General features: G+C 62.1%; 38 protein-coding genes and 1 tRNA gene. 28 read left to right on the top strand and 11 right to left on the bottom strand.

Features of this window, described 5'->3' with window-relative positions:
• The 4 genes from V2I08_RS16800 to V2I08_RS16815 form a co-directional block, all read left to right on the top strand.
• On the top strand, window positions 1-191 hold a 191-nt coding region (locus tag V2I08_RS16800; RefSeq protein ID WP_349636083.1), incomplete at its 5' end, for a hypothetical protein.
• 110 nt (window positions 192-301) lie between these two features.
• On the top strand, window positions 302-790 hold the full coding sequence (locus V2I08_RS16805) for a hypothetical protein (RefSeq protein WP_349636084.1): 489 nt from the start codon (window positions 302-304) through the stop codon (window positions 788-790).
• A 317-nt stretch (window positions 791-1,107) separates the two neighbouring features.
• Window positions 1,108-1,881 (top strand): type IV toxin-antitoxin system AbiEi family antitoxin domain-containing protein, encoded by a 774-nt coding sequence (locus tag V2I08_RS16810; protein WP_405053664.1) that lies wholly within the window; start codon window positions 1,108-1,110, stop codon window positions 1,879-1,881.
• Window positions 1,868-2,779, top strand: a complete 912-nt coding sequence (locus V2I08_RS16815; protein WP_349636086.1) for a nucleotidyl transferase AbiEii/AbiGii toxin family protein — start codon at window positions 1,868-1,870, stop codon at window positions 2,777-2,779. Before V2I08_RS16810 ends, V2I08_RS16815 begins: the two co-directional genes overlap by 14 nt.
• Before the next feature lie 277 nt (window positions 2,780-3,056).
• Here the strand turns inward: V2I08_RS16815 and V2I08_RS16820 are convergent, their stop codons facing one another.
• Both V2I08_RS16820 and V2I08_RS16825 read right to left on the bottom strand, forming a co-directional pair.
• Window positions 3,057-4,892: a gamma-glutamyltransferase gene (locus V2I08_RS16820; protein ID WP_349636087.1), complete on the bottom strand. Its 1,836-nt coding sequence runs from the start codon at window positions 4,890-4,892 to the stop codon at window positions 3,057-3,059.
• Window positions 4,892-7,912 carry a TonB-dependent receptor domain-containing protein gene (locus tag V2I08_RS16825; RefSeq protein ID WP_349636113.1) on the bottom strand — a complete coding sequence of 1,007 codons (3,021 nt, stop codon included), beginning with the start codon at window positions 7,910-7,912 and terminating at the stop codon, window positions 4,892-4,894. Before V2I08_RS16825 ends, V2I08_RS16820 begins: the two co-directional genes overlap by 1 nt.
• A gap of 490 nt (window positions 7,913-8,402) precedes the next feature.
• Here V2I08_RS16825 and V2I08_RS16830 point away from each other — a divergent pair, with 490 nt between their 5' ends.
• Genes V2I08_RS16830 through V2I08_RS16845 form a run of 4 tightly spaced genes read left to right on the top strand, consistent with a single transcriptional unit; the run spans window position 8,403 to window position 15,069 of the window.
• Window positions 8,403-9,263 carry a sigma-70 family RNA polymerase sigma factor gene (locus tag V2I08_RS16830; protein WP_349636114.1) on the top strand — a complete coding sequence of 287 codons (861 nt, stop codon included), beginning with the start codon at window positions 8,403-8,405 and terminating at the stop codon, window positions 9,261-9,263.
• Complete coding sequence (locus V2I08_RS16835; RefSeq protein ID WP_349636088.1) at window positions 9,199-10,164, top strand: FecR domain-containing protein; 966 nt, start codon at window positions 9,199-9,201, stop codon at window positions 10,162-10,164. The genes V2I08_RS16830 and V2I08_RS16835 overlap by 65 nt, the downstream gene beginning before the upstream one ends.
• A 52-nt stretch (window positions 10,165-10,216) precedes the next feature.
• On the top strand, window positions 10,217-12,091 hold the full coding sequence (locus V2I08_RS16840) for a gamma-glutamyltransferase (protein WP_349636089.1): 1,875 nt from the start codon (window positions 10,217-10,219) through the stop codon (window positions 12,089-12,091).
• 23 nt (window positions 12,092-12,114) lie between these two features.
• A complete protein-coding gene (locus V2I08_RS16845) occupies window positions 12,115-15,069 on the top strand; it encodes an amidohydrolase family protein (RefSeq protein WP_349636090.1) in 2,955 nt (984 codons plus the stop codon).
• 23 nt (window positions 15,070-15,092) lie between these two features.
• On the opposite strand, the gene V2I08_RS16850 is transcribed toward V2I08_RS16845, so the two are convergent.
• The 3 genes from V2I08_RS16850 to V2I08_RS16860 form a co-directional block, all read right to left on the bottom strand.
• A tRNA-Glu gene (locus V2I08_RS16850) sits at window positions 15,093-15,167 on the bottom strand.
• Window positions 15,168-15,467: 300 nt separating this feature from the next.
• Complete coding sequence (locus V2I08_RS16855) at window positions 15,468-16,256, bottom strand: SapC family protein (RefSeq protein WP_349636091.1); 789 nt, start codon at window positions 16,254-16,256, stop codon at window positions 15,468-15,470.
• Window positions 16,257-16,366: 110 nt separating this feature from the next.
• Window positions 16,367-17,806, bottom strand: coding sequence for an FAD-binding oxidoreductase (locus V2I08_RS16860; RefSeq protein ID WP_349636092.1), 1,440 nt, complete (start codon window positions 17,804-17,806; stop codon window positions 16,367-16,369).
• 78 nt (window positions 17,807-17,884) lie between these two features.
• On the opposite strand from V2I08_RS16860, the gene V2I08_RS16865 reads away from it, so the two are divergent.
• Both V2I08_RS16865 and V2I08_RS16870 read left to right on the top strand, forming a co-directional pair.
• Window positions 17,885-18,313 (top strand): hypothetical protein, encoded by a 429-nt coding sequence (locus tag V2I08_RS16865; RefSeq protein ID WP_349636093.1) that lies wholly within the window; start codon window positions 17,885-17,887, stop codon window positions 18,311-18,313.
• A 126-nt stretch (window positions 18,314-18,439) separates the two neighbouring features.
• Complete coding sequence (locus V2I08_RS16870; protein ID WP_349636094.1) at window positions 18,440-19,840, top strand: DEAD/DEAH box helicase; 1,401 nt, start codon at window positions 18,440-18,442, stop codon at window positions 19,838-19,840.
• Between the two features lie 706 nt (window positions 19,841-20,546).
• Here the strand turns inward: V2I08_RS16870 and radC are convergent.
• Window positions 20,547-21,266: a DNA repair protein RadC gene (radC, locus tag V2I08_RS16875; protein WP_405053663.1), complete on the bottom strand. Its 720-nt coding sequence runs from the start codon at window positions 21,264-21,266 to the stop codon at window positions 20,547-20,549.
• Window positions 21,267-21,376: 110 nt separating this feature from the next.
• Between radC and V2I08_RS16880 the strand changes: the two genes are divergently transcribed.
• The 16 genes from V2I08_RS16880 to V2I08_RS16955 all read left to right on the top strand — a co-directional run bounded on the left by V2I08_RS16880 (window position 21,377) and on the right by V2I08_RS16955 (window position 35,421).
• Window positions 21,377-24,610 carry a YdbH domain-containing protein gene (locus V2I08_RS16880; RefSeq protein WP_349636095.1) on the top strand — a complete coding sequence of 1,078 codons (3,234 nt, stop codon included), beginning with the start codon at window positions 21,377-21,379 and terminating at the stop codon, window positions 24,608-24,610.
• A complete protein-coding gene (locus V2I08_RS16885; RefSeq protein ID WP_349636096.1) occupies window positions 24,607-24,795 on the top strand; it encodes a YnbE family lipoprotein in 189 nt (62 codons plus the stop codon). Before V2I08_RS16880 ends, V2I08_RS16885 begins: the two co-directional genes overlap by 4 nt.
• Window positions 24,792-25,193, top strand: a complete 402-nt coding sequence (locus V2I08_RS16890) for a YdbL family protein (protein WP_349636097.1) — start codon at window positions 24,792-24,794, stop codon at window positions 25,191-25,193. The genes V2I08_RS16885 and V2I08_RS16890 overlap by 4 nt, the downstream gene beginning before the upstream one ends.
• Window positions 25,194-25,522: 329 nt before the next feature.
• Window positions 25,523-25,846, top strand: coding sequence for an AtpZ/AtpI family protein (locus V2I08_RS16895; RefSeq protein WP_349636098.1), 324 nt, complete (start codon window positions 25,523-25,525; stop codon window positions 25,844-25,846).
• Window positions 25,847-25,894: 48 nt separating this feature from the next.
• Entirely contained in the window at window positions 25,895-26,680 is a 786-nt protein-coding gene (locus V2I08_RS16900) for a F0F1 ATP synthase subunit A (RefSeq protein WP_349636099.1), read from the top strand.
• Window positions 26,681-26,733: 53 nt separating this feature from the next.
• Window positions 26,734-26,961 carry a F0F1 ATP synthase subunit C gene (locus V2I08_RS16905; RefSeq protein ID WP_006961951.1) on the top strand — a complete coding sequence of 76 codons (228 nt, stop codon included), beginning with the start codon at window positions 26,734-26,736 and terminating at the stop codon, window positions 26,959-26,961.
• A gap of 84 nt (window positions 26,962-27,045) precedes the next feature.
• On the top strand, window positions 27,046-27,540 hold the full coding sequence (locus tag V2I08_RS16910) for an ATPase (protein ID WP_349636100.1): 495 nt from the start codon (window positions 27,046-27,048) through the stop codon (window positions 27,538-27,540).
• A complete protein-coding gene (locus V2I08_RS16915; protein WP_349636101.1) occupies window positions 27,533-28,147 on the top strand; it encodes a F0F1 ATP synthase subunit B in 615 nt (204 codons plus the stop codon). The genes V2I08_RS16910 and V2I08_RS16915 overlap by 8 nt, the downstream gene beginning before the upstream one ends.
• A gap of 385 nt (window positions 28,148-28,532) precedes the next feature.
• A complete protein-coding gene (gene uvrC / locus V2I08_RS16920; protein ID WP_349636102.1) occupies window positions 28,533-30,449 on the top strand; it encodes an excinuclease ABC subunit UvrC in 1,917 nt (638 codons plus the stop codon).
• Between the two features lie 208 nt (window positions 30,450-30,657).
• Window positions 30,658-30,831, top strand: a complete 174-nt coding sequence (locus V2I08_RS16925; protein ID WP_349636103.1) for a hypothetical protein — start codon at window positions 30,658-30,660, stop codon at window positions 30,829-30,831.
• A 67-nt stretch (window positions 30,832-30,898) separates the two neighbouring features.
• Entirely contained in the window at window positions 30,899-31,108 is a 210-nt protein-coding gene (locus V2I08_RS16930) for a hypothetical protein (RefSeq protein ID WP_037475622.1), read from the top strand.
• A gap of 41 nt (window positions 31,109-31,149) precedes the next feature.
• Entirely contained in the window at window positions 31,150-31,884 is a 735-nt protein-coding gene (recO, locus tag V2I08_RS16935) for a DNA repair protein RecO (protein WP_349636104.1), read from the top strand.
• 51 nt (window positions 31,885-31,935) lie between these two features.
• Window positions 31,936-32,982 carry a 3-isopropylmalate dehydrogenase gene (gene leuB, locus V2I08_RS16940; RefSeq protein ID WP_349636105.1) on the top strand — a complete coding sequence of 349 codons (1,047 nt, stop codon included), beginning with the start codon at window positions 31,936-31,938 and terminating at the stop codon, window positions 32,980-32,982.
• A 10-nt stretch (window positions 32,983-32,992) separates the two neighbouring features.
• Window positions 32,993-34,201 (top strand): aminotransferase class I/II-fold pyridoxal phosphate-dependent enzyme, encoded by a 1,209-nt coding sequence (locus tag V2I08_RS16945; RefSeq protein WP_349636106.1) that lies wholly within the window; start codon window positions 32,993-32,995, stop codon window positions 34,199-34,201.
• Window positions 34,202-34,234: 33 nt separating this feature from the next.
• Window positions 34,235-34,633 (top strand): Co2+/Mg2+ efflux protein ApaG, encoded by a 399-nt coding sequence (gene apaG / locus V2I08_RS16950; RefSeq protein ID WP_043151500.1) that lies wholly within the window; start codon window positions 34,235-34,237, stop codon window positions 34,631-34,633.
• Window positions 34,630-35,421: a LysR family transcriptional regulator gene (locus V2I08_RS16955; protein ID WP_349636107.1), complete on the top strand. Its 792-nt coding sequence runs from the start codon at window positions 34,630-34,632 to the stop codon at window positions 35,419-35,421. The genes apaG and V2I08_RS16955 overlap by 4 nt, the downstream gene beginning before the upstream one ends.
• A gap of 14 nt (window positions 35,422-35,435) precedes the next feature.
• Here V2I08_RS16955 and V2I08_RS16960 read toward each other — a convergent pair whose 3' ends face one another.
• Window positions 35,436-36,728, bottom strand: a complete 1,293-nt coding sequence (locus V2I08_RS16960) for a serine hydrolase (protein WP_349636108.1) — start codon at window positions 36,726-36,728, stop codon at window positions 35,436-35,438.
• An 87-nt stretch (window positions 36,729-36,815) separates the two neighbouring features.
• On the bottom strand, window positions 36,816-38,795 hold the full coding sequence (gene parE / locus V2I08_RS16965) for a DNA topoisomerase IV subunit B (protein ID WP_349636109.1): 1,980 nt from the start codon (window positions 38,793-38,795) through the stop codon (window positions 36,816-36,818).
• 156 nt (window positions 38,796-38,951) lie between these two features.
• Between parE and V2I08_RS16970 the strand changes: the two genes are divergently transcribed.
• Window positions 38,952-39,791 (top strand): outer membrane beta-barrel protein, encoded by an 840-nt coding sequence (locus tag V2I08_RS16970; protein ID WP_310227729.1) that lies wholly within the window; start codon window positions 38,952-38,954, stop codon window positions 39,789-39,791.
• A gap of 210 nt (window positions 39,792-40,001) precedes the next feature.
• On the opposite strand, the gene V2I08_RS16975 is transcribed toward V2I08_RS16970, so the two are convergent.
• Window positions 40,002-40,703: a GcrA family cell cycle regulator gene (locus V2I08_RS16975; protein ID WP_310227730.1), complete on the bottom strand. Its 702-nt coding sequence runs from the start codon at window positions 40,701-40,703 to the stop codon at window positions 40,002-40,004.
• Window positions 40,704-40,819: 116 nt separating this feature from the next.
• On the opposite strand from V2I08_RS16975, the gene V2I08_RS16980 reads away from it, so the two are divergent.
• Entirely contained in the window at window positions 40,820-41,680 is an 861-nt protein-coding gene (locus V2I08_RS16980) for an ABC transporter permease (protein WP_349636110.1), read from the top strand.
• Between the two features lie 4 nt (window positions 41,681-41,684).
• On the opposite strand, the gene V2I08_RS16985 is transcribed toward V2I08_RS16980, so the two are convergent.
• Window positions 41,685-41,813: a hypothetical protein gene (locus V2I08_RS16985; protein ID WP_349636111.1), complete on the bottom strand. Its 129-nt coding sequence runs from the start codon at window positions 41,811-41,813 to the stop codon at window positions 41,685-41,687.
• Window positions 41,814-41,823: 10 nt separating this feature from the next.
• The coding region (locus V2I08_RS16990) for a UDP binding domain-containing protein (RefSeq protein WP_349636112.1) at window positions 41,824-42,011 on the bottom strand (188 nt) is incomplete at its 5' end.

A 42,011-nucleotide genomic window follows, 5' to 3' on the forward strand; every position in this document is an offset into this window, starting at 1 on the left:
CGCCGGGCAATACCAGTCCATGTCACCATTCACTCCATCTCTTCGCAAAGAGGTGTGAATCACAACATGCTGGTATTACTCAACAACTTTCGGTTCGGGCACTCAAATGGCAGATCGTGCTGGGTGCTGGGATCGAGAAGCAGGTGCTTCATCAGGTCGATGCCACGCCAAGATCAAAATCTCAGCTCTAATTTTCAGTAATTCTGTTCGGTTGAGGTTGCTCTATCCCGATTTGCATAAGGCCTCATGTTTCTGTTATGTTCCGGTTGGTTTTTACCAGAGCTTCTTGGAGATTAGGATCATGAATAAGGGGCAGTTACCGTTGAGTGCAATGCGACCGGTAGATATTCGGACATTAAATGAACCGGGCTTGATCTTTCCTATCGAAAAGAATGCGCCGTGCGTGGCGGTGACGCTCTGGAAGGAAATTCCAACGGCAATCGTCTTGGACGGGCCTCACGCATTCACCTTCTTTAAAATAGAAAATCATTCTCGCGCCACTGGCCTATTTGTTCCTGCACCTGAGATCGTCGTGAAAGTTGGCAGTGCCGTTCGAGGGGAAAGTGCATGGGACAAGCGAGGAACCCTAATACTTGAAAACGGCTGCGCGCACGTCATTGGTAGTATGGCAGGTAGTAGCTGGTCTGATCCGGTCAACATTCCGCTGTGGCAGCAGGTTGAAACGGAGCAGGCTAGCGGGAAGGTCGTGGGATTTTCTGGTTGGAGCTTGCGTATCCCAGATGGATTATCATCCCACACTATTTGGGAATTCGCGGAGCCTGAGAGTTAACAGTGAAGGGGCAAGGCATTTCGATTATTGGTCTATTTTGATAATGGTTTGAAACGTGAAGTTGAAAATGGTTCAACATCCTGGTGAAATCCACAACGTCATTACGCATTATGCGGAGCCAGTCAGTCGTCAATGATGATTGGCGGTTGCAACAGCCCGGCTTCTCAGTTTGAGAATGTGATAAAAAGCATAGCGGTGCTTTGTATTTAGGCAGAAAGATAAACTAGACTGTGGTTTGATAATCTGACATATTCCACAGTATGGCTACGTATTCGGCAGGAAAGTTAAACCAGTTGCAGCAGGCTTTGCCCGAAGGAATGCTGGTGGATGCCGCTTGGCTGGAAGCGCGGGGCTACTCATCTTCGTTGCGCAGCCATTATGTCAGGGCGGGGTGGTTGAACCAGCCTGCGCCGCGAGTCTATCGCCGGTCACACGGGCCGCTGCAATGGGAACAGGTTATCATATCCTTGCAAGCGGCGCTCGATTCCCCGCTTGCCGTGGGCGGGCGCACTGCGCTGGAACACCAAGGCTATGGACATTACCTTAGCGCCACCACCAATGAGGTGCATCTTTACGGCCATCACCGTCCACCGAGCTGGTTGAACGCGCTCCCGCTGGATGTGACATTCCACTATCATAACAGCCAACGGCTTTTCCCCGACGAGGCAACCACAAAGCCAGATCTGTTACCCGAAGGGGAGGGCAAAGAGATGCGTATGCCCGGAGGCTTCATGGTGCAGCCGGGCGGAGCAATCAGTTGGCCATTGCGCCTTGCCACGCCGGAGCGCGCGGTGTTGGAGTTGCTGGATGAGTTGCCGGACAGGGAGAGTTTCCATCAGGTCGATATGCTGATGGAGGGCATGGCCAACCTCAGCCCCCGCCGCCTGCAATCGTTGTTGAGCACTTGCCGCAGCGTCAAAGTGAAACGCCTCTTTCTGTTTTTCGCCGACCGGCATCATCACCGCTGGTTCGATCAGCTTGACCTGTCCAGCATTGCCCTAGGATCAGGCAAGCGCATGTTGGCCAAGGGTGGGGTATTGAACCAGCGCTATCAAATCACCGTCCCGGAGGATTTGAATGGCGCTGCGTGATAGTTATCGTCGGCAAGTCGCCTTGCTCGTGCGGGTGTTGCCATTGGTAGGGGAGGAGCCGGACTTCGCCCTGAAAGGCGGCACGGCGATCAACCTGTTCGTCCGGAATATGCCGCGCCTGTCGGTGGATATCGACCTGACCTATCTGCCCGTGCAGGATCGGGCCGCATCCCTTGCGGCGATTGACACGGCCATGCAACGCATCAGCACGCGCATTGAGCGCGCCATTCCCGATGCCCGGATTACCCCGACGTTTCACGAGAGCGCGACGACGAAACTGCTCATTCGCACTTCCGACGCCCAAATCAAAATCGAAGTCACGCCCGTCCTGCGCGGGTGCGTTTATGATCCGGTGTTGATGAACGTTTCGCCCGCCGTCGAAGAATCGTTCGGCTTCGCACAGATGCAGGTCATTTCGTTTGCCGATCTCTATGCCGGTAAGATCGTCGCGGCGCTTGACCGGCAACATCCCCGCGACCTCTATGATGTCCGCGAATTGCTGGCGCATGAAGGCATTGACGATGCGTTGCGCAATGCGTTTCTTGTCTACATCATCAGCCATGGTCGTCCCATAGGGGATGTGCTGGCCCCAACCCGCAAGCCCCTGAAACAAGAGTTTCGTCGTGGGTTTGAAGGAATGACTGCCGAGCCGGTGTTGCTGACCGATTTGGAGGCAGCGCGCGAAGCGATCATCGACGCGATGGTAGGCGGCATGTCGGCAGATCATCGGCACTTCTTGATGTCGTTCAAACGCGGTACGCCAGATTGGTCGCTCCTTGATATCCCTGCCGTGCAGCATCTGCCTGCCGTACAATGGAAGCAGCGCAATCTCGATCAACTGAGCAAAGCCAAGCGTGCGATGCTGGCAGACAAATTGGAGAAGCTTCTGCTCGGATAATCGCCATGTGGAGAAAATGGCGAAGTCGCTCGACACAGGATTCATCATCTGCCAGAGGTCAATGTAGACGCGCCCGTTTTTTCAAAGATGCCTTGCACAAGTCTTACACACTTACACAAAGCCTTACACAAAATAGCCGCGTTGTTAAAAATATCATTATTAATCAAAGACATGTCTAGGGTATAGGCGACTCAAAATCCGGTTCCGCAAGGAGTGTCGGTTCGATTCCGACCGCCCGCACCAACTATGATCATTTCGGATCAATGGCGAAATCTCTTCAATAGCCGGTGGCGTAGCCCATGCGGCGAGGGTCGGCGCCGCCCATGCGCGCACCCGACGGATCGACCATCACGCCTTGAACGCTGCCGATCGCAAAGCCGCCGACGGTCTCCACGCTATGGCCCTTGGCTTTCAACGCCATTATTTCCGCCGGCGCGAAACGGTCCTCCAACTGCACAGTGATGGCAGCACCCGGCTTGTAGAAACTGGGTTTGGCATTCAGCGCGAAGCGGGGCGCTTCTATCGCTTGCTGGATCGGCATGTCCAGGTCGAGGGCGTTGATGAGGAACTGGAACTGGGTCTGCCCGATCGTCTCGCCGCCGGGCGTGCCGCACACCAGCTTCAATTGCCCCTTGTCCAGTACGATGATGGGGCCATTGCCGAGCAGCGCACGCTTGCCCGGCGCCACGGCATTGGGATGACCGGCATAGGGGGCCGTCGATCCGACGCGCAGGCCATTATTGCACAATAGGCCGGTGTCGCCCATCACCACCGAAGTCCCAAAGCCGCCGCCGATCGTCGTCGTGACGGCAATGGCATTGCCTTCCTTGTCCACCACCGACAGGCTCGTGGTGTCGCCGCCGCGCGTGCGTTCATCGGCGGCCGGTCGATCAGGCTGCCGCCCCGTGGCCAGTGCCGCGCCTTCGGGAAAGGCGATGGCCTGCAGGCGGTCGATCAGCTTGCGCCGCGTCGCGGCGAAATCCTTCGACAGCAATGCGGCGACGGGGACATCCACGAACCGAGGATCGCCCGCATAGCGATAGACATCGGCCTTGGTGATCTTGATCGCCTCGATCAGCAGATGGGTGAGGCTGGCGCGATCACCAGCGAGAGACGCCAGATCCCAGCCCTCCACGATATTGAGCTGTTCGCACAACTCCAGCCCGGTACGCGAGGTCAGCGGGCTGCAATAAACATCCATCCCGCGATAGACGGTCGACACGGGTTCGTCCCAGACAGGTCGATAGGCGCGCATATCCTCCATGCGCAACCAGCCGCCATTGGCCTGCGAAAATCGCGTCATGTCCTGGGCGATGGGGCCGGTGTAAAAATGATCGTAAGCGGCGGACAGCGCCTTGTCCCGGCTGGCCCCGCCTTTGAGCGCGCGCGTTTCCGCGTCGGCAAGACTTTGGAAGGTGCGCGCCAAGGGCAGATTGCGGAAGATGGCGCGCGGGGCAGGCGGCTGGCCATCGGGCAGGAAGATCGCCGCACTGGTCGGATAGCGCGCGAGCACCGCTTGCTGGCGGCGGATGAACATCGCGATGGAGGCATCGAGCGGATGACCATCGCGCGCATAACCGATGGCGGGTTCGAGCAAAGTGGCCAGCGGCAACCGTCCATATCGCTTGGCCAACGCAATCCACCCACCGAACGCGCCCGGCACCGCCACAGCCTTATGCCCGCTGTCCAGTTCCTTGGGATCGACGTCCGGGTCGAGCAGGGCAGGCGCGCCGCCGGTAAAGGCGAGCGACTGGACCTTGCCACTGCGTCGTTCGAAACAGGTGGCAAAGCCATTGCCCGCCGCGCTCGATGCCCAGGGTTCGACGACATTCATCACTGCCATGGCGGCAACGGCGGCGTCCGCCGCCGTGCCGCCCTGCATCAACATGCGCGTCCCCGCCATCGCCGCCAGCGGATGCCCTGCCGCGACTCCGCCATGGGGCATCGGGACTTCGACGCGATGCGCCCTTGCCACCGCCGGGCTGCTGCGGGGTGCATCGGGGGCCTTGTCGCCCGACTGGGCCAGAGCCGCTCGACCGGGCAGGCCGAGCAGCGCCGCCCCGGCGAACCCCGCCGCGATCAGATCGCGACGGGCCAGACCTTCATCCCGCATCAGAAGGACTTTTTGATGCTGGTGTACCAATAGCGCGCCTGCGGCTGATACAGGCTGGACAGATAACCGCCCGATGCCAGCGGCGGGTCCTTGTCGAAGATGTTGCGCGCGCCGACCGTGATCGCCGTCCCCTTCATCATGCCGCTGTCGAATTTATAGGTGGCATAGAGGTTCACGGTCGTCTGCCCCTTGACCACGAAACGATTGCCGTTCGCATCGAACACCGCGTCCTGATAGACATCGTCGATGAATTGGGTGAAGGCACCGATCGTCACCGGACCATAGTCCCAGGTCAGGTTGGCGGAAATGCGCCAGCGTGGCTGACCGTCGCGGCCCACGACATCGCCGCCGCCCGGAACCGGCACCGCCGCATTGATTTCGCCCGCCGCCTGGCCATCGGTCACCGCCTGCACGGCAGCCGGGGCATCAAGCTGATATTTGATCAGGCGCGCGGCGTTCACGTTCAGCCCGAATTTGCCGAAATTGGTGGTGCCGATGCGATAGTCGAGGTTGAAGTCGATGCCATCGACCTGGATCGGCAGCAGGTTCTGGAAGGGGGCCGTGACGTAGAGTAACTCGCCCACAGGTGCCAAGCCCGTGCCCGCCACCAGCGCGATATCATCCGCCGTCGGTTCACGACGCACGACCGCTGGATTGCTGCTACCCTGAACCCGCAGCAGATAATCGAGATTGAGCGCATTCTGATAATCGAGCAGGCCCACGACGCCCTTCTGCTTGATGCGCCAGCGGTCGACGGTGAAGGTCACATTGCCCCAACCTTGGGGCAGCGGCGGCTGGAACACCGCGCCGAAGTTCCAACTGGTGGATTCTTCGGGCTTCAGATCGGGATTGCCGCCCGACCGGCGCAGCACCGACACGTTGCGCGCGCATTGGGAGAAGGTGCTGATGCGCCCGGCGCGCAGGTCCGCTTCGCACAGCACATATTCGGTGCCGCCGTTGACGCGGTCCAACGTCGCCGTGTTGATGACTTCCAAATTCGGCGCGCGGAAACCCTGCGACCAGGAGCCACGCAAGCGGAACCCCTGCAACAGATCCCAGCTTGCCGCGACCTTGGGTTTGGCGACATCGCCGACATCGCTATAGCGTTCATAGCGCCCGGCGATCTGGATATCGAAGGAACGGATCATGGGGATCTCCATGTCCGGGCTGACCAGCGGCAAGGCGATTTCGGCATAGGCAGACCATACCGAGCGTTTGCCCGAAACGTCGGGGCTTGGGCTCGCACCCATCAAATCGGACCCGTAGAAGATGCCCGTCACGGCGTCGGTATAGGTGATATCGACGCCCGCGACGCCACCCTGTCGGGGGTCGCGATTGTCGTCGAAGGTTTCGCGCCGGAACTCGACGCCGGTGGCGATGCCGATGCTGTTTCCAGCCCACAAGCCAAGCAGATTGGCGTTGGAAATCTTGAGATCCCAGAGCGCCAGCGATGTCTTGTTGCGACGGGTCGACTGGATGCGGAAGCTGTCGACGATCGCCGCACTGTTCGGGGTGTCATCGCCGACGGACGGGTCGGACAGGCTGCCGCCATTGAACGGATTATAGGCATCGGGCGTGGTCTTGTTGATCGCAGCCTGGAGCAGCGTGCTGGACGTGCCATCCATCGTGTCCTTGACCGTGGCCCAGGTGTAAAGGCCCGCCGATTCCCAGTTCCAGTCGCCAAACATGCCGCGCAGGCCGCCCAGCAAGCGATATTGCCGGTTGGTCACATTGACGTTGCGCAGCCCGACATCGACATAATTGAGGCTGCGAATGGTGACGGGCAGTCCTTCGTCGGGGATGTTGAGGCCAGGCAGCCGATTGGGCGATCCGACAGGACCAAGCGGGTTCCAATAGGCATCCGCTGCCACGGTGATCGGGATGTTGGCCAGCGATCCGCCAGTGCCGATATGGGCCTCCGTCTTGCCCTGATAGAAACCGAGTTCGCCAAAGAAGTCCAGATTGTCGGTCAGTTCGTAATTGATGAAGCTGAACAGGTTGATCCGCTTGACCGATGGCTGGGTGGTCAGGTCGGCAAAGGTCGCATTCGGGTTGAAGCGCAGGTTGGAATCGACATTGGCCATCTGCGTGGTCCCGCTGGCATCGTCATAGCACATGCCGGGGGTGCCGGCCGCGACCTGGCAGCCGGGATTGGTGGATGGCTGGATGTGGAACTGGCGCGACGCATTGGTCAGCGCGACGCCGTTGCTCGTGATCACGCCCGATCCGGTGGCCTGATATGTGCCCCAGGGTGTACTGGTCGAAGTACCATTGAAGCTGGCATTGTTTGCAAAGGGAGTCCCCGCGACAAAGGAGCGCCGATCAGCCGTCGCCGTATAGTCCTGGTCGCGCAGGTAAAGTTTGGACTTTTGCGCATAGCCGCCAAAGAGGGAAACATTGCCCCGGCCGCCGCCGAAATTGAAACCGACGAGGCCATTGACGGTGAACTCACGCAAATTGGTGCCTTCCGCACCGCCATATTGTGCGTCGAATGTCGCCCCGGTGAAATTGGATTTCAGCACATTGTTGACGACGCCTGCGACGGCATCCGATCCATACAGCGCGGCTGCCCCGTCGCGTAGCACTTCCACGCGCTCGATGGCGCCGACGGGTATGGTGTTGGCGTTGAAGCCGAAGGTCGGCACGCCGGAATCGATAACGCCGGTAATGGCTTGCGATGTGGGATGCAGAACGGTGCGGCGGCCGTTGATCAGGAGCAGCGTATTGCCCTGACCCAAACCGCGCAGAGACACAGTGGACACGTCGCCGCGTGCGGCATTGCCCGATCCGCCACCCAGTACCTGTTCATTGAAGGTCACGCCGCCCAGTTGCGGGATGGAACGGAACAGGTCTGCGCCCGAAACGGCAGCGACCGCATCTATCTGCTCCTGCCCGACAACCGACACCGGCAGCGCCCCTGTCGTCTTCGCGCCCCTGATCTGCGTGCCCACGACAACGATTTCCGCGCGGCTCTCGCCCTGCGGTTCGGCGGGGAGCGCGACGCTGGGCGCGTCCGACATCGTGCCGCCCGTCTCCAGTTGCGCAAAGGCGATCGGCCGCATGGCAGCGACCGCGCCCGCTTCGGCGCTGAGGTTACGGTCGCGCAAGGTGACGACATCATTGCGATCGGAGGAGATGACAAGGTCAGTTCCCCGGATAAGATGCTTGAGCGCCTGCCGCGCGTCATGAGCACCATAAAGACGCGGCGTGCGACTATGCCGCAGCTTTTTCGATGGCGCGATGATCTGAAGACCGCTCTGCAGGGCAAAGGACGGCAGCGTGTCGACAGCGCGCCCCTCTGGCAGATCGAAATTGCGTTGTTGGGCATGCGCCGTGCCGCTCATCATCACCAGCGACGCGGCGCTGCCACTCAGCAGCATGGCCAGGATATTCTTGTTCATCATGTCCCCCATTTCCCCATTTCCTCCCGCACGGGCGCACGCCAGCAGGCGTCGCGGCAACAGCGCCACGCGGTGATTGATCGTTCATCAGAAATTCGTTCATGGGCCGGTGTGTTCGCCCGGCCGGGCGTTGCCGATCGGCCCCTCTTCGGGTGCCCCGACATCCTCTCCAGATCGCGGCTTGGAGGCCACTATCACCGCAGATCACAGAGGAAAGACACAAGAGCGAACATTATCCGCCATTGGGCCTGTCACATTTTTTTCATGGGCCTCAACGGCCAAAACACTGTGGGTTTGGGCGTGGCTTTCGTTGCAACAGGAGATCGTCGATGTAAGGGGTCGACCTATTCTGGATAGCAGAGCCATATGGCTGGCACGCCACATTTGTCCGCATGAACCAGCGCTGCGGCGTTGGCTGGCGGGGCGCGTGCAATATGGTTTCCTGCTCGATGACGTCGTGCAGGAAACCTATGCGAAACTCGCAACCTTGCCCTCGGTCGATCATATCGAAAATCCACGCGCCTATTTTTTCCGCGCGGCCCTGTCTGTTGTCGTGACTGAAGTGCGGCGCGCACCCGTCGTCTCCATGGAGACGCTCACGGAAATTGATCGTCTGAACATCGAATCCGGTGTGCTGCCGCCCGACATTCAGGCGGAACAGCGCGAGGAGTTTCGGCTGGTGGCCGAAGCCATAGATCAATTGCCGGCCAAATGTCGGGAGGTCTTCATCTTGCGCAAGGTGCAGGGGCTGTCACAGCGCGAAACCGCGCAAAAGCTGGGTTTGTCGGAAAGTACGGTCGAAAAACATGTCGGCCGCGGCATCCGGCACCTGATAAATATTTTCGGACGTGGCGGAAAAACGGGTCATGTCGCGTCTAACGACCAAATTTCAAATGCAGAGCCATATGACAGTCAAGGAAAGCAGCGCGGAGATAGAGCAACAGGCGACCCTCTGGGCGGCCCGGTTTGATGCGACATCTCTGAGCGCCGCCGACAGGAAGGAACTGGACGTCTGGCTCGCAGGCGACAGCCGCCGCATGGGGGCCTGGGCCATGGCGCGCGCGGCGCTTGCACGGGTTGAACTGGCGCAGACCGATCGGCAGGCACCCTATGCGGTCACATCCGAAGGGGGGCGTTCGCGCAGGCAATTATTATGGGGTCTGGGCGCAGCCGTTGCGGCTTCGGCGATTGCTGCTGTCGGCCTTCATATCGCAGATCAGGGGCTGCATTATCAGACAGCCAAAGGTGAAATGCTGCGCGTCGCGCTGCCCGATGGCAGCGTCGTCAATCTCAATACCGCCAGCCGCATAGAGGTACGCTTCACCGCGCAGACGCGCACCGTGATATTGACGCGAGGCGAAGCCTTGTTCGACGTCGCGAAAAACAAGGCGATCCCGTTTGTCGTGGAAGCAGGGGATACGCGGGTACGCGCCGTGGGCACGGCCTTCACCGTTCGACGGCAGGAAAATCGTGCCGTGGGGGTGATCGTGCGGGAGGGCGTGGTGGAGGTGAGCCAGAAGAGAGCCGTCACGCCGCCGGTCAGATTGGCTGAAAACATGCGTGCAGCGGTGGATTCGGCAGCGCCGATGCCGATTGAAACCTACCGCATTTCGCCGGACGCGATTGCGCAGGAACTCTATTGGCGAGAGGGCAAGATCGCTTTCCGCGATACCAGCCTTGCGCAGGCTGCGGCAGAATTTGCGCGCTATAATGAAGAAAAGATCGTGATTGCCGATCCTGCGATCGCGCAGGAAACGATAACCGGGCTGTTCATCGCCAACGATCCACATGGCTTTGCAAAGGCGGCAGCAGAGAGTCTGGGCCTGGCAACACGAACAGAAGGCGACAGGATCATCCTTCGTCCCATATGAACTATTGGCGCTGAGCAAAAAATCAACGCGCCGGAAACGGGGAGCTTCAGAAATGAACGATGAGAACCCGATTACGGGAATGAACCGTCGTGCCTTGGGCAAATGGGCGTTGGCGACCGGCGTTGCCGCTATTGCCGCGCCGATTGGCACAAACGCTCAGGCGCAAACGCCGCCCCCTGAACCGACGCGCCTCAAAAGCGCGGGCGAAACGCTTCGGCCCGAAATCGTCGGCCAGTTCGGCATCGTTGCGGCCGGCCGCCACTATGCGGTGGCAGCGGGAACCCGCATATTGATGGCAGGCGGCAATGCCACCGATGCGGGCGTGGCCGCCGTCTTTGCCGCCGCCGTCACCGAAATTTCCCATTTCGGCTTTGGCGGGGAAGCCCCCACCATCATCTATGACGCGGCCACGAAGAAGGCATCGGTCGTCAATGGTCAGGGGACGGCACCGGCGCTCGCGACCGTCGACCAGTTTGCCGCGCTTGGGGTGATACCGGGTAATGGCCCCAATGGCGGGACGATCCCAGCCGTGGTGGATGCCATGGCGTTGGCGCTTCAACTCAACGGCACGATGACGCTGGACCAGGTGATGGCACCGGCGATCGAACTGGCGGACGGCTTCGTCATGTATAATTTTCTGGCGGAAGTGTTCGTCAGCCAGCAGAAAGCCACATCCAAATATAAAAATGCCTATGACGCCTATTATCCGGGCGGCAAATTGCCCCGCACCGGCGAGATATTTCGCCAGCCCAATCTCGCGCGCACGATGCGGACGATTGCGGCCGCTGACCGACAGGCCTTTGCCCGGACGAAGGACCGCAAGGCCGCGATCCAGGCCGGGCGCGACGCCTTCTACAAGGGCGACATCGCCCGCCGCATCGGTGCCGCGATGGAAGCGGATGGCGGGCTGATGCGCTATGCGGATCTGGCGAACTATAAGGGCAAGATCGAACCACCGGCAACTGCGGAGGTGTTCGGCTATACTGTGTGCAAAGGGGGCTTCTGGAGCCAGGGACCGGCTCTGCTGCTGGCGCTGAACATCGCCGAAGCCGCTGGGATCGGCGCGATGGAGCCAGGCAGCGAAATCTATCTCCACACACTGGCCGAGGCGATCAAACTCGCCTTCGATGATCGCAACGCCTTCTTCGGCGATCCCGATTTCGCCAGCGTGCCGATGCAAGGCCTGTTGTCCAAGCCTTACGCCGCCGCCCGCGCAAGGGACATCCGGGCGCAGGCGTCATTGGCGCACCGCTATGGCGACCCCTGGGCCTTTGAGGGACGCAAGCGCGACACGCCGACCTTTACCCCGTACATGCTGAAAAAGCCGCCGGTGCCCACCGCCGATACGACCGCGATCGAAGTGGTGGACCGCCACGGCAATCTGTTCAGTTGTACGCCAAGCTCAGGCTGGATGCTGGGTGGTGCCTATATTGCGGGCGATACCGGCGTGCCCATGAGCAACCGGATGACCATCTTCGATCTCGATCCCGACAGCCCCAACGTCCTTGTCCCCGGCAAGCGGCCACGCACGACTTTGACGCCATCCCTGGTGCTCAAGGACGGAGGGCCCTTCCTGGCGATCGGTACGCCTGGTGGCGACAATCAGGATCAGCAGATCATGAATGTGCTGCTGCGCGTCCTCGCCTTCGGCGAGCCATTGCAGGCAGCGATTGAGGCACCCCGGATCAATTCCAATCATTTCCACGGCTCCTTCGGCGTGAAGAAAGATGAACCGGGCGTGCTGGAGATTGAGGATCGCGTGCCCCAGGCGGTACGCGATGCGCTGAGCGCACGGGGACACAAGCTGGATGTGCTGGGGCCATTTGACGTTTCGACGGGCATCGTCGCTGCGGGCGTGGTGCCTGAAACCGGCACCTTGCGCGGTGGCGCGGACGTGCGCCGGGAACGCTACGTCTTTGGCTGGTGAAGAATGAACGGGGACATCATATCATGACTGTACGGCTCACCTCCTTCGCCATTGCCCTGATGGTCGGCACGGCCCACCCGGCCATCGCCCAACCTGCCAATCTCCCCCCGCCCGGTGGCGAGACACCGATTGCCTTCGACGTGCATGAAGGGACATCAATGGCCGTGTCCATTTCGCCGAACGGCAAGTGGCTGGCGGTCGATTTGCAAGGCAGTCTCTGGATCATCCCGGCCAAAGGCGGGAAGGCCAGGCGGATCACCGACTATTTCAACGATGCACGTCAGCCGGTCTGGTCGCCCGATGGTTCGCGCCTCGTCTACTTCGCCTATCGCGACGGCGGCTATGATCTGTGGAGCATCAAGCCCGACGGCAGCGACATGCACAAGCTGACCGAAGGCACGTTCGATGATCGCGAGCCGGTCTTTTCCCCTGACGGTAAGACGATCGCCTTCTCATCCGATCGCAGCGGCAATTATGACATCTGGACGCTCGACATCGCCACCGGCGCGATGAAGCAGGTCAGCAGCCATGCGCGCGAAGATCGGTTGCCGACCTGGTCGCCCGATGGTGCGCGGATCGCCTATTCCGGCGGACAGGGCATGGCGAGCGCCATCTATGTGGTCGACTTGGCGACGGGACAGGAAAGCCTGCTGAAACAGGTTGAGGGAAGGGCCGAAGCGCCGTCATTCGGCCCGGCGGGCGAACTGGCCTATGTCGTGCAGGACGATACGGGAAGCCATCTGGCGATCGACGGCAAGATCGTCAGCGGCCAGGAAAATGTCTTTCCCTTCCGCATAAGCTGGGATGGGGCAGGCGGCTATTTCTACGTATCGGACGGCAAGATCCGCCGGGGCGGTGCGAAGGCTACCTCGACGATCGCCTTCGCCGCCACGCTGGAGGTTGTGAAACCCCGCTATGAGCGGGCCAAGCGTGATTGGGATTCTACCGCGCCGCGCAAGGCGCTGGGCATCGTGCATCCGCGTATTTCGCCCGATGGCAGTCGCATCGCCTTCGTCGCGCTGGGCGATCTTTATGTCGTTTCGTCCAAGGGCGGCGTGCCGGAAAATCTGACCAAGGATGCAGCGCTCGACGCTGATCCCGCCTGGTCGCCCGATGGGCAGAGCATCGTATTCAGCTCCGACCGAGGCAGCGGACTGCCGCAACTCTGGATCAAGGATTTGAAAACGGGCACGGATCGGCAGTTGACCAAGCTCGATACGCAGCCACTCGGCGCGGCCTGGTCGCCGGATGGCACGCGCGTCGCCTTCATTGATGTCGACGGCCGTTGGGGCGTGGCGGGTGTCTGCGTAGTGGATGTGGCGACCGGCAACATCACACGGTTGCAGACATCGCTTGGCCAGCCCGGCAGTCCGAGTTGGTCATCGGACAGCAAATATGTCGCGATCAGCCTGTCCTACAAATTTTCCAACAGCTTCCGCGAGGGCACCAACCAGATCTATGTGATACCGGCCGATGGCAAGGGTGAGCCATTCTGGCAGATACCGCAGGCCAATATGTCGCTCGATACGCGCAGCGGCAGCGGCCCCGCCTGGTCGCCGGATGGCTCCAAAATGGCCGGCATTTATGAAGGGCTGCTCAAGGTCTGGCCCGTGGACAAGGCGGGTAAGCCATTGGGGCCGGTGCGCAGCCAGACCAACGACACCGCCTTCTATCCCACCTGGACGGCGGATTCGAATACGGTCCTGTACCAATCAAACGATAAGTTGAAGACGATCAACCTGGCCACCGGCGTTACGGCTGACGTGCCAATCGACCTAAGCTATCGTCTCGCCAAGCCGACGGGCCGCATGGTCGTCCATGTCAGCCATCTGATCGACTCCGTCACGGACGCGACCCAGCATGACAAGGACATCATCATTGATGGCAACCGCATCGTGCAGATTCGCGATCATGATCCGGCGCTGCATGAGGGCGGCACATTCATCGACGGTACCGGCCTTACCGCCATGCCCGGTCTCATCGAATATCATTCCCATGTCCAAAAGGATTTCGGTTCCAATCTTGAAAAGGCGTGGCTGGCCTATGGCATCACCACGGTCCGCGATCCCGGCACGCAGGTTTATGACGCGGTCGAGGATCGGGAGGCAGCGGAGGCCGGTGTGCGCCCCAGTCCGCGCCTCTATGTCGGAGGCCCGCTGCTCGAATGGCAACGAGTCTATTATAAGATGGGTGTGGCCGTCTCCGGCCCCGCGCATCTCGAACGGGAACTGGAACGCGCCCGGCTACTGCAATATGATATCGTCAAAAGCTATGTCCGCATGCCCGACCTCTACCAGCGGCGCATCGTGGAGGCGGCCCACGCTATGGGGATTCCCGTCTCCGGCCATGAAATTTACCCTGCCGCCTATAGCGGCGTCGATGGCACCGAACATATGGGCGCGACCAGCCGCCGCGGCTATTCTCCCAAACAAGGGCCGGGTGGCATGGCCTATGACGATGTGATCCAGTTGTTCGGCCGTAGCGGCCGGACGCTCACGCCCACCAATTTCGGCGCGCTGACTGGCTATCTGGAAAAGAATCCCGACTATCGCAACGATCCGCGCGTGAACCTCTATCCCAGTTGGGCGCGGGAAAGCGTCACTGGTGATAATGATCCCATGGCGCGGATGGTTCGACCGCTGCTGGCGGGCGGGCTGATCAGCCTAAAGAAAATCTATGACGCAGGGGCACTGGTCGTCGCGGGAACCGACACGATGATCGCGACCAACCTCCACGCGGAAATCGCCTCCTATGTCGATGCAGGCCTGACGCCATTCCAGGCACTGCAGACGGCGACCGTCAATGCGGCCAAGGCGCTCAACCTCGATGCCGGAACCCTCGAAGCAGGGAAACTCGCGGACATCGCGCTGGTGGATGGCGATCCGCGCGAAAATATCGCCAACAGCTTCAAGGTACGCAGCGTGATCGCCAATGGGGTCATCCACCATGTCGATGATCTGGTGAGACCGACCCCGTGAAGGTAGCCCGCTCTCAGAATGATTGGTGACCCCTACGGGAATCGAACCCGTGTTTCAGCCGTGAGAGGGCCGCGTCCTAACCGCTAGACGAAGGGGCCATGGGACCGCGCTCTCGCGGTCGGCAGAGGCGCGCTTTAGGAAGATGGCGTAATCGCGTCAAGCGAAACAGCGTCTTGCCGCCAGCCGAGCCTCATAAAAAACCACCCCATGCAGGGCATGGGGTGGCCAAGGTTCAGGGAGGAGACGCCTCCAAAAGGGGGAGGCGCCCATACGATACACCCGAAAGGGGGGCAGGTGCACCGCATGATTGATAGATAGGGCAGGATGCGTCGCCTTACAAGGGGGGAAGCACCGCCCTTTCTATCAATTATTTGAACCGTTTCGGGTTAATAGCCGGTTCAGGCTTCGGCGGGTTGCGGTGCCGCGGGAAGGGCGATCGGCCCCTTGCCCTGCGAGACCTGCGTTTCGAAAATCTCGCGCATCAACTGCAGCGAGAAGAGATGCGCGTAGATCAGTGGCAACATGCCATTCTGGTTGATCTTGCGCAGTTGGTCGCCGCGCATGTCGCGCAGCTTTTCCTCGTTGATCATGCGGAAGCCGCGATACACGAACGGCTGTTCGTTGACGGGCGTCTGGATCGACACTTCGCCATCCATCAGCAGGTCCATTTCCTGCAATTCGCGCACGAACTGGCTGGTGCGCGCTGCGGCCTGTTCAAAATCCTCGCAGAATTTCAGCACGCCCTGGGTCAGGTCGCTGGGCTTGCCATCCTCGAACAGGGCGGTGCCTTCCTCGAAAGCGCCAACAGCGGGGCTGGTCGGGTCGAAGCACAGCGACAATTCCTCGCTGTCGGGGCGCAGCTTGGCCAGCATCCAGGGATAGCGACGGACATAGGCCGGCACATAGGCCGGGCCGCGCAGCTTGCCTTCGTCATCGACGAACACGTTCACGCCTTCGTTCAGGCCCATCAGCGCCAGCGGCACCGAATCATTGCCCGCGGAAAAGATGATCGGAACGAAACGCTGCGCCGATACAAATTCGTCGATCGTCAGCGGAATGGCATGCTGGCTGACCAGGAATGGCGCGGCATCAACCGTGCGGCTGCGGAAATCGACATGGTCGACGCTGCTGAGCGGCATCAGGTCATTGTAGAAGATCGGCAGATTGTTCGCGGGCGCGCTGGCCATGGTCCGTTTTCCATTGTTGGAGGCGGCGGTTTGTCAGGCCGACCGCAGGTCTGATGATTGGGGCAGGGCGATAAAGGCCTTGGCGGCGGCGTGCAATCGCTTTGTCGCTTTTACGCCTCTTCCGGCAAGGGGATGAGCTTGCCGGGGTTCATGATGCCCTTGGGGTCGAACGCGGCTTTGATGGCGCGCAGGGCGGATATCCGCGCCGGGCTGGCCAGCCGTCCCAATTCGGCGCGCTTCATCTGGCCGATGCCATGTTCGGCCGAAATAGACCCGCCTGCCGCTACGACGGCGTCATGGATGAAAGCGTTGATCGCCCGTCCATGCGCCGCGATCCACGCCGGGCCGTCGCTGGTTCCCTTTGGCGCGCGGACATGGAAATGGACATTGCCGTCGCCGAGATGGCCGAAGGATGAGGCCGTGGTGCCGGGAAAGTGGGCCTGCGCCGCCTGCGCCGCGTCGATCATGAAGGCTGGCATCCGCGCGACCGGCACGCTGATGTCATATTGCAGCGCTGGCCCTTGCGCCTTTTCCGATTCCGACAAGGATTCGCGGATTCGCCAAAAGGCATCGGCCTGCGCTTCATTGGCGGCGATGGCGGCATCAATCGCGATACCCCGCTCGAACGCATCGGCCAGCGCGCTTTCCAGCCGTTCGCTCGGCCCTGGTTCACGCATGTCATTATGATCAACCTCGATCAGCACATGCCAGGGCGTGCGTGTCTCGATCGGACTGCGCGTGCCGGGGATATGTCCCAGGACGAAGCCCAACGTCTCGTCGGCGATGACTTCGAAACCCTCCACGCTATCGCCCAGCCGCGCCTCGACCAGGCGCAGTAGTGCCAGTGCCTCGGCTGGGGTTTCGACTCCCACCCAGCCAACCGCACGCGCCGCAATGGCGGGGACCAGTCGTAATGCGGCTGCCGTAACGATGCCCAGCGTGCCTTCCGCGCCGATCAAAAGCTGTTTGACGTCATAGCCACGATTGTCTTTCTTCAGCGCATCCAGCCCGTCGAAAATGCTTCCATCGGGCAGCACCGCTTCCACCCCCTCGACCAGCGCGCGCATCGTGCCATGCCGCAGCACCTGCGTCCCGCCCGCATTGGTAGATACAAGCCCGCCGATCGTGGCCGACCCCTTCGCGCCCAGGCTGAGCGGAAAGCGTCGCCCCACGTCCTCGGCCGCGTCGTGCAGGACGCTCAGGATGACGCCCGCTTCGCACACCGCCAGATTATCGTCAGCCGACAGGCTGCGGATCGCATTCATCCGGCGCAGCGACAGAATCAGCGCCGATCCATCAGCGGGCGGCGTCGCCCCCCCGACCATCGACGTATTGCCGCCCTGCGGTACGAGCGCGACGCCAAGGTCGGCAGCCAGCGCGACCGTCGCCGCCACCTCCTGCGTCGAAGCGGGTGCCAGGATCGCCGCCGCTGCGCCATGATAGCGGCCGCGCCAATCGCTGGTCCAGGGCGTGATATCCTCCGGGTCGGTGACGACGCCCTTGGGGCCGAGCAGCGATGTGAAGCGGGTGATGATGGACGGTTCGATCATGGGACACATCTATGCCCGGAAATTCATCGACGGTTCAACCATTGGTCGATAGCGTGTTGTTCCCAAAAGGGGTCCGCTTTGTTTCATTCGATGATGTTGCTCCTCGCCGCGCCTGCCGCCCAGTCCGTGGAATGGGCGCAATTGACGATCGAACGGCGTGTAATCGTGCGCGTGCCGATGGCGAGCAAAGGCAAGGTTCCGCCGCCTGTTTCGCCCGATACGGCGAAGGACTGGGATGAGAAAAAGGGGCCGCGCTGCATCGCGTTGCGCTCCATTCGCGCCGCCAGCATCATCGTCCGCAATGGCGTCGATCTGATTTTGGCGGATCAGCATCGTTACCGCGCGCGGCTGGAGAAAGGCTGCGATTCGGCAGGCTTTTATTCGGGTTTTTATGTTGAGCCGCACGCCGATGGATCGCTTTGTTCGGGGCGCGACGAATTGCAGGCGCGCAGCGGCATGAGCTGTGCGATCGACAGTTTCCGCCGCCTCGTCGCCGCCGACGACTGATTGCGATCCTTAAGGCCCCAAATTACGGGATTTTCTTGACAAGTGGCCGATATTTCCGCAATGCGCGGCCGATTTCCATCGTGCGGACTGGCAGGATGGGGCAACCTCCTGATCCCGGACCATTGAATGACTTTTGCCGATCTCGGCCTTTCCGACGAATTGCTCAGGGCCGTAACCGAATCCGGTTACGACACGCCCACCCCCATTCAGGCGCAGGCAATTCCTTCCGTCCTGATGATGCGCGACATCATCGGCATTGCGCAGACGGGAACGGGCAAGACGGCCAGCTTCGTGCTGCCGATGATCGACATTCTCGCCCATGGCCGCAGCCGCGCGCGGATGCCGCGCTCGCTGATCCTGGAGCCGACCCGCGAACTCGCCGCCCAGGTGGCGGAAAATTTCGAGAAATACGGCAAATATCACAAACTTTCGATGGCGCTGCTGATCGGTGGCGTGTCGATGGGCGACCAGCTCGCGGCGCTCGAAAAGGGCGTGGACGTGCTGATCGCGACGCCGGGCCGCCTGATGGACCTATTCGGTCGCGGCAAAATCATGCTCAACGGCTGCTCGCTGCTCGTCATCGACGAAGCCGACCGGATGCTCGACATGGGCTTCATCCCCGATATCGAGGAAATCTGCACCAAGCTGCCCGCGCAGCGCCAGACGCTCCTGTTTTCCGCGACGATGCCGCCGGTCATCAAGAAGCTGGCCGACAAATTCCTCTCCAACCCCAAGTCGATCGAAGTCGCGCGCCCAGCAAGCGCCTCGATCAACATAACCCAGCGGTTGGTGAAGGTCGATGCGCGTAAGAAGCGGACTGTCCTCGCCAAAATGCTGGCGGAGGCCGACGTCACGAGCGCGGTGATCTTCTGCAACCGCAAAACCACGGTGCGGGATCTCAACAAGAGCCTGCAACGGGACGGCTTCAAGTCGGGCGAAATCCATGGCGATATCGACCAGGGGTCGCGCATCGCCGAACTGGAACGCTTCCGCGCCGGCACCGTCAACATCCTCGTCGCGTCCGACGTCGCGGCGCGCGGGTTGGACATCAAGGGTGTCAGCCATGTGTTCAACTATGACGCGCCCTGGCATCCGGACGATTATGTCCACCGCATCGGCCGCACCGGCCGCGCGGGTGCCAGCGGCGTCGCCTACACCTTCGTCACCGAAGCGGATGCCGAAGCGATCGACAATATCCAGAAGCTGATCGGCACCAAGATCGAAGTCGTGGGCGCTGCCGAAGCGATCGCCGCGGTTGAACCGGCAAAAAGCGAAACGGCAGAAGAAGCACCCCGCCGCGCCCCACGCGGCCGCAAGCCCGCCCGTGCCAAAGAACCGCAGGCGCAAGCGCCCAGCGAGGAAGCGCCCGTCACGGCGGAGCCCGCCGCCCAACCGATCCGCGAAGCCCGCCCACCCCGCGCGCCGCAGCAAAACCGTGGTCGCCGCAACGAAATGGCCGATGACGGCCCCGACGATGGCTGGAACGGCCCGGTTCCCGAATTCCTGAACTTCGGCTTCGACGCCTGAATTTTTTGGGGGGCGACGGGCTGTAAGCCTGTCCGCCAACGCGCAAGCCCAGCACGACGGCGGCAAACCATAAACCAACCTCATCCCCCCTCCCGCAAGCGGTAGGGGCGACTGGTGTGGCTCGTAAGTAAGCAACCATTTTTGCCATTAGCGCGAAGAATAATTTTGCCCGAAGCCGGAAGTTGTGAAAGCAAATGTCCTTGGTAGAACGGTTCCATCGCAGGCTCCGCTACGCAGCATCGGTCTAGCCATTTGGGAATTATCGGTCGAGTGACAGGTTTTGCGATTTTGTTTCTAGCGACCGCTGCATTTTGTGCATGGCTGGTTGTCCGCGCGTTTAAAACGGGCAGGGTCACTCATGAGGCGGTCACAGCTGTCCGCACAAAGCAACCCTTACTATTTTGGCTGACGACGGGATTTTACGCTATAATGGGCACGATATTTTGTTATGCGGCCTTCGGCGTTTGGAATTCATGATAGATAGATGACTGGGCTGCCAGCGGCCTAACAAGTGACCACTTTTTGCACATATTTGACAAGAGCCGACAGTCGCGCTCCCAACCCTTGCCGTCATGCCGGGCTTGACCCGGCATCCATTGGCTCAACCGTTTGGTGTTACTGAGAGGGGGAGGCTCATGGACCCCGGATCAAGTCCGGGGTGACGATTTTTGAGAAGCATCTTCCCACCCAAAACCGCCATACCCCCTCACAACAACCCCTTAGCCCGCATGCTCACATGCCCCTGCGCGCCGACGATGATATGGTCATGCACGGCGATGTTCAGCCGCTTGCCCGCCTCGATGATCTGCCGCGTCACCTCTATGTCCTGACGACTGGGTTCGGGCGAGCCGCTGGGATGGTTGTGGACCAGGATCAGCGCCGCCGAACCCAGGTCGATCGCGCGTCGTATAACCTCACGGACATAGATGGCCGCCTGGTCGATCGACCCATCGCCCATATTCTCATCGCGGATCAGCATGTTGCGGGTGTTCAGGTGCAGCACGCGCACGCGCTCCACCCCCAGATGCGCCATGTCGGCGCGCAGATAGTCGAGCAGCGCCTGCCAACTCGCCAGCACCGGCCGCGCCGCGACCTCGTTGCGCAGCATCCGCAGCGCGCTCGCCTGCACGATCTTGATCGCGGCGACGCTGGTGTCGCCCATGCCCGGCACCCGCGCGATCGCATGCCAGTCCGCCGCCATCAGCCCGCCTATGCCGCCAAATTCGCGCAGCAACGCCTTGGCCAGCGGCTTGGTGTCGCGCCGGGGAATCGCCAGCGCCAGCAGATATTCGATCAGTTCATGATCGTGCAGCGCGTCTCCGCCTGCCTCCGCCAGCTTCTGGCGCAGCCGTGCCCGGTGGCCTGCGCCGTCATGCGTGACTTTTGCGTCCTGCTCGGCCAAGCTCGCCCCCTTGCTACCGACCATGACGCTATGCGTTGCGGAATCGCGGGGCAAGGATATTTAGGACGGGTCGGACGTTCTGGTCCCGTCACGGACCACAGAGTGTCGCACGAAAGCCGGGGTTGGCCATAAGCATGGAAGAACAGGACGGCGAAGAGGCGATTCGCCGGGGTTGGCTGCGCTGGCTGGGTGTCGGCACGGGTACGCTTGCGCTGGTGCTGGTTGGGTTGTGGACGCAGCGCGCGCCGATCGCCGAAAATTTCGTCGGCCGTGAACTCAACCGGCGCGGCGTTCGGGCCAATTACGACCTGGTCGATGTGGGACTGCGCACCCAGCGGATCGAGGATATCGTGCTGGGCGACCCCGCCAGGCCGGACCTGACCGCCGACTGGGTCGAAGTCGATATCGCCTTCACCGGGGTAACGCCCGAAGTGGCCGCGGTGCGGGCAGGGGGCGTGCGCCTCCATGGCAGTTACAAGGATGGCAAGCTGAACCTCGGCGAGCTGGACAAATTCAGCGATCCCAATTCTACCGCGCCGTTCAGCCTGCCCGACATCCTCCTGTCGCTCACCGACGCCCGGCTGCGGCTGGATACCGATGCGGGCCAGGTCGGCCTGCGGATTGACGGCACTGGCGGGCTGCAATCCGGCTTTGACGGGAAGGTCGCCGCCGTTATGCCGCGCGGGACCATGGCGGGTTGCGCGATGACCGATGGCAGCGCGCTGCTCGATATCGCCATGCGCCAGGGGCAGCCGCATCTGACCGGCCCCGTCCGCGCGGCGGCTTTTGCGTGTCGCGAGGCCGCCACCGCGATCGCGCATCCGGTTGCCGTCATCGACCTGACGCTGGGCAAGGCGTTCGAACGCTGGACCGGCCATGTCGACCTGTCGGGCGAAGCGCTCAAGTCCAACGGCCTGGTTCTCGCCAGCCCGGCAGGCCGCATTGATTTCGACGGCGGCAAGGCCGGGTCGCAAGGCCGCGCCCGTATCAACGCGGCCACGCTGGCGGGTGGTGGTAGTTTGATCGAGCGGGCCGCGCTCAACGGCGCCTGGACGGTCAAGACTGGCGAAGCGACGATGCAGGGCGATCTGTCGGGCCGCAACATTCGCCTCGCGTCGCGCGAATCGCTCGCCGCTTTCCGCAAATCGACGGCGGGCACCCCTGTCGCCCCGCTGGCGGCGCGCTTCGCAGACGCCATGGCGCAGGCAGGGGACAATAACCAACTCCGCACGAATTTCGCGCTCGTGCAGCGCGGTGCAAAGGGCAGCTTCGTCCTCACCAACAGCCGCTTGGCCGCCCGCAGTGGCGCACAGGCCGCGCTCTCGCCCGATGGCCGCGTGACGCTGGGTTGGCCGGGGCAGGGGCGAACAGCGCTCGATTGGGTGCTCGACGGGGCCATCACGACGCGGGGCGGCGGCTTGCCCCAGGCCGCGCTGCGTCTTGTACGCCGGTCCGGTGGCGGTCTCGGCGGCGACCTGTTCATTGATCCCTATGCGGCGGGCAATGCGCGCCTGGCGCTCGACCGCGTTCGCTTCACTGCTGCGTCCGATGGTACGACTCGCTTCGCCACATCGCTCCGGCTCGATGGTCCGTTGCCCGACGGCTATCTGCGCGGCCTGATGCTACCGATCGAAGGGCAACTCGCCGCCAATGGCGCGCTGCGCATCAATCCGCGCTGTGTTCCTCTTTCTGTGACCGAAGCCCGCTATGGCAGTTTCGCTATCGGCCAGACCCGCCAGACCTTGTGCCCGCTCGACGGCGGCGCATTGTTCGCCATGGGGGCTGGCGGCATGAGCGGCGGTGCGGACATCCGCAAACTCGCCCTCTCTGGCACGAGTGGCGATAGCCCCATGCGCCTGACCGCCGACCATGCCCGCATTGCGCTCGGTCAGACCGGCTTCGCCCTGGCCAATGCCGACCTGTCGATCGGCCCGCAGGACGCGCCGGTCCATCTCACCGCCGCCAGCCTGGACGGCCGCATGACCGCCAAGGGCTTCGGCGGCAAGGCCAGCGGCGCAGGAGGGCAAATCGGCACCGTCCCGTTGATCCTCGAACAGGGCAACGGCGATTGGCGCTTCGACAATGGCGCGCTCGCCTTCCGCGCCGCCATGACCGTGCGCGATTCGCAGGTGCCTGCTCGCTTCATCCCGCTCGCCGTGCCGGATTTCACGCTGACGATGAAGAATAGCCGGATTACCGCCACCGGCACGCTAACCGCATCCCGCAATGGCGCGACCGTCGCCCGCACCGACATTGTCCATAATCTGACCAATGGCAAAGGCCATGCCGACCTGACCGTGCCCGACCTGGCCTTCGGTCCCGATCTTCAACCCGAAGATGTGACCCCGCTGGCGCTAGGCGTTGTCGCGAATGTGAAGGCCAAGGTGAACGGGCAGGGCCGGATCGACTGGACCGGCTCCGATGTGACGTCCACCGGCACCTTCCGCACCGACAATGCCAACCTCGCGGCCGCCTTCGGTCCGGTCGAGGGGCTGAGCGGCGAATTGCATTTCACCGACCTCATCAATCTCGTCTCCGCCCCCGGTCAGGAAGCGCGAATCCAGTCCGTCAATCCGGGCATAGAAGTGCGCGACGGCATCGTGCGCTATCGGCTGGAAGCGGGGCAGAAGGTGCGGATCGAAGGCGGCGGCTGGCCCTTTTCCGGCGGCGAGCTGGTGCTTCTTCCTACCACCATGGATTTCAGTGCCGACGTCGATCGCTACATGACCTTCCGCGTCATCGGCCTTGACGCGGGGGCTTTCATCCAGGCGATGGAACTGGATAATGTCTCCGCCACCGGCACGTTCGACGGCATCATGCCGCTGATCTTCAATGCGCAGGGCGGCCGTGTCGCGGGCGGCGTGCTGGTCGCGCGACAGGAGGGCATGGCACCTCTGCTCATGCCCGAAGGCGTGCTACCCTCCATTCCCTGCGACCCCGCGCGCCAGTCCGGCGTCCTGTCCTATGTCGGTCCGGTGTCTAACGAGCAACTGGGGGCGATGGGCCGCATCGCCTTCGACGCGCTCAAGAATCTCCAATATAAATGTCTGACAATCCTGATGGATGGCGCGCTCGACGGCGAAATGGTTACCAATGTGGTATTCAACGGCGTCAATCGCGGGCAACTGGGCGGCGCGCCGGGGGGATTGGCCCGCAATTTTGTCGGCCTGCCCTTCATCTTCAACGTGCGCATTTCGGCGCCATTTCGCGGGCTTATGAGCACAGCCCAATCCGTCATTGATCCAACCCAGACGATCAGGGACGAAATCGGCAAGCAGGCGCAGGAAAAGATGCGTGCGGGATCGGCGGAAGGGCTTGCGGTTCAGCCTGTGGACAGCGACAAGATGGCAAACGGGGAGCCGAAATGACGAAACACACGATCATCATGGCCGGATTGGCCGCATCGGCTCTGGGGGGCTGCATCCAGGTGAAGGCCCCCGACAAACCGATCGAGATCAATCTGAACGTGAAGGTGCAGCAGGAAGTCGTGGTGCGTCTGCAACGCGATGCCCAGGACTTGATTCAGAATAACCCGGAGTTGTTCCCGCAATGACACGCAAGATCCTGATGTTCGCTGCTGGCGCCATGGTGGCGCTGGCGACCGGATTGGTAATGACGACACCGGCGCGCGCGCAGTCCGGTGCCGTCGCATCGGCCATGGCTGACGGCAGCGTTGGCGAACAGGCTGACGGGTATCTGGGCATTGCCGGGACGGTTAGCGCTGCCGTCCGCTCCGAAGTCGAATCGATCAACATCAAGCGACGCGCGGCCTATACGCAGCTTGCCAGCCAGCGCGGTGTCACCGTGCAGGACGTCGCCGCCGCCACGGGTTGCCAGACGCTCAGCAGCCGGGTCAAGACCGGCCAGGTCTATCGGATTGGCGCAGGCGCGTGGCAGACGAAGGGGGCAGGCGCGATCGCACTCCCTTCCTATTGCGCGACCGCAGGCTAACCATTCAATAATCCTCCCCTTGTAGGGGAGGTGGCTGGCCAGAGGCCAGACGGAGGGGTGTCCCCCTATCGAGAAGGTGACACCCCTCCACCATTTGCTACGCAAACGGTCCCCCTCCCCTTGCAGGGGAGGATTATGGTTTGATCTGGTGGCTTGTAAAATCCCGCTCTGGCGGACTTTTCTCATTCCTTCGTCCAGGGCTTCAATCTCTGGCCCAACCATGGTTGACTATCCGCAATCGCCTTTCTAAACGGGCCGCGCCTTGACGGGTGCAGCCGCAAGCGCCATGCCGCCTGCCATAAGGGGTCAACCCCCGGTGGAGGACGAACATGGTTGCGGAGACACCCGGACAGGACCCGACAGGGGAAGACGCGCGGATCGCTTCGTTGGAGGAGCGGATCGCACGGGCTGAATCTGTCGAAAAGGTCAGGCAGGGGGCTACTGAGCAAGCGGCGGACGATGGGTCTCGCCTCGGCAACAGGGTTCTGGCGGAACTGATCGGCGGTCTTGTCGGCGGTGCGTTGATCGGCTGGGTTTTGGACCGGCTGCTCGGCACATCCCCATGGCTCCTGCTTGTTTTCCTCGGTCTTGGGATCGTGGCGGCGTTCAGGAACATCATCAGATTGACGACGATAAAGCGTCCCCCGCAATAAGGGACGCTTTCTTCTTAGTCCGACGGCAAGACGTTACAGGGGTCCAGCGTGGCAGAATCCGGCAAAATCGATCCGATGCACCAGTTTGCGATCGAACCCTTGTTCGGTACGGATCAACTGTCGATCGGCGGTTTCAACATCGCCTTCACCAACAGCGCACTCTATATGGTGCTGGCCGCTGTCGTGCTGTGGATCTTCGTGATCGGCGGCATGAAGCGCGAATTGGTGCCGGGTCGCTGGCAGATGGCGGTCGAATATATGACCGGCTTCATCAAAAATCTGCTGATCGCGAACGTTGGTGAGGGCGGCAAGAAATATATCCCCTACGTCTTTTCGCTCTTCATGTTCATCCTGCTGGCGAACTTGCTGGGTCTGCTGCCGCTGGGTCTGGTCGGGCTTCACCCCTTCACCTTCACCAGCCATTTCACCGCGACCGGCGTGTTGGCGATCATGAGCTTCTCGATCGTCCTGATCGTCGGCTTCGCCAAGCATGGCTTCCACTTCTTCTCGCTCTTCATTCCGCACGGCACGCCCGCGCTGATGGTGGCGCCGCTCTTCCTTATCGAACTCGTCTCCTTCATGGTGCGTCCGTTCAGCCTGGGCCTGCGACTGTTCGTCGCGATGACCGCTGGCCACGTCCTGCTGAAGGTGCTTGCCGGGTTCGTCATCAACAGTGCAAATGCGTCGCCCGCTCTGGGCCTGACGGTCGGCACGGCCAGCTTCATCCTGATGATTGGCATCAGCGCGCTGGAAATGCTGGTCGCGGTCATCCAGGCTTATGTGTTCGCGCTGCTGACCTCGGTCTATCTCAACGATGCCGAGAACCTGCACTGAGTTTCATCTAGTTTCGTCAACATTATCATTATTCTAACGAAGGAGTTTACGACATGGACGCAGAAGCCGCAAAGCTGCTCGGTGCTGGCCTGGCCGCCATCGGTGCGGGCATCGCTGCCCTCGGTGTGGGCAACGTGTTCAGCGCGTTCCTCGAAGGCGCGCTGCGCAATCCGGGTGCCGCTGATGGCCAGCAGGGTCGTCTGTTCATCGGTTTCGCCGCGGCGGAACTTCTGGGTCTGCTGGCGTTCGTTATCGCCATGATCCTGGTGTTCGTGGCCTGACACGCCTTACGGGACGGGCAGGGCGGCCTTCACGCCGCCACGCTCGTCCCGCACTATTGACCGCGCCCTGATCGGACGGAAAAAATGCCTCAAATCGCGCAAATTGCCGAAACCTACTCCAGTCAGATATTCTGGCTGCTGTTGACCTTCGGCTTCGTATTCTTCGTCATTGGCCTCGGCATGGTGCCCAAGGTGCAGGGGACGGCGGACGCGCGCGACGCGAAGATCAGTGGTGATCTGGACGCGGCAAAGGCTGCCTTTGCCCGCGCGGACGAAGCGGAAGCGGACTATCGTGTCCGTGACGCGGAAAGCCGCGCCGCTGCGCAGGCGATGCTCGCCAAGGCAAAGAGCGAAGCCGCCAAGGCTTCAGAAATCAAGCTTGCCGCCGCCGATGCGGAGGTTGCTGCGAAGATCGCAGCCGCCGAAGCCCGCATCCAGGTTGCCTCCACCGCAGCCCTGGCAGAAATCGAAACCGTCGCCGCCGAAGCAGCGCGCGACATGGTGGCTCGTATTTCCGGCGTGGAAGCGTCGGACGATGCAGCCCGCAACGCAGTAAAGGCGGCACTGGCCCATGGCTGAGGCAGCAGCACAGCATTCGGCGGAAACGCCCCCGACCTTCAATCAGGCAATCCATTCCGAAGGGCTGGAGCCGGTCGGCACCGTCGCGCATGAAGGCGTGGTTCCGCATACTGACCCGGAAGCGGTCGGGATGGATGCCACCGCCTGGGTGAGCCTCGCCATGGCGGCGTTCATCGCGATCCTGTTGTTCAAGAAGGTGCCTGCCCTCATTGGCGGCGTGCTGGATGGCCGGATCGCGCAGATCAAGGAACAGTTGGCCGAAGCCACCCGTCTGCGGGCCGAAGCCGAAGCGCTCAAGGGCGAATATGAAGCCAAGCTGGCTGCTGCAGCCGGTGAAGCCGATGCCATGCGCAAAGCTGCCGAGCATGAGGCCGAAGGGCTGATCGCCGACGCCAAGGTGAACGCCGATGCGCTGATCGTCCGCCGCCAGAAAATGGCCGAGGACAAGATCGGCGCGGCTGAACGCGCCGCCATCATCGCCATTCGCGCCAAGGCCGTGAATGCCGCCACCATGGCCGCAGCGGTTCTGATCGCCCAGGGTCATGATGCGCAGGCGGACAAGGCGCTGGTCGATCGCGCGATCACGGGGCTTGGCACGATCAACTGATCAGTCCTGATCACCGCAACACAAGAGGGCCGGAGGCAACCCTGGCCCTTTTGCGTTGCGGCCCGGCGGGACAGAACGGCCCTGTCCTACACGCGCCAATCTGTGCCATAACCATGCCACCGCGCAATCTCGTCCGCTTTTCGATAGGATCAGGGTTGGGACATAAAATGTCCGATTCTGCGGGAAATATGCGAAGTTAAGCGCGATGACTTGAAGTCTAATCGTCATTGCGAGCGCAGCGAAGCAATCCACCGGCACCACCATGGATTGCTTCGCTTCGCTCGCAATGACGAAATGGGGTTAACCTCAAGTCATCCGGCTCTAAAGGCGCGGCTTCCTATTTCACGGCCATTGCGATCCCGGCGGCGCACGCTATTTCATCCCCATGTCGCAACCCCAATCTCCCGACCGTTTCAACGAAGACAAGGCCAGCTACACGGTGCGGGGGTCCGGCGCGCCCGATCTCGATCAGGGCGTCGAAGTGATCCGCACCACGCTCAAGACGCTGCCGACGCGGCCCGGTGTCTATCGGATGCACGATACGCGCGGCGATGTGCTCTATGTCGGCAAGGCGCGCGCGCTCAAGAATCGCGTCGCCAACTATACCCAGGTTGATCGGCTGCCGCGCCGCCTGCAACGCATGGTCGCGCAGACGCGCAGCATGACCATCGTCACCACCAACAGCGAAGCAGAAGCGCTATTGCTGGAGGCGCAACTGATCAAGCGCTACCGCCCGCCCTATAATGTCCTGCTGCGCGACGATAAAAGTTTCCCCTTCATCCTGTTGCGGGAAGATCATGCCTTTCCCCGCGTCCAGAAGCATCGCGGCGCGCGCAAGGCGCAGGGGCGCTATTATGGTCCCTTCGCCAGCGCAGGGTCAGTCACGCGCACGATCAATGCGCTGCAAAAACTGTTCCTGCTCCGCTCCTGCACCGACAGCTTCTTCGCCAACCGCTCGCGGCCCTGTCTGCTCTATCAAATCAAGCGCTGCTCGGCCCCCTGCGTCGATCGGATCGACCCGGACGGCTATGCCGAACTGGTCCGCGATGCGCAGGACTTCTTGGGTGGCAAGTCCACCGCCGTCCAGAAGAAGCTCGGAACCGCGATGCAGGCGGCGTCCGACGCGATGGACTTTGAACAGGCCGCCGTCATTCGCGACCGTCTCAAGGCACTGACTTTCATTCAGGGGAGCCAGGCGATCAATGCCGAGGGGCTGGGTGACGCCGACATTTTCGCGCTGGCGGCAAAGGGCGGGGCGATGTGTATCCAGGCCTTCTTCATTCGCGGCGGCCAGAATTGGGGCCATCGCAGCTTCTTCCCGGTCCACACCGCCGACGTCGCCGAAGATGAAGTGCTCGCCAGTTTCATGGCGCAATTTTACGAGGAAGTGCCGCCACCCAAGCTGGTGCTGACCGATCGCGCGCCCGCCGAGTGCGACCTGATCGCCCAGGCGCTGACCGAACGCATCGGCAGCAAGGTCCGCATCGAAGTGCCCCAACGCGGCGACCGCACCCGCCTGATCAAACAGGCGCAGCGCAACGCGGTCGAGGCGCTCGACCGTCGCCTCGCCGAAACCACCAGCCAGGGCAAAGTGCTGGACGATATGGTCGAGGCCTTCGGGCTGGAGGGCATACCCGACCGTATCGAAATCTACGATAACAGCCACATTCAGGGTGCCCACGCACTGGGGGCGATGGTCGTCGCGGGGCCGGAAGGCTTCCGCAAAAATGCCTATCGCAAGTTCAACATGAAAGACCCCGTCATCTCGAACGATGATTTCGCGATGATGCGCGACATGTTCGAACGGCGCTTCGGCCGTGCCCAGCGCGAAGACCCGGATCGCGACAGCGGCGAATGGCCCGATCTCGTCCTGATCGACGGCGGCAAGGGCCAGCTATCGGCCGCGCGCACGATGCTGGAGGAAATGGGCATTGAGGACGTCACCATGATCGGCGTGGCCAAAGGGCCGCATCATGGCCGCGATGGCCGCGAGGTGTTCCACTTGATGGACGGTCGCGAAGTCACCTTCCCGATCAACCATCCCGTCCTCTTCTACCTGCAGCGGCTACGTGATGAGGCGCATCGCTTCGCCATCGGCGCGCACCGGGCCAAGCGGAGCAAGGCGATCACCGTCAGTTCGCTCGATGAAGTGCCAGGTATCGGCCCGGCCCGCAAGAAGGCGCTGCTGATGCATTTCGGCACCGCCCGCGCTGTCCGTGACGCCGCGCTGGAAGATCTGGCGCGCGCGCCCGGCGTCTCAACGGCGGTAGCGCAGCAGGTCTATGACTATTTTCACGGCTGAGGCGGCAAAGGCCAGCCAGTTGCAATTCTCGTACATTATGCTACATGCAATGGGCTGACGTCCTTTGAAGACGATCTATGTTTCCTCCTCCGGCCCTTATTGTGCGTGGACGGGGTCTGTCTCGAAGCCTTCGCTTCTCTTCAGTTCATGGGTCGCTCCGGCGACACTCTAGCCATGCGTTCGTTATTGCACGCCGCATGTTCATTTTATGGCGGCAAAGGCCGTCCAGGATTCGATGACTATTATTTTTCCTTCCTCTACCCGTTCCGCACTTGCTCATGGGCTTGATCGCCTTTCGCCGACCCACCGCGTCGCATCGCCGTTGACCGGCCTGTTGAGCAATCGCGAATTGAAGAAAATCGTGGCCGATATGGTCGACTGACACTGTGCCGGGCACCGCGTTTGCGGTGCCCGGCTTTCTATCGTTACTCTCTACTGAAAGGCACATTATGAGCAGGGAAACCCTCAAACCATTTTTGATCAGCAAGAATGAAGAAGGCGCATTCCGCCTGACCGTCCGCGACACCCGCTTCAATTCGCAGGGCTATCCGATCGTCACCGCGACGATGCAGGACGAAATTTTCAAGTCGGCCTCGGCTGCCCGCGCCTATGCGCGTGATAATTTCAAGGCCGAACCGGGCCAATATTCGACCAAGTAAGCCGACAGGATAGCGGGCGGATGCGTAGCTAGGGCCGATTGGTGCCAACGCTCGTCACCCCCGCTCTCGTCTGCGCCTTGCGTCCCCATGGCGAACATGGGGCCATCGCCCGCCTGCTGACCCCAGACCATGGTCTGGTTGCAGGCTATGTGCGCGGTGGACGATCCCGCCTGATGCGCCCCGTGCTATTACCGGGCAACAGCGTCATGGCGACATTCCGCGCCCGGACCGAGGACCAACTCGCCGGGCTGACGGTCGAAATGGCGCACAGCCGCGCGCCCCTCCATGCCGAACCTCTACCTGCCGCCGCCATCGACTGGAGCTGCGCGCTCACCGCTGCGGCCCTATCCGAAGGTACGCCCCATCCTGCGCTATATCGCGCGCTCGACGGCGTCTTGGGTGCCATCGAGGCGGCACCGGCGGCGCGCGGCTGGGCGGTCGCCTTGGTGCGCTACGAATTGCTGCTATTGGCGGAACTCGGCTTTGGCCTTGATCTCAGCCGATGCGCTGCCTTGGGTGATGCCGACGATCTTGCCTATGTCAGCCCGCGCAGCGCGGCGGCGGTCAGCCGTGCGGGTGCGGTCGGCTATGAGCATCTCCTCCTGCCGTTGCCGCCCTTCCTGCTCGCGGGCGGAACCGGCGAATGGGCCGACATCATGGATGGCTTTGCCCTGACCGGCTTCTTTCTGGCGCGTTCGGTCCTGACCGATCGGCGCATCGATGTGCTGGCCGCTCGCGAAAGGCTGGTCGATCGCCTGAAAAGGGCGGTTGCCTGACTGTCCCTGCTTCCATAAGGGGCAAGCGACCTATTTGGTAAGGAGCTTCCCATGTTGATCGCCCTGTTCCCCGGAGATGGCATCGGCCCCGAAATCGTCGATCAGGCGAAGCGGGTGCTGGATGCGCTGGCGATTGACGGCCTCACCTATGAGCATGGGTTGGTCGGCGGTGCCGCTTACAAGGCGGTCGGTCATCCGCTGCCGCCTGAAACGCTGGAGATCGCCAAACGGGCCGACGCTATCCTTTTTGGCGCAGTCGGCGATCCCGATTGCGATGCCCTCGAACGCCATCTGCGCCCCGAACAGGCGATTTTGGGCCTGCGCAAGGAACTGGGCCTCTTCTCCAACCTCCGCCCGGCCAAGGTTTTCCCCGAACTGGCGGGCGAATCCGCGCTCAAGCCCGAAGTCGCAGGCGCGATCGACCTGCTGATCGTGCGCGAAACCAATGGCGACGTCTATTTCGGCGAAAAGGGCTTCCGCACCACCGCCGATGGCCAGCGCGAGGGCTATGACGTCATGTCCTATAATGAGGGCGAGGTGCGCCGCATCGCCCATGCCGGTTTCCAGGCCGCCCGCGCCCGGCGCGGCAAGCTTTGTTCGGTGGACAAGGCCAATGTGCTGGAAACCAGCCAGCTCTGGCGCGACGTGGTAATCGAAGTGTCGGCCGACTATCCCGACGTCGCATTGAGCCACATGTATGTGGACAATGCCGCGATGCAGCTGGTCCGCAACCCCGGCCAGTTCGACGTCATCGTCACCGGCAACCTGTTCGGCGACATTTTGTCGGATCAGGCGAGCATGTGCGTCGGCTCCATCGGCATGCTGGCATCGGCGACGCTCAACGGCAGCGGCCAGGGACTCTACGAGCCGATCCACGGCTCTGCCCCTGACATTGCGGGCACCGGCAAGGCCAATCCGCTCGCGACGGTGCTGTCGGCGGCGATGCTGCTGCGCTATTCGCTGGGGATGGCCGATCAGGCCGACCGGATCGAACGGGCCGTTGCCAAGGCGCTGGCAAACGGCGCGCGCAGCCCCGATCTGGGTGGCACGATGACGACGGTGCAAATGGGTGACGCGGTGCTGGCGGCGCTGGACTGAGGAACAGACGATGAAGCGGAAAAGCGGGCAAGACCCTGAAATCACCAAGCATTGGAAGCCCGCGACGATCGCGGTGCGGGGCGGCACGGCGCGCACCGAATATGGCGAAACGTCCGAAGCGCTCTTCCTGAGCAGCGGCTATTGCTATGACCGGGCGGAGGATGCCGCCGCGCGCTTTGCCGGTGAGCAGCAAGGCATGACCTATAGCCGCCTGCAAAACCCCACCGTTGAGATGCTGGAACAGCGTATCGCATTGCTGGAAGGCGCCGAGGCCTGCCGCGCTACCGCGACCGGCATGGCGGCGATGACGGCAGCGTTGCTGTGCCAGTTGTCGGCGGGCGACCATGTCGTCGCGGGCAAGGCGTTGTTCGGCTCCTGCCGTTGGTTGACCGATACGTTGCTGCCCAAATTCGGCATCGAAACGACCACGGTCGACGCCACCGACAATGGCGCATGGGAAGCGGCGATCCGGCCCAATACCAAGGTCTTTTTCTTCGAAACCCCTGCCAACCCGACGATGGACGTCGCCGACATGGCGGCGATCTGCGCCATTGCCAAGGCGCATGGTATCACCAGCATCGTCGACAATGCCTTCGCTACCCCTGCGCTGCAGCGGCCGATGGAATTTGGTGCGGATGTCGTGGCCTATAGCGCGACCAAGATGATGGACGGGCAAGGCCGGGTGCTGGCCGGCGCGATCTGCGGCACGCGGGAATGGATCACCAATACGTTGCTGCCCTTCCACCGCAACACCGGGCCGACGCTCAGCGCTTTCAACGCCTGGGTCGTGCTCAAGGGGCTGGAGACGCTGGACCTGCGGATCAGGCGGCAGAGCGAAAATGCACTCAAGGTCGCTACATTCCTCGAAAGCCGCGTCGCCAAGGTGCTGTATCCGGGGTTGGAGAGCCACCCGCAACATGCGCTGGCGATGCGCCAGATGGACATGGCCGGGCCAATCTTCTCGCTCTATGTCGGCGGTGGCCGTGCCGAGGCGCATGGGCTGCTCAACGGGCTGCAACTGGTCGATATCAGCAACAATATCGGCGATTCGCGCTCGCTGATGACGCATCCTGCCTCGACCACCCATTATGGCATGGCAGAGGCTGCGCGGCTGGAAGTCGGGATCACTGAAGACATGCTGCGGCTCAATGTCGGGCTGGAGGATGCAGACGATGTGATCGCCGATCTGGATCAGGCATTGCGGACGATCGGGCGTTGACGGGCAAGGGGGTAAGGGCGCATTCGTAAGGCCGTGAACGCGCTTTTCCCCTTCCACGCCAAGACGCAGGACGTCATCGTCCATGTCGCCGTTTCCTTCCTGCCCGAACAGTCGGAGCCGGACCGGGGCCGCTGGTTCTGGGCCTATCATATCCGCATCGAAAATCAGGGGACTCAGCCGGTCCAGTTGCTGACCCGGCATTGGGTCATCACCGACGGGCGCGGTGCCCAGCATCGGGTCGATGGCGACGGCGTGGTCGGCGAACAACCGGTGGTGCAGCCGGGCAAAAGCTATGACTATGTCTCCGGCTGCCCGCTCAACACCCCGACCGGGTCGATGAAGGGCAGTTACCGCATGATCGGTGTCAGCGGCGAGACGTTCGAGGTCGCCATCCCCCATTTCGCGCTGATTGCGCCTGCGGTGGCCGAATGAAGCGGACGCATTTGCCGCTCAACGGCCTGCGCGTGCTGGATGCAGCCGCTCGGCATTTGTCGTTCACGCGCGCGGCGGACGAACTGGCCGTGACGCCTGCGGCGGTCGGTCAGCAAATTCGCGCGCTGGAGGACTTGCTGGGCGTGGTGCTGTTCCGCCGCACGCCCAAGGGATTGGAACTGACGCCCGAAACCGAAGCGGGCCTCGATGCCCTGCGCGCCGGTTTCTTGGAGTTTGAGGATGCCGTGCGGGCGATGCAGGCGGGCCAGGCGAGCAGCGCACTAACCATCGCCGCGCCGCGCGACATCACCGCCAAATGGCTCCAGCCGCGCCTGGCCGCCTATGCCGCGCACCAGCCGGATCTCACGTTCCAATTGATCGCAGCGGACGAGGCGCTCGACTTTACCGAAGCCAATCTCGACCTTGCGCTGCGCCTGACCGATGCGGCGGGCGAGCATGAAGGGGTGAAGCTGGGCGAGGCGGCGTTCGTCACGGTGGAAGCGGCCCAAGGCGGGCCGGAACAGCGGATCGACTGGCCCGGTTGCCCGGCGGGGGACAAGCCCGCGATCATCCGTGTCGCCGATGGCGGGCTGGCGATCGAGGCGGCGGCCAATGGCTTTGGCCGGGCGCGGGTGCCGTTGCTGCTGGTGCAGGCCGATCTGGCTGCCGGCCGGGTGCGGCAGGTCGGGGAGGCGATGCCGAGTTTGCTCAGCTACTGGCTGATCGCGCCCTTGCCGCAATGGCGACAGAAGAAGGTCAAGGCGCTGGTCGAGGCGCTGTTGACCTGACCACAGGCTGACGCTTATTCGGCCATCAAGTTGAGCGCGCGGGTCATCAACGCTACGAACCGTGCTTCGTCCAGGCGGGCGGCGGGATTGTTCCAACTCGCACTGATTGCGCGCCATTGCCCATCACTGCGTCGTGCAAGAAAGTTCATGGCCATCACGCCGGGTTCGCTACCCCCCTTATAGCCAAGATAGGCCCAGCGCCGCGCATCGGCAGGGGCGACGCCGGGTTCAATCGCCATGATCGGCAATGCGTCGCCGCCATGGATGCGCAACCAGTCGAGTTGCGCGATCATGTCGGTCGCACTGGCGAACCATTCAATATCTCCGATCGCGGTCGGGGTTTCGGCGACACTACCGACATCCACCTTGTCGGCGGTCAGGCGGGACGCCGCATCGCGCAGCAGCGCCCGGCGCGAGTCGGGGGGTGCCGTTACATAGAGCCGCCGCAGGTCGGCATTGGCGGGCATTTTGAGCGCAAAGGCTTCGGCGGTGGTGAGCAGGGGCAATGTCCGATCCGGGTTGGCATGCCCGGTCGTCGCAAGCATCGCATCCACCTTGTCGCGGCCCAGCGCCAGCAGCAGCGTATCGGTGGCGCTATTATCGCTTTCGGCGATCATCGCGGTGGCAAGGCTATGCAGCGTCATCGGCGCGCGGTCTGGCCAGTGCAGCAGACGACCCGAAAAGCTTTTCGGGCCGAGCGGAATGACATCACTCCATCGCCGCTCGCCGGCTTCTACCGCGCGCGCCAGTTCGGAAAGGATGGTCAGCTTGAAGCTGGAACCGATGGCCATCGCGGCATCGGCGCGATGCGCCGCTTGTAGCTGGGGCGGACCGTTACCCAATGTCGCCACCGCGAAGCTGGTCACGCCGGGCAGCGCGGCGATCTCCGCCAAGACCTTGGCCATGCTGTCATTAGCCGTTCGCGCACCCACGATGCGCAGACCCACGACGCGGCCCGGCGGCTGGGGCGCGACGACCAGCGTGAAGCCGACCGTAGCCCGCTCGTAACGGATTTCGACTTGCCCAGCGGTAGCGCTGTCTTGCCGGACGGCCCCCAGCGTAAGCGGCTTGCCATGCTGCGCGCGCAAATCAGCAGCAACGGCGCGCCAGCGATCTACGGGGACGGAGTCAAGGAAGAGTGAGGAAAAATAGGCGGGCTCGTCACCGGGTGCAGTGAGGAGTCGGAGCAGTTGCTCGGCGCGGGCTTGATAGCTTGGATTAGGGGCTGCGGAGGCGGGGAGGGCTACACGCAACAGCAGCAAGAGCGTTGCAAGAACCCGCGCCACCATGGCTATGCGCCCCGACAAAGCCACTCCCCTTCAGGGGAGGGGTTGGGGGTGGGGGCCATCCTCCAAGTGAAGAGCGGGAGGATGTTGAGATGGATTTCCTGCGCCTCAGGCATCGATCGCTTCTTCATCCACCGCGGCCGCATTCTCCTGAATGAACGCAAAGCGATGCGCCGGATTGGTCCCCATCAGGCGATCGACCAGGTCACGCACGCCCGCACGCTCTTCGACATCGGCGGGCAGGGTGATGCGGATCAGCATCCGCGTCTTGGGGTCCATTGTGGTCTCGCGCAACTGCATCGGGTTCATCTCGCCCAGCCCCTTGAAGCGGCTGACATCGACCTTCTTGCCCTTGAATTCCTTGGTCTGCATCAGCGCATCGCGATGGGCGTCATCCTTGGCATAGGCGCTCTTGCCACCCGCGACGAGGCGATAGAGCGGTGGCTGGGCGAGGTAGAGATGGCCGCGCCGCACCAGTTCGGGCATTTCCTGAAAGAAGAAGGTCATCAGCAGCGTCGCGATATGCGCGCCATCGACATCGGCGTCGGTCATGATGACGATACGCTCATAGCGCAGATGGTCGGGATTGCAGTCCTTGCGCGTGCCACAGCCCAGCGCCAGGATCATGTCGGCAATTTCCTGATTGGCCAGGATCTTCGCATTATTGGCCGATGCGACGTTCAATATCTTGCCGCGCAGGGGCAGGATCGCCTGCGTCTTGCGGTCGCGTGCCTGCTTGGCGGAACCGCCCGCCGAATCGCCTTCGACCAGAAAAATCTCAGCGCCTTCGGGATCATCGTTGGAACAGTCCGTCAGCTTGCCGGGCAGGCGCAGCTTGCGCGAATTGGTCGCGGTCTTGCGCTTGACCTCCTTCTCCTGCTTGCGCTTCAAACGCTCGTCCATGCGGTCGAGCACATAGGCCAGCAGCGCCTTGCCCCGGTCCATATGGTCGGTCAGATAATGGTCGAAATGATCGCGCACGGCATTTTCCACCAGACGCGCGGCCTCCGGCGATGTCAGTCGATCCTTGGTCTGGCTCTGGAACTGCGGCTCGCGGATGAATACCGACAGCATGATTTCCGATGACGTCATGATGTCATCGGCGGTGATGTCCTTCGCTTTCTTCTGCCCCACCAGGTCGGCAAAGGCGCGAATGCCCTTGACCAGCGCAGCGCGCATCCCGGCTTCATGCGTGCCGCCATCGGGCGTCGGGATGGTGTTGCAATACCAGCTATAGCTGCCATCCGACCAGAGCGGCCAGGCCACGGCCCATTCGACCCGCCCTGCGGCATCGGGAAAATCCTGATTGCCTGCGAAAAACACGCTGGTCGCGCATTCGCGGTCGCCGACCTGTTCCTTGAGATGATCGGCAAGGCCACCGGGGAACTGAAAGACAGCTTCGGTCGGGGTATCGTCGCTGACTAGCTCCGGCGCGCATTTCCAGCGGATTTCGACGCCTGCAAACAGATAGGCCTTTGACCGAGCCAGCCGATGCAGGCGCGCGGGCTTGAACTTCTGTTCGCCGAAAATTTCAGTGTCAGGGGTGAAACTGACCGACGTGCCGCGCCGGTTGGGCGCGCCGCCGACCTTTTCCAGCGCAGTGACGGGCAGCCCTTGGGAGAAGCTTTGGCGGAACAGTTCCTTGTTCCGCGCAACCTCGACCACAGTGTTGCTCGACAGCGCGTTGACCACGCTGATCCCCACGCCATGCAGGCCGCCCGACGTGGCATAAGCCTTGTCCGTGAATTTGCCGCCCGAATGGAGCGTGGTCATGATCACTTCCAGCGCCGACTTGCCGGGAAATTTGGGATGCGGATCGACCGGAATGCCGCGGCCATTGTCGGTGATGGTCAACCGGTTGCCGGGTTCCAGCGTAATCTCGATCCGGGTGGCATGGCCCGCCACAGCCTCGTCCATGCTGTTGTCGAGCACTTCGGACGCGAGATGGTGCAGTGCCCGCTCATCCGTTCCGCCAATATACATGCCGGGGCGGCGGCGCACCGGCTCCAGCCCCTCCAGCACCTCGATGGCGGAAGCATCATATTGCGGAGCGGTCGATGGTGCGGCAGCGAACAGGTCTTCGGACATACACTAGCTATAGGCGGGCAGGCGTGGCGCGCAAGCATTGTGACATATGCGGCACAGCAACAAAAACTTACGATGAAACGTGAAACAAACCCCGCATTCAAACCGTTAGCGCCGTGCAAGAGGGTTATTGATGCCCCCAGGCGAGGAGAAATTTACATGAAGTTGAGCCATTTTGCACCGCTCGGTGCCACGCTGGCATTTGTGCTGGCTACCCCTGTGATGGCGCAGGACAGCGGCGCGGTCGATTGGACCGGCCCCTATGTTGGCGGTTCGTTCGGCTATAACTGGCAGAAGGGCGACGGCGAAGAACATATCCGGTTCGACGCCAACGGCGACGGCGAATATAATGACGTCATCAGGACCGGAACGGGTGCCAACGCCTTTTCGCCGGGCACCTGCGGCGGTTCGCGGCGCGGCACGACCCCTGACCTTGGTTGTAAGGGCGACAAGGATGCGATCGGTTGGATGGGACATGTCGGTTACGACCGCCAGTTCGGCAGCATTGTCGCTGGTGTGGTCGCCGAAGCAGGCAAGGCTTACATCAGTGATAGCGTGACTGAATATTCGACGACCCCGGCATTTTACGAAATGACCCGTCGGATTGATTGGAACGGTAACCTGCGCGCGCGCCTGGGTTACACCACGCCCGGCGGCATCATGCCCTACATCACGGGCGGTCTGGCCTATGCCAAGGTGAAGAACAGCTTTGCCACCAACAATGCGGCCAACAGCTTCACGGAAGTGAATGCCAAGGAAGACGCATGGGGTTACACCATGGGCGGCGGCATCGAAGCCAAGGTGTCTGATAATTTCTCGATCGGCGCCCGCTATCTTTGGACCCGCTATAATGTCGACGATTATCGCGTCGATGTCGGTGCAGGCAGTGCGCCTGCGAGCAACCCGTTCCGTCTCACGCCATCGGGCGGCGCAAGCATGAACCGTGGCGACAAGTTCGATACGCAAAGCGTCATGGTTACGACCAGCTTCCGATTCTGATGGAAAAAGGGCGGGGGCTTTCGCCTCCGCCCATTTCTATCGGACAGTAAAAAGGCCGCCTTTCGGGGCGGCCTTTTTTATAGCTTAAAGCCGGATGACTCGAAGTCGAATCGTCATTGCGAGCGCAGCGAAGCAATCCACCGGCACCACAATGGATTGCTTCGCTGCACTCGCAATGACGAAAAGGGGTGAACCTCAAGTCATCCGGCTCTAGCGGACGCGGGGGCCGCCAAATGGCAAAGGCGGCGGAGGCCGGCGCGTGCCGCGCGGTAGTTGCGCCTGATAGGCGCGGCCACAATGTTCGACGCAATAGGGGAAGCCCGGATTGACCGCCTCTCCACAAAAATGAAAGTCCGGCTCGCCCGGATGGCCCATCGGCCACTTGCAGATCCGCTCGGTCAGGTCGAGTAGCGACGTCTTGTCGGCAATTTCGGCACTGGGCTTGGCCGGGACGAGGCGACGCGGCGGCGCAGGCGGGATCGGCGCCTGCTGATCGCCCGGCCCCTGACGCAGGAATCCGCCGGGACCGACGGAAACAATGCGGGGCTGGGGCGGCGGTGTTGGCGCATCATTGGCGACAGGGTCGACCTTGGGTGGCGTAGCAACCTGCGATGGGCTGGGCGCGGCGGCCCGTGGCGGTACAGGCGCTGCAGCAGCGACCGGCGCGGGCGCGGGGCGCGCTGCGGGCGCTTCGGCTTCGACAGCGGCCACGGGTTTGCGGGCAGCGGCAGCCTTCTTCGGCGCGTCATTCGCCTTCACGGGGGACGGGCGCGATTGCAGGCCCAAGCGATGGGCCTTGCCAATCACCGCATTGCGGCTGACGCCGCCCAATTCTTCGGCGATCTGGCTGGCGGTCAGGCCGCGCTCCCACATCCCCTTGAGCTGGTCGATACGCTCGTCGGTCCAGGACAATGAAAAACTCCTCACAAATTCCAATATGCTTCCCTATATGGGAACGAGCGGGCGAGGTTCAAATCCTTGAACGGCGCGCTTGCAGCACAACACACCAGCCGATAGTCGATCCCATCATGAACGACCAGTCCAAAATTGCCCCCGTCACCCCGGTTGCGACGCCCTTCGCAGAGCCTGGCGTCGCTATGATTCGCAACATCAACTGGGCGGGAACCTGGGCGCTCTATCGCAAGGAAGTGCGCCGCTTCATGAAGGTGCAACTCCAGACGGTATGGGCACCGGCCATAACAACCCTGATGTTCCTCATCATCTTCATCGTTGCGCTTGGCGGCAGCGGCCGGACCGTGTCGCTCCGCGGCGAAGCGGTGCCCTTTGCTGATTTCATCGCGCCGGGCCTCATCGTCATGGGCATGATCAACGCCTGTTTCGCCAATGCCAGTTTCGCGCTGATGGTGGGCAAGGTGCAGGGCACCCTCGTCGATTATCTGATGCCACCCATTTCCGTGGGCGAATTGCTGTTCGCGCTGGCTGGATCGTCCGTCACGCGCGCGGTGTTCGTGGGCTGCGCCTTGTGGGGGGCGATGGCGCTGTGGCCCGGCGTCCATGTGACCCCGGCCCATCCGTGGGCGGTGGTCTGGTTCGGCTTGCTGGGCACCAGTTTCATCGCTTTTCTGGGCGTGCTGACCTCAATATGGGCGGAAAAGTTCGATCATGGCGCGGCGGTCACCAATTTCGTGATCGGCCCGCTGGCGCTGCTCTCAGGCACCTTCTACTCGATTGATCGCCTGCCGTCTTTCTTCCAGGCGATCAGCCATGCCAACCCCTTCTTCTACATCATATCGGGCTTCCGCTATGGCTTCGTCGCGGCGGCCGATACCAACATCGTCGTCGGCAGCATCGTGCTGCTGACGCTGAACCTGATCTTCGGCGGGCTATGCTATGCGCTGTTGCGCCGGGGCTGGAAGATCAAGGCCTGACTGGTCAGATGAAGGCGGCAAAGATCGGTACGACGAGCATGGCGACCCCGATCAGAAGTGCTGCCAATATCCAGTGATGCCAGCGGGGAAGGGAGCGGTCATCGCCGTGCCCTTCCTGCCATGGCCAGATCATAGAACCCTGATCACTGGGTTGCGCCACCACCGACCCTGGCGAGCGTGAACCCGGCCTCGGTGACTTCGGCGAGGGGGTAGATGTTGCGCAGATCGACGAGCGCATTGCCGTTCATCGCGGCGGCGAGGCGCTTCATGTCGAGCGCGCGGAAAATGTCCCATTCGGTGACCAGCACCAGCACATCGGCACCTTCTGCCG

This window comes from Sphingobium sp. MK2, assembly GCF_040170545.1.
In the GTDB taxonomy this organism is placed as follows: Bacteria; Pseudomonadota; Alphaproteobacteria; order Sphingomonadales; family Sphingomonadaceae; genus Sphingobium.

Excerpts from the sequence above, each read along its gene's own strand:
- V2I08_RS16980 (WP_349636110.1), top strand. The coding sequence starts at position 40,820 with ATGAACGACCAGTCCAAAATTGCCCCCGTCACCCCGGTTGCGACGCCC.
- V2I08_RS16925 (WP_349636103.1), top strand. The coding sequence starts at position 30,658 with ATGGCGGCAAAGGCCGTCCAGGATTCGATGACTATTATTTTTCCTTCC.
- V2I08_RS16985 (WP_349636111.1), bottom strand. The coding sequence starts at position 41,813 with ATGATCTGGCCATGGCAGGAAGGGCACGGCGATGACCGCTCCCTTCCC.
- V2I08_RS16930 (WP_037475622.1), top strand. The coding sequence starts at position 30,899 with ATGAGCAGGGAAACCCTCAAACCATTTTTGATCAGCAAGAATGAAGAA.
- V2I08_RS16845 (WP_349636090.1), top strand. The coding sequence starts at position 12,115 with ATGACTGTACGGCTCACCTCCTTCGCCATTGCCCTGATGGTCGGCACG.
- V2I08_RS16910 (WP_349636100.1), top strand. The coding sequence starts at position 27,046 with ATGCCTCAAATCGCGCAAATTGCCGAAACCTACTCCAGTCAGATATTC.
- V2I08_RS16895 (WP_349636098.1), top strand. The coding sequence starts at position 25,523 with ATGGTTGCGGAGACACCCGGACAGGACCCGACAGGGGAAGACGCGCGG.
- parE (WP_349636109.1), bottom strand. The coding sequence starts at position 38,795 with ATGTCCGAAGACCTGTTCGCTGCCGCACCATCGACCGCTCCGCAATAT.
- uvrC (WP_349636102.1), top strand. The coding sequence starts at position 28,533 with ATGTCGCAACCCCAATCTCCCGACCGTTTCAACGAAGACAAGGCCAGC.
- V2I08_RS16855 (WP_349636091.1), bottom strand. The coding sequence starts at position 16,256 with ATGGCCAGCGCGCCCGCGAACAATCTGCCGATCTTCTACAATGACCTG.
- V2I08_RS16835 (WP_349636088.1), top strand. The coding sequence starts at position 9,199 with ATGACAGTCAAGGAAAGCAGCGCGGAGATAGAGCAACAGGCGACCCTC.
- V2I08_RS16915 (WP_349636101.1), top strand. The coding sequence starts at position 27,533 with ATGGCTGAGGCAGCAGCACAGCATTCGGCGGAAACGCCCCCGACCTTC.
- V2I08_RS16905 (WP_006961951.1), top strand. The coding sequence starts at position 26,734 with ATGGACGCAGAAGCCGCAAAGCTGCTCGGTGCTGGCCTGGCCGCCATC.
- V2I08_RS16885 (WP_349636096.1), top strand. The coding sequence starts at position 24,607 with ATGACGAAACACACGATCATCATGGCCGGATTGGCCGCATCGGCTCTG.
- V2I08_RS16815 (WP_349636086.1), top strand. The coding sequence starts at position 1,868 with ATGGCGCTGCGTGATAGTTATCGTCGGCAAGTCGCCTTGCTCGTGCGG.
- V2I08_RS16860 (WP_349636092.1), bottom strand. The coding sequence starts at position 17,806 with ATGATCGAACCGTCCATCATCACCCGCTTCACATCGCTGCTCGGCCCC.
- V2I08_RS16970 (WP_310227729.1), top strand. The coding sequence starts at position 38,952 with ATGAAGTTGAGCCATTTTGCACCGCTCGGTGCCACGCTGGCATTTGTG.
- V2I08_RS16805 (WP_349636084.1), top strand. The coding sequence starts at position 302 with ATGAATAAGGGGCAGTTACCGTTGAGTGCAATGCGACCGGTAGATATT.
- V2I08_RS16945 (WP_349636106.1), top strand. The coding sequence starts at position 32,993 with ATGAAGCGGAAAAGCGGGCAAGACCCTGAAATCACCAAGCATTGGAAG.
- leuB (WP_349636105.1), top strand. The coding sequence starts at position 31,936 with ATGTTGATCGCCCTGTTCCCCGGAGATGGCATCGGCCCCGAAATCGTC.
- V2I08_RS16955 (WP_349636107.1), top strand. The coding sequence starts at position 34,630 with ATGAAGCGGACGCATTTGCCGCTCAACGGCCTGCGCGTGCTGGATGCA.
- V2I08_RS16870 (WP_349636094.1), top strand. The coding sequence starts at position 18,440 with ATGACTTTTGCCGATCTCGGCCTTTCCGACGAATTGCTCAGGGCCGTA.
- radC (WP_405053663.1), bottom strand. The coding sequence starts at position 21,266 with ATGGTCGGTAGCAAGGGGGCGAGCTTGGCCGAGCAGGACGCAAAAGTC.
- V2I08_RS16880 (WP_349636095.1), top strand. The coding sequence starts at position 21,377 with ATGGAAGAACAGGACGGCGAAGAGGCGATTCGCCGGGGTTGGCTGCGC.
- V2I08_RS16840 (WP_349636089.1), top strand. The coding sequence starts at position 10,217 with ATGAACGATGAGAACCCGATTACGGGAATGAACCGTCGTGCCTTGGGC.
- V2I08_RS16810 (WP_405053664.1), top strand. The coding sequence starts at position 1,108 with ATGCTGGTGGATGCCGCTTGGCTGGAAGCGCGGGGCTACTCATCTTCG.
- V2I08_RS16825 (WP_349636113.1), bottom strand. The coding sequence starts at position 7,912 with ATGTCGGACGCGCCCAGCGTCGCGCTCCCCGCCGAACCGCAGGGCGAG.
- V2I08_RS16820 (WP_349636087.1), bottom strand. The coding sequence starts at position 4,892 with ATGCGGGATGAAGGTCTGGCCCGTCGCGATCTGATCGCGGCGGGGTTC.
- V2I08_RS16890 (WP_349636097.1), top strand. The coding sequence starts at position 24,792 with ATGACACGCAAGATCCTGATGTTCGCTGCTGGCGCCATGGTGGCGCTG.